Consider the following 57671-nt stretch of genomic DNA (forward strand, 5'->3'; position numbering starts at 1 on the left):
AGATGGCCATCGGCTACACCCTCGACGAGGTCCCCAACGACATCACCGCCGAGACGCCGGCCTCCTTCGAGCCCTCGCTCGACTACGTCGTCGTCAAGGTGCCGCGCTTCGCCTTCGAGAAGTTCCCGGCCGCCGACCCCACGCTCACGACGACGATGAAGTCCGTCGGCGAGGCGATGTCGATCGGGCGCTGCTTCACCGAGGCGCTGCAGAAGGCGCTGCGCTCGATGGAGCGCTCGGGCGCCGCCTTCCACTGGGACGGCGACCAGCCCAGCCTCGAGCGCGGGCGCGAGATGCTCGACGAGGCGCGCACGCCCACCGACGGCCGTCTCGTCCTCGTCCAGCAGGCGATGCGCGCCGGCTGCGGCGTCGAGGAGGTCCACGACGCGACGAAGATCGACCCGTGGTTCCTCGACCAGATCGCCCTCATCAACGAGGTCGCGCAGGAGGTCCACGACGCCGACCAGCTGACCGCCGAGGTGCTCGCCGAGGCCAAGCGCCACGGCTTCTCCGACGGCCAGGTCGCCCGCCTGCGCCGGATGCCCGAGCAGGTCGTGCGCGGCGTGCGCCACGCGCTCGGCGTGCGCCCGGTCTACAAGACGGTCGACACGTGCGCGGCGGAGTTCGCCGCCCGCACGCCGTACTACTACTCCGCCTACGACGAGGAGGACGAGGTCGAGCCCCGCGAGCGCGAGGCCGTCATCATCCTCGGCTCGGGGCCGAACCGGATCGGCCAGGGCGTCGAGTTCGACTACTCCTGCGTCCACGCGAGCTTCGCCCTGCGCGAGGCCGGCTACGACACGGTGATGGTCAACTGCAACCCCGAGACGGTCTCGACCGACTACGACACGAGCAGCCGGCTGTACTTCGAGCCGCTGACCCTCGAGGACGTCCTCGAGGTCATCCACGCAGAGACCCAGGCCGGGCCCGTCGCCGGCGTCATCGTCCAGCTCGGCGGGCAGACCCCGCTCGGCCTGGCGCAGGCGCTCAAGGACGAGGGCGTGCCGGTCGTCGGCACCTCGCCGGAGGCCATCGACCTCGCCGAGGACCGGGGCCACTTCGGCCGGGTGCTCGCCGAGGCCGGGCTCAACGCCCCCAAGCACGGCACCGCCTTCAGCGCCGACGAGGCCGTGACGATCGCCGACGAGATCGGCTACCCGGTCCTCGTGCGCCCGAGCTACGTCCTCGGCGGGCGCGGCATGGAGATCGTCTACGACGACGAGACCCTCTCGGAGTACGTCACCCGCGCGGCGATCGCCAGCCCGGAGCACCCGATCCTCGTCGACCGCTTCCTCGACGACGCCATCGAGATCGACGTCGACGCGCTCTACGACGGCGAGGAGATGTACCTCGGCGGGATCATGGAGCACATCGAGGAGGCCGGGATCCACTCCGGCGACTCCAGCTGCACCCTGCCGCCGGCGACACTCGGCGAGAGCGAGCTGCGCCGAGTGCGCGAGGCGACCCTCGCCCTGGCGAAGGGGATCGGGGTGCGCGGCCTGATGAACGTCCAGTTCGCGCTCGCCCAGGACGTCCTCTACGTCCTCGAGGCCAACCCGCGGGCCAGCCGCACCGTCCCCTTCGTCGCCAAGGCCACCGGTGTCCCGGTCGCCAAGGCCGCGGCCCGCGTCATGCTCGGCGCGAGCGTCGCGCAGCTGCGCGACGAGGGCATGCTGCCCCGGCACACCGACGGCGGCTCGATGCCGGCCCACGCGCCGATGTCGGTCAAGGAGGCGGTCCTGCCCTTCAAGCGCTTCCGCACCCGCGAGGGCGACGTCGTCGACAGCCTGCTCGGCCCGGAGATGCGCTCGACCGGCGAGGTCATGGGCATCGACACCGACTTCGGCGCCGCCTTCATGAAGAGCCAGCTCGGCTCGCTGAGCACCGGGCTGCCCACCTCGGGCCGGGTCTTCGTCTCCGTCGCCAACCGCGACAAGCGGGCGATGATCTTCCCCGTCAAGCGCCTGCGCGACCTCGGCTTCACCATCGTCGCGACGGCGGGCACCGCCGAGGTGCTGCGCCGCAACGGACTCGAGGCCGAGGTGGCCCGCAAGCACAGCGAGCGCACCGAGGGCGAGCCCGGCATCGTCGAGCAGATCCTCGCCGGCGAGATCGAGATGGTCTTCAACACCCCCTCGGGCCAGGACGCGCGGGCCGACGGCTACGCGATCCGTGCGGCGACCACCGCGATGGACAAGCCGATCGTCACGACCGTGCAGCAGCTCGGCGCCGCGGTCCAGGCCATCGAGGCGCGCATCCACGGCGAGCTGCGGGTCAAGCCGCTGCAGGAGCACGCGGCCGACCTCGACCTCTACGGGGCGAAGGGATGAGCACCGGCTCGATCGGCGCCGAGGCGGCCCGTCCGGGCGCCGGGGTGGTGCAGGTCGAGGCCGAGGTCATCGCCAACCAGCGGGTCGGGGCGTACCACCACCTGACGGTGGTGGCGCCCGGGCTGCCCGAGCTCGCCCGGCCGGGGCACTTCGTCGCGCTCGCGGTCGGGGGCACGCACTCGTCGATGCTGCTGCGTCGCAGCTTCTCCATCCACCGGGTGAGCCCGCGCGGCACGTACGGCCCGACCGTCGAGGTCGTCGTCGCCGCGCACGGGCCCGGCACCGAGGAGCTCGTCGGGCTGCCGGTCGGGGCGCACGTCAACGTCGTCGGCCCGCTCGGCCGGCCCTTCCCGGTGCCCAGCACCCCGGTCGCCTGCGTGCTCGTCGGCGGCGGGTACGGCTCGGCGCCGCTCTTCTGGCTCGCCGAGGTGCTCCGCGAGCGCGGCTGCCACGTCGAGATGGTCCTCGGCGCAGCGAGCGCGGACCGGCTCTTCGGGGTCGTCCAGGCCCGCCGGGTGGCCGACGGCGTGAGCGTCACGACCGACGACGGCTCCGCCGGGACGAAGGGGTGGGTGAGCGACGTCCTGCCCGAGATCATCACGCGCACGGGCGCCTCGGTCGTCTACGGCTGCGGCCCGATGGGCATGCTGCGCTCGCTGCACGAGATCGCGCAGGAGCACGGCGCCGTCGCCCAGGTGGCGGTCGAGGAGGCCATGGCGTGCGGCATCGGCATCTGCATGACGTGCGTCATGCCGGTGCGCGACGACGAGGGGGTCACCTCGATGGTCCGCTCGTGCGTCGAGGGCCCGGTCTTCCGCGGCGACCGGGTGCGCTGGGACGCCTTCGTCGACGGGCGCTGCCTCGTGCCGTCCGACGCCGTCGGCGCCCCGCAGGAGGTGGCGCGCTGATGGGTCACGACATCCACGAGGACGCCGAGCCGGAGCTCGCGCCGGTCGCGACGGCGCGTCCCGGTGCCTCCGTCGACATGTCCGTCGACCTCGCGGGGGTGCGGCTGCCGAACCCGATGATGACCGCCTCCGGCTGCGCGGCCAACGGCCGGGAGATGCACCGCTTCGTCGACGTCGCCGAGCTCGGCGCCTTCGTGACGAAGTCGGTCAAGCTCGGTGCCGTCAGCGGGCGCGGGACGCCCCGCATGGCCGAGACCGACTCGGGCATGCTCAACAGCATCGGGCTCCAGGGCCCGGGGGTGCAGGCCTTCGTCGAGCGCGACCTCGCCTGGCTGCACTCGGTCGGGGCGCGGGTCGTCGTCTCGGTCGCCGGGTCGACGGCGAGCGAGTTCGCCGCCGTCGCGCGCACGGTGTGCCGCTCGCCCTACGCCTCGGCGGTCGCGGCGATCGAGGTCAACATCTCCTGCCCGAACGTCGCCAACCGCGGGCTCGTCTTCGCGTGCGACCCGGCGAGCTCGCACAAGGTGCTCACCCTCGTGCGCGAGGAGGTGCCGCGCGGCATCCCCATGCTCGCCAAGCTCAGCCCCGACGTCACCGACATCACCGAGATCGCGGCGGCCGTGCTGCGGGCCGGTGCCCACGGGCTGACGATGATCAACACCTTGCTCGGCGTCGTCATCGACCCGGTCCGGCTGCGCCCCCACCTCGCGGGCACGACCGGCGGCCTGTCCGGGCCGGCGATCCGTCCCGTCGCGGTCCGCGCGATCTGGCAGGTCACCGCGGCGATGCGCGACGGGCGCATCCCCACGGTGCCGGTCGTCGGTGCCGGTGGCGTGCGCACCGGGGCGGACGCCCTCGAGCTCGTCGCCGCCGGCGCGAGCGCGATCCAGGTCGGCACCGCCGCCTTCAACGACCCGACCGCCCCGGTGCGCGTCGGGCACGAGCTCGCCGCCGACCTCGAGCGTCGTGGGATCACCCGGCTCGCCGACGTCGTCGGCATCGCCCACGACGGAGGACTGGGATGAGCGAGACAGCGACCACGGCCTTCGGGGCGCGGCTGCAGGCCGCGATGGCGCAGCACGGACCGCTCTGTGCGGGGATCGACCCGCACCGCTCGCTCGTCGAGTCGTGGGGGCTCACCTACGACTACGCGGGCGTCGAGCGCTTCGCGCTCACCTGCGTCGAGGCCTTCGGGGGAGCGGTCGCGGCGGTCAAGCCGCAGTCGGCCTTCTTCGAGGTCTTCGGCAGCCGGGGCGTCGCCCTGCTCGAGCGGGTGCTCGACGAGCTGCGCGCCGCGGGCACGCTGAGCGTCCTCGACGTGAAGCGCGGCGACATCGGCACGACGGTCGACGCCTACGGCGAGGCCTTCCTCGGCACGCACGCCCCCTCGCCGGCCGACGCGATCACCCTCAGCCCCTACCTCGGCTACGAGTCGCTGCGCCCCGCGATCGACCTCGCCGTGCAGACCGGCCGCGGCGTCTTCGTCCTCGCGCTCACCTCCAACCCCGAGGGCGCGAGCGTGCAGCACGCCCGCGACGCGGCCGGGCGCTCCGTCGCGGCCGGCGTCGCGCAGGGCGCGGCCGGGGACAACGCGGCCGCGCGCGCTCGCGGCGAGCTGGGCAGCGTCGGCCTTGTCGTCGGCGCCACCGTCGGCGACGCCGTGCGCGAGCTGGGGGTCGACCTGCCCGGGTCCGGCGCGCCGTTGCTGGCCCCCGGTCTCGGGGCCCAGGGCGCGACCGCCGCGGACGTGCGGCGGGTCTTCGCCGGCGCACTCGGGCAGGTGCTCGCGTCGAGCAGCCGCGACGTGCTCTCGGCCGGCCCGGACGTCGCCTCCCTTCGTGCGCGCGCCCGCTCGGTGGCTGCCTCGGTCGCTGAGGTCGTCGCCGATGACGAGGTGGCCGACGGCGTCCTGGACGCGGGCGGCGAGTAGCATCCGACCCATCCCTCGTCCGTCAGCCGTGAATCGGAGTCTCGCCGTGGCCGTCCCACCCCTCACCCCGGAGCAGCGTGCCGAGGCCCTCGCGAAGGCCGCCGCGGCCCGTCGCGAGCGCGCCGCGATCCGTCTGCGGCTCAAGACCTCCGGCGGGTCGATCCGCGAGGTCATCGAGGACCGGCGGGGCAACGAGGCCGTGGCGAAGATGCGCGTGCTCGCGCTCGTCGAGTCGATGCCCGGCATCGGCCGGGTCAAGGCCGAGCGGATCATGGACGAGCTCGGCATCGCCCGCTCGCGTCGCGTGCGCGGCCTCGGCCAGCACCAGGTCGCCGCCCTCGTCGCCCGGTTCGAAGGCTCGTGACCGCCCGCCTGACCGTCCTGGCCGGTCCGACGGCCGTCGGCAAGGGGACCGTCGCCGCCTACATCCGCGAGCACCACCCCGAGGTCTGGCTCTCCGTCTCGGCGACGACGCGCCCGGCGCGACCCGGTGAGGTCGACGGCGTCCACTACCACTTCGTGCCCGGCGAGACCTTCGCCCACATGGTCGCGACCGGCGAGATGCTCGAGTGGGCCGTCGTCCACGGCCGCGCCTCGTACGGCACGCCGCGCGGCCCGGTCGAGCAGGCGCTGGCCGACGGCCTGCTCCCGCTGCTCGAGATCGACCTCCAGGGCGCCCGCCAGGTGCGCGCGTCGATGCCCGAGGCCCAGTTCGTCTTCCTCGCGCCCCCGTCGTGGGACGACCTCGTCTCCCGGCTCGTCGGCCGGGGCACCGAGACGGAGGAGGAGCGGGCCGTGCGTCTCGAGACCGCGAAGGTCGAGCTGGCCGCCCAGAGCGAGTTCGACGCGGTCATCGTCAACGACGACGTTCGGCGTGCGGCCGAGGAACTCGTATCATTGATGAGATCCCCGTCGCGCGAGGCCTCTGCCGGCCTGCGCGCGGGACCGAAGGACCACCACCCCGAGCAGTGAGGACACCCGTGTCTGGCACCCAGGCCAACCCCATCGGCATCACCAACCCGCCGATCGACGACCTCCTGACGAAGGCTGACAGCAAGTACGCCCTCGTCCTCTACGGCGCGAAGCGCGCGCGTCAGATCAACGCCTACTACAGCCAGCTCCAGGAGGGGCTGCTCGAGTACATCGGCCCGCTCGTCGACGCCCAGGTGCACGAGAAGCCGCTGTCGATCGCCCTTCGCGAGATCAACGAGGGTCTGCTCACCAACGAGCCGACCCCCGAGCAGGACGAGTCCGGCGCCGCCGTGGCGGACGCCCCGGCGCTCGAGACCCCCGCCGACAGCGCTCCTACCAGCAGCGCTCCCGCCGACCAGGCCTGAGCGGGCTGACGTGCGCGTCGTCCTCGGCGTGACCGGGGGCATCGCCGCCTACAAGGCGGCGCTGCTCCTGCGTCTGCTCACCGAGTCCGGCCACGAGGTCACCGTCGTGCCCACCGAGGCGGCGCTGCGCTTCGTCGGCGCCCCCACGTGGGAGGCCCTCTCGGGACGCGCGGTCCAGACCGACGTCTGGAGCAGCATCACCGACGTCCCGCACGTGCGGATCGGCCAGGAGGCCGATCTCGTCGTCGTCGCCCCGGCGACCGCCGACCTGGTGGCGCGGGCCGCGCACGGCCTCGCGGGCGACCTGCTGACGAACGTCCTGCTCACGGCGCGCTGCCCCGTCGTCATGGCCCCGGCCATGCACACGGAGATGTGGCAGCACGCCGCGACCCAGGCCAACGTCGCGACCCTGCGCGAGCGCGGGGTCGTCGTCGTCGAGCCCGACTCGGGACGTCTCACCGGCGCCGACACCGGACCCGGGCGGCTGCCCGAGCCGGAGGCGATCCACGCCGCGGCGATGGCCGCGGTCGAGGCGCGACGTGGCGACGGGCCAGCCCAGGACCTGCGCGGCCGCCGTGTGCTCGTGAGCGCCGGTGGCACCCGCGAGGCGCTCGACCCGGTGCGCTACCTCGGCAACCGCTCCTCGGGCAAGCAGGGCGTGGCGCTCGCCCGCGCCGCCGCGCAGCGGGGGGCGCACGTCACCCTCGTCGCCGCCTCGGTCGAGGTGCCCCTGCCCACGGCCGCCGAGGGCGTCGACGTCGTGCGCGTCGAGAGCGCCCTCGAGCTCGAGGCCGCCGTGCACGAGCGCGCGCCCGAGCACGACGCCGTCGTTATGGCCGCGGCCGTCGCCGACTTCCGCCCTGCGAGCTATGCCGGCAGCAAGATCAAGAAGTCGCACGACGGGCCGCAGGACGACTCGGCGCCGCGCATCACCCTCGTGCGCAACCCCGACGTCCTCGCCGGTCTCGTCGCGTCGCGGGCGGCCTCGGCCGACCCCACGTCGCCGGTCGTCGTCGGCTTCGCCGCGGAGACCGGGGACGACGAGGGCTCGGTCCTCGAGCACGGCCGGGCCAAGCTCGCCCGCAAGGGGTGCGACGCGCTCGTCGTCAACGAGGTCGGGGTCGGCGTGACCTTCGGCCAGGACACGAGCACCGTCCACCTGCTGCGGCCCGGTCACCCCGAGCGCACGGTCGGACCCGCGGACAAGGGCGTCCTCGCCCACGCCGTGCTGGACCTCCTGCTCGAGCTGCTGCCCGCCACCTAGACTGACCGCGCCCCGCACGACGCCGCGCGTCGTCGGGGCCTGCACTGCCCGCAGTGCGTCTCACCCCTGTACCTCGACACCCTGCCCGACACACACGCCCAACACACACCAGGAGCACCGCGTGGCTGGTCGCCTCTTCACCTCCGAGTCCGTCACCGAGGGTCACCCCGACAAGATCTGCGACCAGATCTCGGACACGATCCTCGACGCGATGCTCGAGCAGGATCCGCACAGCCGGGTCGCCGTCGAGACGATGGTGACGACCGGTCTCGTGCACATCTCCGGCGAGGTGACGACCGAGGGCTACGTCGAGATCCCCAAGCTCGTGCGCTCGCTCGTCGCCGAGGGCGTCGGCTACGACTCCTCCGAGAAGGGCTTCGACGGCCGCTCGTGCGGGGTCTCGGTCTCCATCGGGCAGCAGAGCCCCGACATCGCGCAGGGCGTCGACACCGCCTTCGAGAACCGCACCGGCGGGATCGACCCCAAGGACAAGCAGGGCGCCGGCGACCAGGGGCTGATGTTCGGCTACGCGTGCGACGACACCCCCGAGCTCATGCCGCTGCCGATCTTCCTGGCCCACCGCCTCAGCCAGCGCCTCACCGAGGTGCGCAAGACCGGTGTCCTGGACTACCTACGCCCCGACGGCAAGACCCAGGTGACGATCGACTACGACGGCGACCGTGCCGTACGGCTGGACACCGTCGTGCTGTCGACCCAGCACAGCGCCGAGGTCGACCACGAGCGCCAGCTGCCGGCCGACATCCAGGAGCACGTCATCGGCCCGGTGATGGACGCCCTGCTCGACTCCGGTGTCGACCTCGACGTCTCGGCCTACCGCACCCTCATCAACCCCACCGGCAAGTTCGTCATCGGCGGTCCGATGGGCGACGCGGGCCTCACCGGCCGCAAGATCATCGTCGACACCTACGGCGGCATGGCCCGTCACGGCGGCGGCGCCTTCTCCGGCAAGGACCCGAGCAAGGTCGACCGCTCCGCCGCGTACGCGATGCGCTGGGTGGCCAAGAACGTCGTCGCCGCCGGTCTGGCGACCCGCTGCGAGGTCCAGGTCGCCTACGCGATCGGCGCCGCGCAGCCCGTCGGCCTCTACGTCGAGACCTTCGGCACCGAGACCGTGCCGGTGGAGAAGATCCAGGCGGCCGTGACCGCGGTCTTCGATCTGCGCCCGCTCGCCATCGTCGAGGAGCTCGACCTGCTCCGCCCGATCTACCGCCCGACGGCCGCCTACGGCCACTTCGGCCGCACGCAGGCCGACGGCTACGAGGACGCCTTCACCTGGGAGCGCACGACGAAGGTCGAGGCCCTCCAGGCAGCCGTCCGGGGCTGACCTCGCCGGGCGGCCGGCTGTCGGGGCCGGCCGCTAGGTTGACGCACGTGCTGGAGATCGAGATGCCGGCCGGGCCGGTGGAGCAGGACCCAGGAGCGCGCCCCGCGCTGCCGGTGGCCCGTGTGCTCGTCGACACCGGGCTGGCGCACCTCGACCGCCCCTTCGAGTACAGCGTGCCCGTCGAGCTCGACGAGCGCGCCGTGCCCGGCGCCCGGGTCAAGGTCCGCTTCGCCGGGCAGGACCTCGGCGGCTACCTCCTAGAGCGCGTGCCGGCGGCCGAGCACGAGGGCCGGCTAGCGCCCCTTCGCACCGTCGTCAGCGACGAGGCCGTCCTCGTCCCGCACGTGCTGCAGACCGCGCAGCGGCTCGCCCGCGAGCAGGCCGGCACGGTGATGGACGTGCTCCGCCTCGCCGTGCCACCACGGCACGCCCGCGCCGAGCGCTCCCTCACCGAGCGTGCCCCCGAGGCCGTGGGCCCGCCCGACGCCCCGGATGAGCCGCCGGCGTCGTGGACTCGCTACCGGGCAGGAGCGGCGCTGTGGAGCCGGCTGAGCACGGGGCAGTCGCCGCGGGCCGCGCTCCTCACGACCCCGTCGCACGACCCGCTCACCGACTGGCCCCGCACCCTGGCCGACGCCGCCCTGGCCACGGCCGCGTCGGGGCGGGGGAGCGTCCTCGTCGTCCCGGACCGCCGTGACCTCGACCGGGTCGACGCCGCGCTCCTGGCCGCCCTGGGTCCCGACCGCCACGTCGTGCTCCACGCCGACCAAGGGCCTCAGGCCCGCTACACCGCGTGGCTGAAGGTGCTGCGCGGTCACGTGCGGGTCGTCGTGGGGACCCGTGCTGCCGCCTTCGCCCCCGTGCACGACCTCGGTCTCGTCGCGTGGTGGGACGACGGCGACGACCTGCACGTCGAGCCGCGGGCTCCCTACCACCATGTGCGGCAGGTCCTCCTCGCGCGGGCAGAGCTCGCCGGGGCCGCGGCGCTCGTCGCGGGCCCGAGCGTGAGCACCGACGTCGTCGACCTCGTCGAGCGCGGCGAGCTCGTGGCCGTCGGCGGTCTCGGCGAGCGCACGTCGGCCGCTCGCGTGCGGGTGGCGGGCGAGGGACACGACGCCGAGCGCGACGGGCCCGCCGCCCGGGCGCACATCCCCTCCGCCGCGTGGCGTGCGGCCCGGGCCGCGCTCGACCACGGCCCCGTCCTCGTCCAGGTGCCCCGGCGCGGCTACGTGCCCGCCACCCGGTGCGCGACCTGCCGGGCCCCGGCGCGCTGCGCGACCTGCCACGGCCCGCTGTCCCTGCCCGGGTCCGGCGGTCAGCCCGTGTGCGGCTGGTGCCACCGTCGAGACGAGTCCTGGAGCTGCCCCGAGTGCGACGGGCGCACCCTGCGGGCGAGCGTCGTCGGCGCACGGCGCACGTCCGAGGAGATCGGCCGCGCCTTCCCCGGGGTGCCGGTCGTGCGGTCGGGCGCCCCGGACGTCGTCGCCTCGGTGCCCGCCCGACCCGCGATCGTCGTGGCGACCCCCGGCGCGGAGCCGGTCGCCGAGGGGGGCTACGCCGCGGCCCTGCTGCTCGACGCCTGGGCCCTGCTCGACCGCCCCTCGTTGCGCGCGTCCGAGGAGAGCGTGCGGCGCTGGCTCGGCGCCGCGGCGCTCGTGCGGTCGTGGGCCGACGGGGGAGAGGTCGTCCTGGCCGGCGCCCCGGAGCACGCCGTCATCCCTGCGGTCGAGGCCCTCGTGCGGTGGGATCCGGCGTGGTTCGCCGCCCGCGAGCTCGCCGAGCGGGCCGAGCTCGACCTGCCCCCGGCCGCGTGGGCGGCGCAGGTGCTCGGCAGCCGCGACCACCTGCGCGAGGTGCGCGAGGGGCTGCTCGCCCTCGGGGCCGAGGTGAGCGGGCCGGCGCCGACGACCGGCGCCGGGGCCGGGGTCGGGGCCGGAGCGGGGGCAGCGCATGCTGCCGGGCCGCACGGCGCCGCGTCGACGGCCCCCGCCCGCGAGGAGCACCTCGTCGTCCGGGTGCCGCGCTCGGCCGACCCGGGGCTCGTCGAGCAGGTCCGTGCCCATCTCGCCGGGCTGCGGGCCACCGAGTCGGGGCGCAAGGTCGCCGACCCGGTCCGCGTCCGCGTCGGGCCGCACGTGCTCGACTGACGAGGGCACCTAGACTGCCGCGGGTGCGCGTGATCTTTGCCGGGACCCCTGACGTGGCCGTGCCCTCCCTGCGTCTGCTCCTCGACAGCCCGCACGAGGTCGTCGCGGTCCTCACCCGTCCGGACGCCCGCTCCGGTCGGGGCCGCACCCTCACCCCCTCGCCGGTCCGCGTCGTCGCGCAGGAGGCGGGCGTGCCCGTGCTCGCCCCGCGGAGCCTGCGGGACGAGGGGGTCGCCGAGCAGCTGGCGGCGCTGGAGGCCGACGTCGTCGCCGTCGTCGCCTACGGCGCGCTCGTCCCCGCCGCGCTGCTCGCCGTGCCGACGCACGGCTGGGTCAACCTCCACCTCTCTCTCCTGCCCGCCTGGCGCGGTGCCGCCCCGGTGCAGCGGGCGATCATGGCCGGCGACGAGGTGAGCGGGGCGACGACCTTCGTCATCGAGGAGGGCCTCGACACGGGGCCGGTGCTCGGCACGATGACCGAGCAGGTCCGTCCCGACGACACCTCCGGCAGCCTGCTCGCACGTCTCGGCGGCGCGGGGGCACCGCTCCTGCTCGCCAGCCTCGAGGGTCTCGTCAGCGGCGAGATCACCCCGCAGCCGCAGGGGGCCGACGGCGTGAGCCACGCGCCGAAGCTCACCGTCGAGGAGGCCGAGGTGCGATGGACCGACCCCGGCTTCGCCGTCGACCGGCACGTGCGCGGGTGCACCCCGGACCCGGGCGCGTGGACGACCTTCCGAGGTGACCGGCTGCGGGTCGGCCCCCTGGACCGCTCGGCCGACCGGTTGCCCGATCCTCGACCCCAGCTCGTCCCCGGCGAGCTCGCCGTCGGCAAGTCCTGGGTGCTCGTCGGCACGGCCGACGGGCCGGTCCTGCTCGGCGAGGTGACCCCCGTCGGCAAGCGGCCGATGGCGGCGGCGGACTGGGCGCGCGGCGCCCGGGTCCAGGCAGGAGAGAGGCTCGCAGATGGCTGACCAGCACGAGCGACGGCGCGGCCCCCGGCAGCGCTCCCGCAACGCCCCCGCGCAGCGAGCCCGTCAGGGCGACCCGGCCCGGCTGGCTGCCTACACGGTCCTGCGCGCGGTCGCCGAGGGCGCCTACGCCAACCTCGAGCTGCCGCACGAGCTGCGCCGCCGCCGGCTGTCGGGCCGCGACGCGGGCTTCGCGACCGAGCTGACCTACGGCACCCTGCGGATGCAGGGGCTCTACGACCCGATCATCGCCGTCGCCGCCGACCGGCCGGTGAGCCGCCTCGACGGGGGAGTGCTCGACGTCCTGCGCCTGGGCACCCACCAGCTGCTGAGCATGCGCGTGCCCCAGCACGCCGCCGCCGACCAGAGCGTCGCCCTGGCCCGTCAGGTCAACGGCGCGGGCGCCGCCGGGCTCGTCAACGCCGTCATGCGTCGCGTGAGCGAGCGCACCGTGCAGGAGTGGCGCGAGGCGGTCGTGCCGACCGAGCCGACGAGCACCCGTCTGGCCGTGTCGACGTCTCACCCCGAGTGGGTCGTCAAGGCGCTGCGCCAGGCCCTCGTCGGTCACGGGGCGAGCGACGCCACGCACGTCGACGCCGATCTCGAGCGCCTGCTCGAGGCGCACAACGCCGCCGCCCCCGTCGCGCTCGTCGCGCGGCCGGGTCTGTCCGACGTCGAGGAGCTGCTCACCGCCGAGCACCTCGAGACCGCCCCGGGCGACCACTCGCCCTTCGCCGTCCTCCTCCTCGGGGGCGACCCGGCGGGCATCCCCGCCGTCCGCGACGGCCGGGCGGCCGTGCAGGACGAGGGCAGCCAGCTGCTCGCCCTCGCCCTCGCGGGGGCGCCGGTCACCACCCCGGCCGGGCGCCGTGAGCGCTGGCTCGACCTGTGCGCCGGACCCGGCGGCAAGGCGGGCCTGCTCGCCGCCCTCGCCCGCGAGCACGGCGCCGACCTCGTGGCCAACGAGATCTCCGAGCACCGCAGCGACCTCGTGCGCGCCACCCTGCGCCCCTCGCTCGAGGCCGCGCGCGAGGCCGGGCTCGAGCTGACCGTGCGCACCGCCGACGGGCGTGAGGCAGGGGCCGACGAGCCCGGTCGGTACGACCGGGTGCTCGTCGACGCGCCGTGCACGGGTCTTGGGGCCCTGCGCCGCCGGCCCGAGGCCCGCTGGCGCCGCACCCCGGCCGATCTCGCCGGTCTCGGCCCGCTCCAGCGCGACCTGCTCGCCAGCGGGCTCGACGCCCTGGCGCCCGGGGGCGTGCTCGCCTACGCGACGTGCAGCCCGCACCTGTCCGAGACCTCCTTCGTCGTGCGCGACGTGACCCGCCGGCGTGACGACGTCGAGGCGCTCGACGCCCCGGCCGTCCTGCGCGAGGTCGCGAGCAGCGAGCTCGCCGGTCTCGGCGACGGGCCGGCGGCGCAGATGTGGCCGCACCTGCACGGCACGGACGGCATGTACCTGCACCTGCTGCGCAAGCGGGCCTGATGCGCGTCCTCGTCACCGGCGTGCACGTCGACGACCCCGCCCGGGCGTACGCCTTCTACACCGAGGTCCTCGGCTTCCGCGACGTGCTCGTCGTGCCCGGCAGCGACCTGTACATCCTCGGCCCGAGCACCGGGTGGGAGCTCGGCGCGCAGATCAACCTCGAGCCGATCACCGACCCGCTGACCCGCGCCTACCAGCAGCACTGCCTGCGCGAGGCGCGCCCGGTGCTCATGCTCGGGGTCCCCGACGCCGAGCTCGAGTACCGCCGGCTCAAGGAGCGCGCAGACCTCGTCTTCCGCCTCGAGCTCACCCGCGACGCCATCGGTCTGCACTTCCAGATCGAGGACACCGTCGGCAACGTCCTGTCCATCCACGAAGCCTGAGGACACCAGACCCCGTGCAGATCTCCCCGAGCATCCTCTCCGCCGACTTCGCCCACCTCGCCGACGAGCTCGACGCCATCAGCACGGCGGACTGGGCCCACGTCGACGTCATGGACGCGCACTTCGTGCCCAACCTCACCCTCGGGCTGCCCGTCGTCGAGTCCCTCCTCGCGGTCAGCCCGATCCCCATCGACTGCCACCTCATGATCGAGGACCCCGACCGCTGGGCCCCGCCCTACGCCGAGGCCGGCGCGCAGTCGGTGACCTTCCACGTCGAGGCGGCGACGGACCCGGTGCGCCTCGCGCGCGACCTGCGGGCGGCCGGCGCCCGGGCGAGCATGGCGATCAAGCCGGGCACCGACTTCGCGCCCTACGAGGACCTGCTGCCCGAGCTCGACATGGTCCTCGTAATGACCGTCGAGCCCGGCTTCGGCGGGCAGTCCTTCATGGCCGACCAGATGCCCAAGGTGCGCCAGGTGCGCGAGGCCGTGCGTCGCCACGGCGGCGAGATCTGGGTGCAGGTCGACGGCGGCGTCTCCGCGCGGACCATCGAGCAGTGCGCCGAGGCGGGCGCCGACGTCTTCGTCGCCGGGTCGGCCGTGTACGGCGCCGAGTCCGCGGCCGACGCGGTGGCCGAGCTGCGCGAGCTCGCGCAGCGCCACGCCCACGTCTGACCGTCCTACCGTCGGCGCCCGCGTCGCGCGAAGAGCGACGTCGGGTGATCGGCGCCCACCTCGTGGATGCTCACGTCGAGACGGCCGACGTCCGACCCGCCCACCGGGTCGACCGCGACGCAGATCCCGGTCTCGACGTCGAGCGCGACGTCGTACGCATCGGGGTAGTCCCTCGGGGCGTCCGGGGGCGGTGACCCGTCGTGCTCGAGCCGCTCGGAGACCTCGCCCCAAAGGAGCGGGCAGCACGAGCAGCGCGGGTCGTAGGCGCCGGTCGGGACCGCCCGGGCCCACCACGTCCGCCGTCCGCGGCGCTCCTCCTCTCGCAGGTCGTCGAGCCAGGTGCCGGGCACCTGGAGGTCCGTCGGCCACCCGAGCTCGGGGAAGGGCTCGGGCTCGATCGACGGCACCGGCGTGCCCACCGGCAGCTGCTCCTCGACCCCGGTGACGAGATCGCGCGAGGGCTCGCCGTCGGCGAGCTCGACGGGGTCGAGCATCGCGACCCAGAGGTAGCTCTGGCACATCGGGTCCTCGTAGTCCACCGCCCACCGGCTCGGGCGCACCGCGACGAGGCCGTCCGGGTCGCGCACCGGCTCGACCTCCCGGGCACGCGGCAGGTGCACCCGCTCGCCCCGGCGCCGCGACCACGTCCCGCCGCTCGTGAACCGCGCGATGGCCGGGGGCTCGTGCCGCTCGGCGAAGACCTCGCCGTCGACCTCGACCCGCAGCAGCTCGCGGTCGCGCAGCCACGCGACGGCGTCACCCGTCGCGCCCTCCTGCGCCCCGTGCCACGTGAGGTGCACCGAGGCCCAGCGCCAGGGCGAGCTGCGCGCGAGCGCGCGGAATCGGTCGACGGTGATCTCCACGGCCACAGGATGCGGCATCGGCGAGATCACACGCCGCGGGTTTTGCCCCGGGTGCCCGGGCACGCGACGATGGCCCGAGCACGTGCCTCGTGACTCGGTGAAACTCCGAACCGGCGGTGAGAGCCCGCGACCCGGCCATGGTGGTCGGTGAACTCTGGTGAGACCCCCAGGGCCGACCGTCATAGTCCGGACGAGAGAGGCGCTGCGGGAGGACAGTCATGCCTGCAGAGGGTCAGAACCTCTTCCAGGAGATCATCGCCGCGCACCTGCAGATCGGGCCCTACGCCCTGTACTGGCTCGAGGCGGTCGGGATCCTCATCGGCGTCGTCAGCGCCTACCTCGGGATGAAGCGGTGGGTGTGGGCCTGGCCGGTCGGCATCAGCGCCAACATCATGCTCTTCGCCGTCTACCTCGGCGCGCTCTTCGGCGCCGACGAGCGGATCCCGCTCTTCGGGCAGGCCGGGCGTCAGATCTTCTTCATCGTCACGAGCATCTACGGCTGGTGGCGCTGGACCCAGATCAAGCGCGAGCGCACCGAGGCGGAGCCGGGCGCGGTCGGCAGCGAAGGGGGAGCCGCGATCGTCCCGCGGTGGGCGACCTCGCGCGAGCGTCTCGTCGTCGCCGGCGTGTGGCTCGGTGGCACGGTCGTCGCGCACCAGGCCTTCGTCACGCTGTGGGCCGCGGCGCCGAACCCGTACTGGCAGCCCGAGTGGTGGTACTTCTGGAGCGACTCGTGGATCTTCGTCGGGTCGATGCTCGCGACGTACATGATGGCGCGCGGGTGGAACGAGTTCTGGCTCGCCTGGATCGCCGTCGACCTCGTCGGGGTCCCGCTCGGCTTCGCCACCGGGTACGTGCCGACCGCCGTCATGTACATCGGCTACGGCGCCTTCGTCCTCTACGGCTTCACCCAGTGGGTGGCGGCTACCCGGCGCGCGGCCGCGACCCCGACCGGGTCCGGGGAGCGCGTCGGCGCCGCCTAGACTGGGCGCCTGTGAAGACCTTCGACTCCCTCTTCGCCGAGCTCACGGCGACCGCGCAGACCCGGCCCGAGGGCTCGGGCACCGTCGCAGCGCTGGACGCCGGCACCCATGCCATCGGCAAGAAGGTCGTCGAGGAGGCCGCCGAGGTGTGGATGGCCGCCGAGCACGAGGGCAAGGAGCGCCTCGCCGAGGAGATCAGCCAGCTGCTCTACCACCTCCAGGTGCTCATGCTCGCCAACGACCTCGAGCTCGACGACGTCTACACCCACCTCTGATCAGGCAGGACCTCCGTGCGCATCGCCGTCCCCAACAAGGGCTCGCTGTCCGAGCCGTCCGTCGCCATGCTCCGAGAGGCCGGCTACCGCGTGCGCCGGGACTCCAAGGAGCTCGTCGTCGCCGACCCCGACAACGGGGTCGAATTCTTCTACCTGCGCCCGCGTGACGTCGCCGTCTACGTCGGGCAGGGCCAGGTCGACGCCGGCATCACCGGTCGCGACCTGCTCCTCGACTCCGGCTCGGCCGCCGTCGAGATCATGCCGCTCGGCTTCGGCGGCTCGACCTTCCGCTTCGCCGGTCGGGCCGGCACGGCGAGCGGCGTCGGCGACCTCCAGGGCCGCCGCGTCGCGACGTCCTACGCCGGGCTCGTCGCCGCGCACCTCGCCGACCACGGCGTGCAGGCCGAGGTCGTGCGGCTCGACGGAGCGGTCGAGACGGCGATCACCCTCGGCGTCGCCGACGCGATCGCCGACGTCGTCGAGACCGGCACGACCCTGCGCAACCAGGGCCTGGAGGTCTTCGGCGAGCCGATCCTGCGCAGCGAGGCCGTCCTCGTGCGCCGGGCCGACGCTGCCGAGTCCGCGGTGGAGGTCCTGCACCGCCGGCTCATGGGCGTCGTCACGGCGCGCCACTACGTCATGCTCGACTACGACTGCCCGACGACGATCGTCGAGCAGGCGGTGACCCTCACCCCGGGCCTGGAGTCGCCGACGATCTCGCCGATGCACGACAAGGACTGGGTCGCCGTGCGGGCCATGGTCCCGCGCGGCCGGACCAACGCGATCATGGACGAGCTCTACGACATCGGGGCCCGCGCGATCCTCGTCACCGAGATCACCGCGTGCCGGCTGTGAACGGCCGAGGTCGTCCCGGCGAGGGGACTGACGCCCCCTTCGTCCCACGGCGCGGTCGCCTCGTGGCGACCGTCCTCGCGGTCCTCACGCTCGTCATCTTCCTGCTCGTCGCGATCTTCGTGCCCGAGCGCTTCCACCTCGTCGACCGGCTCGGCTTCTTCCTCATCGGGCTCGGCGTCGCCGGGCTGCTCAGCCGGTACATGACGATCCGGGCGGTGCCGCGGGCCGACGGCCTGCTCGTGCGCAACCTCGGGCCGCAGCAGGTCGTGCCGTGGGAGGACATCGAGGCCGTGCGCTTCTCCGACGGCATGCCGTGGGTGCGCCTCGACCTCGCCGACGGCGACGACATGGCGGTCATGGCGATCCAGCGGGCCGACGGCTCCGGCTCGCTCGCCCAGGCCCAGCGGCTCAGCGACCTCGTCGGCGCCCACCAGCGCTGATCACTCTGCGCGCACCAGCGCGACTACTCCGCGCGCACCAGCGCGACGGCGTCGGCGTACTCGAGCCCGGTGACCATGAGCAGGTCGACGACCATCGAGCGGACCTGCGCCCGGATGAGCTCGGCCGAGAGGGTCGCCCCGGGCTCGCCCCGACCCGCGGCGCGCCCCACCCGCACGAGCTGCTCGCGCACCTCGATGCCCAGCCGCCCCTGGTCGAGCTCGCGGGCGAGCTCCTCGACGACGACCGCGAGACGGTCGACGACCCGCAGGTAGGGCTCGGGCACGGCCTCGCCGACCCTGACGGCGACACCTGTGCGGCGGGCGAGCACGCGCATGTTGCGCACGCACCGGTCGAGCGGGTTGATCGCCGAGGAGATGAGGCGCACCTCGGCGCGATGGCGCGCGTGCAGCGGTGAGATCGCGGCGATCTCGTTGGCCGCACCGGCCCCGTCGCGCAGCGAGGCGATCATCGCCTCGGTGCCCCGCGCCCGGCGCAGGACGTCGTCGGCGGCCTCGACGTCGCGCTCGCGCACGGCCGACGTGCACTCGTGCAGGACCGCCCCGATCTCCTCGGCGAGGTCGACGATGTCGCGGCGCGGCCTCGTCACGGGGGCGGCCGGCGCGATCATCGCGAGGGTGAGGGCGACGACGCCTCCGAGCACCGCGTCGAGCCAGCGCGAGAAGGCCTGGTCGGGAGCGGCGACGAGGGTTGTGATGATGATCGACTGCACCCCGGCCTGGATGGTGAGCAGCAGCCCGGCGCCGAGGAAGGTCGCGATGGTCATCGCGAGGGTCGCGACGACGGCGAGCTGCCACACCCCGCTGCCGAAGAGGTAGACGAAGAGGTCGCCGACGAGCACCCCGACGGCGACGCCGACGACGAGCTCGCTGACCCGCCGCAGCCGCTGGCCGTAGCTGAGCCCGAGCGTGACGACGACGGTGACGGGGGCGAAGAAGGGCTGCGGGTGATCGAGCAGGTCACGGGCCAGCCACCACGCGAGGGCCGCGCCGAAGGCCGCGGTGAGGATGCGCACGCCGCGCTCCTGCACGCGGCGCACGCGGCTGCGCAGGCCCGCCCGGGGTCGCAGCGAGCGCATCTCGGCACGGATGCTCATCCGAGTCTGCTCGTGTCGAGGACGAGGTCGGCGCGCTCGGCCACGCCGCACAGGACCTCGGCCTCCTGAGCGGCCCATCGCTCCCAGTGCGGGGCGAAGGTCTGCCCGTCGCGCGAGAGGGCTCGCTCGCGGCGCAGCCCCTCGGGGGCCTCGAGCCAGACGAGGAGGTCGACGAGCCCGCCCGCGGGCGGCGCGCCGGTGCCGCAGCCCTCGACGAGGACGTGCGGGGTCCACGGCAGGTGGGCGGTCGGGCCGGGAGCACCGGCGACCCAGTCCCACGTCGGCCAGGAGGCGTCGCGCCCGTCGCGAAGGGGGAGGAGCACGTCCGTCGCGAGGACGTCGGGGGCGGTGGCCAGACCGTCCCAGCCCGGGTAGATCTCGTCGAGCCGCACGACCGGCCAGCGAAGCGTCGCGGCGAGCTCGTCGGCCAGGCGGGTCTTGCCCGACCCGCTGCGGCCGTCGAGGCCGACGACGACGGTGCGGGTCGAGGGCGGGAGCGCCCGGACCCGTCGCAGGACCTCGTGCGCGGGCGCGACGTCCGGGGGCTGGGCTCTCACGACGGGCGAGCCTAGCCGGGGCACTACCCTGACCGACGTGTCCGTCGCCGTCCGTGTCATCCCCTGCCTCGACGTCGACGCCGGGCGCGTCGTCAAGGGCGTCAACTTCGCCGAGCTGAGAGACGCGGGCGACCCCGTCGAGCTGGCCCGCCGCTACGGCGCCGAGGGCGCCGACGAGCTGACCTTCCTCGACGTCACCGCGAGCAGCGGCGACCGGGCGACGACCTACGACGTCGTGAGCCGCACCGCCGAGGAGGTCTTCATCCCGCTGACGGTCGGCGGCGGGGTGCGCACGGTCGACGACGTCGACCGGCTGCTGCGGGTCGGGGCCGACAAGGTCGGGGTCAACACCGCGGCGATCGCCCGCCCGGAGCTCATCAGCGAGGTCGCCGACCGCTTCGGCGCCCAGGTGCTCGTCCTGTCCGCCGACGTGCGCCGTCGCCGGGGCGAGGACGGGGCGCTCGTCGGGGGCTTCGAGGTGACGACCCACGGCGGACGTCGGGGGACCGGCATCGACGCGATCTGGTGGTGCGCGCGGGCCGCCGAGCTCGGCGCCGGCGAGATCCTGCTCAACTCGATGGACGCCGACGGCACGAAGGCCGGCTTCGACATCGAGCTGCTCGCCGCGGTCCGGGCCGAGGTCGGCGTGCCGGTCATCGCGAGCGGGGGAGCGGGCAGCGCCGAGCACTTCGTGCCCGCGGTGGCCGCCGGGGCCGACGCCACGCTGGCCGCGAGCATCTTCCACTTCGGCGAGGTCGGCATCGGCGAGGTCAAGGACGCCCTCGAGGGCGCCGGCTACCCGGTGCGCCGGGGCCGCGCACTCTGAGCGGCCCCGCCGACCTCACATCCCGAGGTCGGCCTCGGTGAGGGTGGCGACCGCAGCCTTCTCGCCGACGAACTCGACCTGGGCGACGCCCTTGCGCCCCGAGAGGAAGAGCAGGATCTCGCCCGGGTGACCGTGCACCTCGACGACGGGGTGGCCGGTGCCGACCCGCTTGCGGTGCTTGGCCGTGACGAGCTCGACGTCGACCCCCTTCGCCCCGCGCAGGAGCAGGGGGGCCATCTTCGCGAGCTGCTTGCCGAGGGCGGTCGTCAGCTCCTGGGGCAGGTGGCGGGGGTTGGCGTCGGCGGTGCCGCGACGCACGTCCTCGTGGTGGATGAACATCTCGACGAGGTTGGCCGCCTCGTCGACCCGGGCGACGCGGGTGGGGTGCCAGGCCGGCGGCCCGGTGCGCACGCGCTCGACGAGGGTGGCGAAGGGGGTGCGCGCGGCCAGCGACCGGGTGGCGGCGTCCGTGCGCCCGGCGAGGGCCGGGACGACGATGCCTGCGGCGAGGTCGAGACGGGCGCTCTCGCGGATGACGAGGTGCGCGGCGAGGTCGGCGACGCTCCACGTCCCGCACAGCGTCGGGGCGTCGGGACCGGCTGCGAGCATCGTGTCGCAGAGCGCTCCGCGCTCGTCGTGGGCGAGTCGGCTCATGGGTCTACCTCACTGGGGTGGTCCGGTGTGTGTCCTGCGCTGTCGTCCTGACGTGGGAGGGTATCCCGGCGGAGCAGGCGGAAGGGGTCTGGGATGGGTGAGGTCGCGGTGGAGCAGCAGCTCCGGCGGCGCGGGCAGCTCGCGACGATCCTGCGCGCGCTGCGCATCATCGGGTGGGGCGTACGGGTGACCCCCGGCACCTTCGCCCTCGCGGTCGTCGGCAGCGTGATCTTCGGCGTGGCCACCGCGGGCATGGCCTGGGCCGTCGGCTGGGTCACCGAGCACCACGTGACGCCCGCCGTCACCGCCGGCGAGGTCGACGGGGGCCGCCTGGCGATCATCTTCGGCGCGATCGCGGCCGTCGTCGCCGCGACGACGGTCGGCGTGCTCGGCCGGCGCATCTTCGGCGCGATGGTCATGTACGGCATCGCGGCCGACTACCGACGCCGCGTCACGCGCCAGTACCTGCGTCTGCCGCTGACGTGGCACCATCGCCACCCCTCCGGCCAGCTCCTGTCGAACGCGAACGCCGACGTCGAGGCGACGTGGTTCGTCTTCATGCCGCTGCCCATGGCGCTCGGCGTGCTCGTCATGCTCGCCTTCGGGCTGGTCCAGATGGCTCTCGTCGACCCGGTGATGATGCTCGTCGGGCTGACCTGCTTCCCGCTGCTCATGATCGCCAACGGCGTCTACCAGCGCCGGATGACGCCGCTGGCGACGACCGCCCAGCAGCTGCGCGCCGAGGTGAGCGAGGTCGCCCACGAGTCGCTCGAGGCGGCGCTCGTCGTGAAGTCGATGGGGGCCGAGGAGCGCGAGACACGCCGTTTCGCCGAGGTCACCGGCCGGCTGCGCCAGGCCAACATCGCCGTCGGTCGCACCCGCGGCACCTTCGACCCCGTCATCGAGGCCATCCCGCAGCTCGCCACGCTCGTCGTCCTCGCCGCCGGCACCGCACGGGTGGGCAGCGGGGCGATGACCCCCGCCGAGGTCGTCCAGGTCGCCTACCTCATCGCCGTCCTCGCCTTCCCCGTGCGTGCCTTCGGCTGGGTGCTCGGCGAGCTGCCGCGCACCGTCGTCGCCTACGAGCGGGTCGAGCGCGTCCTGCTCGAGAGCGGGCACACGACCCACGGGCCGCGGCGCCTCGACGGCCGCGGGCCGGTCGAGCTCTCCCTCGCGGGCGTCTCCTTCCGCTACGAGAGCGCCGAGCGCACCGATCTCGCCGAGCGCGACGAGGACGAGGTCGCCGCGTCCGTCGGCGTCCCGGACCGGCCGCTCGCCGTCGACGGCGTCGACCTGCGCATCGCGCCCGGGCGCACCGTGGCGCTCGTCGGCCCGACCGGGTCGGGCAAGTCGACCCTCGCCGCGCTCACCACCCGTCTGCTCGAGACCACCGCCGGCACCGTGCGCTACGACGGCGTCGACCTCACCGAGCTCGCCGCGGGCGAGGTCAGCCGGGCGGCGGCGCTCGTGCCGCAGGGCACCTTCCTCTTCGACGACACCGTCCGGGGCAACATCACCCTCGGCGAGGAGATCGACGACGACGCGGTCGAGCGCGCCCTGCGCCTGGCGCAGGCGTGGGACTTCGTCGACCGGCTGCCGCACGGCCTCGACACCGAGGTCGGCGAGCGCGGTGCGTCGCTGTCCGGCGGGCAGCGCCAGCGGCTCGCGCTCGCCCGGGCCGTCGTGCGAGAGCCCCGGCTGCTCGTCCTCGACGACGCCACCTCGGCGGTCGACCCCTCCGTCGAGCTGGCGATCCTCCACGGCCTGCAGGAGCGCAGCGGGGGCTCCACGGTGCTGCTCGTCGCCTACCGGCTCTCGACGATCGCGCTCGCCGACGAGGTCGTCCACCTCGAGGGCGGCCGGGTCGTCGACCGGGGGACCCACGCCGAGCTGCTCGGTCGGGACGCCTCCTACGCCCACCTCGTCACCGCGTACGCGCGCCAGGCCGACGAACGCGCCGAGCGCGCCGAGCGCGCGGAGGCGAGCGCATGAGCACCGACACCCGTCCCGCGCAGGACGAGGCCCTGCACGGTCTTGTCAGCTCGCAGGGGTCGACGTGGTCGACCCTGCGCCGCGGTCTCGCGCTCTCGCCCGAGCTGACCCGCGGCATCTGGGTGACGCTCGCGCTCGCCGGGCTCATGACGCTCGGCCGGGTGGTCATCCCGGTCGCGGTCCAGCAGGTCACCGACCACGGCTTCGGCGCTCCCGGCGGCGTCGACACCGGCTACGTCTGGCGCCTCGTCGCGGTGTGCGCCGTCGTCGTGCTCCTCACCGCGTGGTGCGGCTACCTCGTCAACGTCCGCCTCTTCACGGCCTCCGAGTCGGGGCTGGCGACGCTGCGCACGACGGCCTTCCGGCACATCCACGACCTGTCGATGCTCACCCAGAGCTCCCAGCGCCGCGGGTCGATGACCTCACGGGTGACCTCCGACGTCGACACGATCAGCCAGTTCGCCCAGTTCGGCGGCATCATCCTCGTCGTCAGCACCGGGCAGATCCTCGTCTCGCTGCTCCTCATGGCCTTCTACAGCCCGGTGCTGCTCCTCGTCGTGCTCGTGAGCTTCGTCCCGCTCTTCGTCGCCGTGACGCGGCTGCAGCGGGTCCTCGGCCGGGCCTACCTCGCCGTGCGCGAGCGCGTCGGAGACATGCTCGCCGCCATCTCCGAGTCGATCGGGGGCGCCGAGACGATCCGGGCCCACCACGTCCAGGACCGCACGGCAGCCCGGATCGACGGGGCGGTCGAGGCCCACCGCTCCGCCGCCGTGCGGGCCCACGTCCGCTCCTCGCTCGCCTTCGGCGTCGGGCAGTTCTTCACCGGCCTGACCCTGGGCACCGTGCTCGCGGTCGGCACGTGGCTCGCCGTGCACGGTCACCTCACCCTCGGCGAGCTGCTCGCCTTCCTCTTCCTCGTCAACCTCTTCACCCAGCCGGTGCAGCAGGCCACCGAGATCCTCAACGAGCTGCAGAACGCCGTCGCCGGGTGGCGCCGGGTCCTCGACGTCGTCGAGACCCCGGCCGACATCGCCGACCCGGGCGAGGACGGCGAGGTGCTCCCGCGCGGTCCCGTGGCCGTCGAGCTGAGCGACGTCGGCTTCGCCTACCCGGGCGGACCGCCGGTCCTCACCGACGTCAGCTGGCGGGTCGAGCCGCGCAGCCGCGTGGCCGTCGTCGGCGAGACCGGGTCGGGCAAGTCGACGCTGGCCAAGCTGCTCACCCGCCTCGTCGACCCCTCGTCGGGCGAGGTGCGCCTCGACGGCGTCGAGCTGTCGCGGGTGCGCTTCTCCAGCCTGCGCGAGCGCGTCGTCCTCGTGCCGCAGGAGGGCTTCCTCTTCGACGCCGACCTCGCGACCAACATCCGGCTCGGCGCGCCCGACGCGACCGACGCGCGGATCCAGGCCGCCGTCGACGACCTCGGGCTCGGCCCGTGGCTGTCCGGCCTGCCGGCCGGGCTCGCCTCGCAGGTCGGCCCGCGCGGCGAGTCGCTCTCGGCCGGCGAGCGCCAGCTCGTCGCCATCGTCCGCGCCTACCTCGCCGACCCCGACCTCCTCGTCCTCGACGAGGCGACGAGCGCGGTCGACCCGGCGACGGAGGTGCGCATCCAGGATGCCCTCGACCGGCTGCTCGAGGGCCGCACCTCGGTGACGATCGCCCACCGCCTCTCGACCGCGGAGGCGGCCGACGAGGTCGTCGTCGTCGACGCGGGCCGCATCGTCGAGCGCGGCCCGCACCGCGACCTCGTCGGTGCCGGTGGCACCTACTCCGCGCTGCACGCGTCGTGGGCGGCCCAGCAGCAGCACTGAGGGTCGGTCAGGGCCCAAGGGTCAGGGTGGCCCGGGTGACGGGCGAGTTGTCGGGCGCGGGTGTCGCTGAGGCACGATGTGCGGGTGCCCGAGACCACCCCTTCGCCCCTGCCCGCCGAGATCGCCGACCGGCTCTCGCGCGACCCCGCTGGCCTCGTCGCCGCGGTGATCCAGCAGCACGACACCCGTGAGGTGCTCATGCTCGGGTGGATGGACGACGAGGCCCTGCACCGCACGCTGACGACCGGGCGGGTGACCTTCTGGTCGCGCAGCCGCGGCGAGTACTGGCGCAAGGGCGACACCTCGGGCCATGCCCAGCACGTGCGCTCCGTCGCGCTCGACTGCGACGGAGACGCGCTCCTCGTCCAGGTCGAGCAGGTCGGCGCGGCCTGTCACACCGGGGACCGCACGTGCTTCGACGCGGGCCGGCTCGACGCCGTCGTCAGTGACGGGGGAGCGGCATGACCGCGCTGCCCGAGCTCGGCTACGGACGTACGTGGCCCGATGCCGACACCTTCGGCGTCCTCGCCCGCGACCGGCGCGTCATCCCCGTCGTGCGCCGGCTCATGGCCGACGCCGAGACCCCGCTGTCGGTCTACCGCAAGCTGGCGAAGGGGGAGCCCGGCACCTTCCTGCTCGAGTCCGCCGAGCAGGGCGTGTGGTCGCGCTGGTCGATCATCGGGGCCCGCAGCCGCGCCACCCTCACCGAGCGCGACGGCGAGGCGCTGTGGATCGGCGAGCCGCCGGCCGGGGTGCCGACGACCGGCTCGCCGGTCGAGGTCCTGCGCGCCACCCTCGAGGCCCTGCGCACCGAGCCGGTCGAGGGCCTGCCGCCGCTGACGTCCGGGATGGTCGGCGCGATCTCCTACGACGCGGTCCGGCGCTGGGAGCGGGTCCCGGCGACCCTGCCCGACGTGCTCGGCGTCCCCGAGGTCGGCATGGTGCTCGCCACCGACGTCGCCGTCCTCGACCACTCCGACGGCTCGCTGATCCTCATCGCCAACGCGATCAACTACGACGACACCGACGAGCGGGTCGACCAGGCCTACGACGACGCGGTGGCCCGTCTCGACGAGATGGTGCTCGCCCTCGCCGAGCCGGCGCCCAGCACGGTCGCCACCGTCGACCCCGACGTCGTCGCCGACGCCATGGCCTCGGTGACGAGCGACGTGACCCCCGAGCGCTACCAGGAGATCGTCGAGGAGGCGAAGGAGGACATCCGTGCCGGCGAGGTCTTCCAGGTCGTCCTCTCGCAGCGCTTCTCCATGGACTGCCCGGCCGACCCGACGGAGGTCTACCGCGCGTTGCGGGCGGCCAACCCGAGCCCGTACATGTACTTCTTCCGCCTGCCGCGGGCCGACGGCAGCACCTACGACGTCGTCGGCGGCTCGCCCGAGGCGCTCGTCACCGTCACCGGCCGCGAGGCGCTGACCCACCCGATCGCCGGCACCCGGCCCCGGGGCAAGACCCTCGAGGAGGACATCGCCCTCGCCGAGGAGCTGCTCGCCGACCCCAAGGAGCGTTCCGAGCACGTCATGCTCGTCGACCTCGGGCGCAACGACCTCCAGCGGGTGTGCGAGGCGGGCACCGTCGACTGCCTCGAGCTCATGGACGTCCGGCGCTACAGCCACGTCACCCACCTCGAGTCCACGGTCGTCGGCCGGATGCGCCCCGAGGTCAGCGCCTACGACGTCCTCGTCTCGACCTTCCCCGCCGGCACCCTGTCGGGGGCGCCCAAGCCCCGTGCCCTCGCCCTCATCGAGCACTACGAGCGCAGCCGCCGCGGCGTCTACGGCGGGGTCGTCGGCTACCTCGACTTCCACGGCGACATGGACATGGCCATCGCCATCCGCACCGCGCTCGTCGTCGACGGGCGGGCGCACGTCCAGGCCGGCGCCGGCATCGTCGCCGACTCCGTGCCCCACCTCGAGCACGCCGAGTGCGTGGCCAAGGCCGGGGCCGCCCTGCGGGCGGTCGCGACGGCCGGGGCGATGCGCACGGTGGGCCCGACGCAGCGGGGCCACGGGGGCACGGCATGAGGTCCGTGCTCACCCGCAAGCTCGTCGTCCTGCTCCTCGCCCTGCTCGGGGCGCTCGTCACCCTCGCCGCCACCCGCGGGGTGTGGGTGAGCGGCACCGTCACCGACGTCGCCGGGGCCACCCCCGCCGAGGCGACCGGGGGAGAGGCCGCCCCGGGCCTGGCCGGTGTCGCCCTCGTCGGCGCGGCCGCCGCCGTCGCGGCCCTCACGAGCGGTCGGATCGGTCGCGTCGTCTCCGCGCTGGCCCTCCTCGGCGTCCTCCTCGTCGTCGTCGTGCTCGTCGTACGGGTCCTGCTCGACCCCGCGGCGGTGCTCGGCTCGGTGGCCGGGGGCCGCTCCGGCACCACGGCGACCCTGCCGGCCGAGGCATCCGTGACGGCCTGGCCGTGGGTCGCCGCGGCGAGCGTCGTCCCCTTCGCGCTGGCCGCCCTCGGCGTCCTCCTCGCCGGCGGCCGGTGGAGCGCGCTCGGCGCCGACTCCTCCGGCGGGCGCTCCGGGACCGTGGCCGGCGGCTCCGGCACGGGTGCCCCGCGCTCGGACTGGGATCGCCTCAGCGAGGGCGAGGACCCCACGACGTGAGGCAGCGTGCCGGGGGCCCAGCCGCGGAGACTAACCTGGCCCCATGCCCAGCGTCCTGACCCAGATCATCGACGGCGTGCGCGAGGACCTCGCCGCCCGGGAGCTCGATCTCCCGCTGCGCGACGTGCAGCGACGGGCCGAGGAGGCCCCCGCCCCGCGCGACGCGTGGTCGCGGCTGCGCGCCCCCGAGCTGAGCGTCATCTCCGAGGTCAAGCGCTCGAGCCCGAGCAAGGGCCCCCTCGCCGAGATCCCCGACCCCGCAGCCCTGGCGAGCCAGTACGCGCAGGGCGGGGCGGCCGCGATCTCCGTGCTCACCGAGCAGCGCCGCTTCGGCGGCTCGCTCGCCGACCTCGACGCCGTGCGCGCCGCGGTCGACGTGCCCGTGCTGCGCAAGGACTTCGTCGTCACGCCCTACCAGGTGTGGGAGGCACGGGCCCACGGCGCCGACATCGTCCTGCTCATCGTCGCCGCCCTCGACGACCTCCAGCTCGCCGAGCTGCTCGCCCTCACCGGCCGGCTCGGCATGACCGCGCTCGTCGAGGTGCACGACGAGGCGGAGACCGTCCGCGCCGTCGACTCCGGCGCCTCGGTCATCGGCGTCAACAACCGCAATCTCAAGACCCTGGAGGTCGACATCTCCACCTTCGCCAGGCTCGCCCCGCTCGTCCCCGACGGGTGCGTCAAGGTCGCCGAGTCCGGCGTCCGCGACGTCGCCGACGCCGCTACCTTCGCCGCTGCCGGCGCCGACGCGATCCTCGTCGGCGAGGCCCTCGTCACCGGCGGCGACCCGGCCGCCGCGGTCGCCGCGATGCGAGGCGTGCGATGAGCGCCCCCGTCCAGGCCGGCCGCTTCGGCCGCTTCGGCGGCCGGTACGTGCCCGAGGCCCTCATCCCCGCGCTCGAGGAGCTCGACGAGGCCCGCCAGAAGGCCGTCCTCGACCCCGACTTCACCGACGAGCTCGACCGGCTGCACCGCACGTACACCGGTCGTCCGAGCATCATCACCGAGGTGCCGCGCTTCGCCGCTCACGCCGGCGGCGTGCGGATGATCCTCAAGCGCGAGGACCTCAACCACACCGGCTCGCACAAGATCAACAACGTCCTCGCGCAGTGCCTGCTCGCCCAGCGGATGGGCAAGCGCCGGGTCATCGCCGAGACCGGCGCCGGCCAGCACGGCGTCGCGACCGCGACCGCCGCCGCGCTCATGGGACTCGAGTGCACCGTCTACATGGGCCGGGTCGACACCGAGCGCCAGGCGCTCAACGTCGCCCGCATGCGCATCCTCGGCGCCGAGGTCGTCGCCGTCGAGCACGGCAGCGCGACGCTCAAGGACGCCATCAACGAGGCCCTGCGCGACTGGGTGACCAACGTCGGGCACACCCACTACGTGCTCGGCACGGTGACCGGGCCGCACCCCTTCCCGGAGATGGTCCGCGACTTCCACAAGATCATCGGCGAGGAGGCGCGTGACCAGGTCCTCGGGCTCACCGGTCGTCTGCCCGACGCCGTCGTCGCCTGCGTCGGCGGCGGGTCCAACGCGATGGGGATCTTCCACCGCTTCGTCGAGGACACCGACGTCCGCCTCGTCGGGATCGAGGCCGCGGGCGCGGGGGTCACGACGGGCCGGCACGCCGCCCGCTTCGCCACCGCCGACCCCGGGGTGCTGCACGGCGCGATGAGCTATCTCATGCAGGACCGCGAGGGCCAGACCCTCGAGACCCACTCGATCTCTGCCGGCCTGGACTACCCGAGCGTCGGCCCCGAGCACGCCCACCTGCGCGACACCGGTCGGGCCGAGTACCGGTACGCCACGGACGACGACGCCATGGAGGCCTTCCGCCTGCTGTGCCGCACCGAGGGCATCATCCCGGCCATCGAGTCGGCCCACGCCCTCGCGGGCGCCCTCGTGCTCGGGCGCGAGCTCGGGCCCGACGGGCTCGTCCTCGTCAACCTCTCCGGTCGCGGCGACAAGGACATGCACACCGCCGCCCAGTACTTCGGGCTCGTCGACGGCGAGCTGCCGCCGCCGAGCGAGGAGGCGACCGCCGACGGCGGCGCCGAGAGCGTCACGCCCGTGCAGGACGAAGGGGTGCAGGAGTGAGCGTGCAGACCACGGACCTCGGTGTCGGCGAGGTCCTCGCCCGGTGCCGTGCCGAGGGGCGCGCCGCGCTCGTCGGCTACCTGCCCGTCGGCTACCCCGACGTCCCGACCTCGATCCGCGCGATGGAGGTCATGTGCGCCGCCGGGGTCGACGTCGTCGAGGTCGGCATGCCCTACAGCGACCCCCTCATGGACGGGCCGGTCATCCAGCGCGCGGCCACCGAGGCCCTGGAGCGCGGCGTCCACGTCGACGACGTCTTCGCCGCGACGGCCGCGGTGCGGGCCACCGGCACGCCGCCGCTCGTCATGTCGTACTGGAACCTCGTCCTGCGGCGCGGGGTGGCGCAGTACGCCGCCGACCTCGCCGCCGCCGGGGGAGCGGGTCTCATCACCCCCGACCTCGTGCCCGACGAGGCCCAGGACTGGGTCGAGGCCTCCGACGAGCACGGTCTCGACCGGGTCTTCCTCGTCGCCCCGAGCTCGACCCCGGAGCGGCTCGAGCGGGTCACCGCGGCCTGCCGTGGCTTCGTCTACGCCGCGTCGACGATGGGGGTCACCGGAGCGCGCACGAGCGTCGGCGACACCGCCGGCGAGCTCGTCGCGCGGGTGCGCGAGCACACCGACACCCCGGTCTGCGTCGGTCTCGGCGTGTCGACCCGCGAGCAGGCGGCGCAGATCGCCCGCTTCGCCGACGGGGTCATCGTCGGGTCCGCACTCGTCGCCACCCTCCAGGACGTCCCGGCGCAGGAGGGCCTGGAGCGCCTCGACGCGCTGACCCGCGAGCTCGCCGCCGGCGTGCGCGAGGGCCGGTGATGACCGGGACGACGACCGCGGACGCGGCGACGACGTCGCGCCGCCCGCTCGTCCTCGACGTCCTCGGGCTGCTCGCCCGGCTCGTCCTCGGCGGGGCGCTCCTGCTCGCCGGCGGGCTGAAGATCGGCAACCCCTCCGGCTCGGCCCGTGCCGTCCAGGCCTACGACGTCCTGCCCTTCGAGGTGGCCCGGGTCGTCGGCTACGGGCTGCCCTACGTCGAGGTGATCCTCGGCCTGCTCCTCGTCCTCGGGCTCTTCACCCGGGCGAGCGCGGTGCTCGGGGGTCTGCTCATGGTGGTTTTCGTCGTCGGCATCGCCCAGGCCTGGGCCCGCGGCCTGACCATCGACTGCGGCTGCTTCGGCGGCGGCGGCCAGGTCGCCGCCGACCAGACCGAGTACGGCACCGAGATCCTGCGTGACCTCGGCCTGGCCCTGTGCGGCGCCTACCTCGTCGTGCGACCGCGCACCCTCGCCGGTCTCGACCGCGCCCTCCTCGGGCGCTGAACCCTCCTTCGTCCCCACCCGACCAGACGCACAGCAAGGCAGGCACGTGATGAGCCAGGACAGGCAGGCCAAGATCCAGGCGGCGGCGAAGGGGCAGCGCACCGGCGCCAACCCCCTCCTCGTCGGGGGCGTCGTGCTGATCGTCGCGGTGGTCGTCGTCGTCGCCGGCGTCGTGTGGTCGAGCCAGAAGGACGCCGTCCAGACCGGCGGCCCGCCGCCCGGGACCCAGATGGGACAGCCCTTCGACCCCTACCCGGACGCCCCGACTGTCGAGGGCGCGCCGACGCTCGACGTCTACGAGGACTTCCGGTGCCCGGCGTGCAAGCTCTTCGAGCAGGCCTTCGGGCAGACCGTCGGCGACCTCGCCCAGGAGGGCAAGATCGAGCTGCGGGTCCACCTCAAGACGGTCATCGACTCCAACTTCGGCCAGGAGGGCTCCTCGATCGCCGCGAGCAGCGCGTTGTGCGCGGCGGACCAGGGCGGCTGGACCGGCATGCACCAGTGGCTCTTCGCCAACCAGCCGACGGAGCCCGGCGAGTTCACGAAGGACCAGCTCGAGCAGGGCGCGAAGGCCGGGGGCCTGTCCGGTGACCAGCTCGACGCGTGGCAGGAGTGCAGCGACGCGGGCGTCTACCGGGCGTACGTGCGCAGCGTCGACGACCAGTCGGTCAAGGACCAGATCACCTCGACCCCGACGATCGTCGTCGACGGCACCCAGCTGAGCTGGGGCGCCCTCGTGCCGGACGGCCGGCCCGACGTCGCCGCATTCACCCGGATCGTCACCAGCGGTGAGGTCCCGAAGGACATGGTGGTCTCCTGATGAGCCTCGCACCCCCGACCGTCGCCGTCCCGGCCGCGCTGCCCAGCCCAGAGGTCGGCGCGTGGAGCATCGGCCCGCTGACGATCCACGCCTACGCGCTGTGCATCCTCGCCGGCATCATGGCCGCCGTCTGGATCGCCCAGAAGCGGATCGAGACCCGCGGCGGGCGTGAGGGCGTCGTCCTCGACATCGCCCTGTGGGCGGTGCCCGCCGGCATCATCGGCGCGCGGGTCTACCACGTCATCACCACCCCAGAGCCCTACTTCGGGCCCGGAGGCTCGCTCGTCGCCGCGCTGCAGATCTGGAACGGCGGGCTCGGCATCTGGGGCGCCGTCGCCGGGGGAGCGGTCGGCGCGTGGATCGCGGCCCGCCGCTACGACGTGCCGATCGGGGCCCTCGCCGACTCGGTCGCGCCCGCGCTGCCCGTCGCCCAGGCGATCGGGCGCTGGGGCAACTGGTTCAACAACGAGCTCTACGGGCGCGAGACCGACGTGCCGTGGGCGCTGGAGATCCACCGCTGGGACAGCTCCACGGGACGGGCCGTCCTCGACGCCTCCGGCCAGGCCGAGGTCATCGGGACCTTCCACCCGATCTTCCTCTACGAGTCGATCTTCTGCCTGCTCCTCGCCCTCGCCCTGCTCCTGCTCGACCGGCGCCGCTCGCTGCACCCGGGGCAGCTCTTCGGCGCCTACGTCATGGGCTACCCGCTCGGCCGGGTCGTGCTGGAGACGATGCGCACCGACGAGGCGCAGATCGTCCTCGGGCAGCGCCTCAACGTGTGGACCAGCCTCGTCGTCGTCGTCATCGGCGCGGTGATCTGGGTGCTCGCCGGACGGCGGGCGAAGGGCGCGACCGGCGCCCCGGACGCCCCGGAGGACCGGGTCGAGACGCCCTCGACGACCACCGGCTGAGCCGCGTCTCGCCATTCGAGATCGGGCGGTCACCAGGTAAGACGCTGTCCTGCTACTCTCGCCGCGTGGCCGCTGCCGTCCACGCCGCCCGCACGCCTCGGGCCCGCCTGCACGTCCCATCGCTGCGGCGACGCCAGGGCGTCCCCCTCGAGAGATAAGGACGGTGATCGTCGGTGACGACCTCGCCCTTCCACCGCTTCTCAGCGCACCCGGCCGACACGGGGCTCTACCGCCGTGAGGCCGAGCACGACGCCTGCGGCGTCGCCATGGTCGCCACCATGCGGGGGCACGCAGGCCGCGACATCGTCGACCACGCGCTGCTCGCGCTCATCAACCTCGACCACCGCGGCGCGACGGGGGCCGACCCGCTCGTCGGCGACGGCGCCGGCATCCTCACCCAGGTCCCCGACCGCTTCCTGCGCGAGGTCGTCGACTTCGAGCTGCCCGCTGCCGGCGCGTACGCCGTGGGCACCGCCTTCGTCCCGCGCGAGGACGACCAGCGCACCGAGGTGATCGCCGCGATCGAGACGATCGTGCGCGAGGAGGGACTCGTCGTCCTCGGGTGGCGCGACGTGCCCGTCGAGCGCGACATCGTCGGCGACATGGCCCGCGAGGTCATGCCGCTCTTCCGCCAGCTCTTCGTGGCCGCCCCGGAGGGCGAGATCACCGGCATGACCCTGGAGCGCCTCGCCTACTGCGTGCGCAAGCGCGCCGAGCGCGAGGCCGACGTCTACTTCGCCTCGCTCAGCTCGCGCACCATGGTCTACAAGGGCATGCTGACGACCACCCAGCTCGAGCCCTTCTACCCCGACCTGCGCGACGAGCGCTTCGAGACCGAGCTCGCGCTCGTGCACTCGCGCTTCTCGACGAACACCTTCCCGAGCTGGCCGCTCAGCCACCCGATGCGCTTCATCGCCCACAACGGCGAGATCAACACGGTCAAGGGCAACCGCAACTGGATGCACGCCCGGGAGTCGCAGCTGACCTCCCCGCTCATCCCCGGCGACATCTCTCGCCTCTTCCCCATCTGCACCCCTGGCGCCTCGGACTCGGCCTCCTTCGACGAGGTCCTCGAGCTGCTCCACCTCAGCGGGCGCTCCCTGCCGCACGCCGTGCTCATGATGATCCCGGAGGCCTGGGAGAACCACGAGAGCATGGACCCGGCCCGCAAGGCCTTCTACGAGTTCCACTCGATGTTCATGGAGCCGTGGGACGGCCCGGCCTGCGTGACCTTCACCGACGGCCGCCTCGCCGGCGCCGTCCTCGACCGCAACGGGCTGCGCCCCGGCCGCTACTGGGTGACCGACGACGGTCTCGTCGTCCTCGCCTCGGAGTCCGGCGTCCTCGACATCGAGCCCGAGCGGGTCGTGCGCAAGGGCCGGCTCATGCCCGGCAAGATGTTCCTCGTCGACACCCAGGAGGGGCGGATCGTCGAGGACGAGGAGATCAAGTCCCGGCTCGCCGAGGCCAACCCCTACGAGGACTGGCTGCACGCCGGCCGCATCATGCTCGCCGACCTGCCGCCGCGCGAGCACGTCATGCACACGCCGGCCTCCGTGCGCCGCCGCCAGCAGACCTTCGGCTACACCGAGGAGGAGCTGTCGATCCTCCTCACGCCGATGGCCAAGCAGGGTGGCGAGGCGCTCGGCTCGATGGGCACCGACACCCCCATCGCCGTGCTCTCGAGCAAGCCGCGCCTCATCTTCGACTACTTCAACCAGATGTTCGCGCAGGTGACCAACCCGCCGCTCGACGCCATCCGCGAGGAGCTCGTCACCGCCCTCGGCACGGCGATCGGCCCGGAGGGCAACGCCCTGACGGCCGAGCCCGCCCACGCGCGCCAGGTGATCCTGCCCTTCCCCGTCATCGACAACGACGAGCTCGCGAAGATCGTCCACATCAACGCCGACGGTGACCTGCCCGGCTACGCGACCCTCGTCGTGCGCGGCCTGTACGACGTCAGCGGCGGCGAGGCCGCCCTGCGCGCCCGGCTCACGGAGATCTGCGCGGAGGTCTCCGCCGCGATCGAGCAGGGTGCCCGCTTCATCGTCCTGTCCGACCGGGACTCGGGGCGCGACCTCGCCCCGATCCCCTCGCTGCTGCTCACCTCGGCGGTGCACCACCACCTCATCCGCGAGAAGACTCGCACCCAGGTGGGTCTGCTCGTCGAGGCCGGCGACGTCCGCGAGGTCCACCACGTCGCCCTGCTCATCGGCTACGGCGCCGCCGTCGTCAACCCCTACCTCGCCATGGAGTCCGTCGAGGACATGGTCCGTCGCGGCGTCATCGAGGGGGTGAGCGAGGAGCAGGCCGTGAAGAACCTCATCAAGGCCCTCGGCAAGGGCGTGCTCAAGGTGATGTCGAAGATGGGCATCTCGACCGTCGCGAGCTACCGCGGCGCGCAGGTCTTCGAGGCGCTCGGCCTCTCGCAGGAGCTCGTCGACGAGTTCTTCACCGGCACGGTCAGCCAGCTCGGCGGCGTCGGTCTCGACGTCGTCGCCGCGGAGACCGCCGCCCGTCACTCGACGGCCTACCCGCCGGACGGGATGGCCCTGCCGCACCGTCACCTCGCCACCGGCGGCGAGTACAAGTGGCGCCGCGAGGGCGAGCCGCACCTCTTCGACCCCGACACCGTCTTCCGCCTCCAGCATTCGACGCGGGCCCGGCGCTACGACATCTTCAAGCAGTACACGCAGCGCGTCGACGACCAGTCCGAGCGCCTCATGACCCTGCGCGGGCTCTTCGAGCTCGGCGGCGGCGAGCGGCGCGAGCCGATCAGCGTCGACGAGGTCGAGCCGGTGAGCGAGATCGTCAAGCGCTTCAACACCGGCGCGATGAGCTACGGCTCGATCAGCCAGGAGGCGCACGAGACCCTCGCCGTCGCGATGAACCGTCTCGGCGGCCGGTCCAACACCGGCGAGGGCGGCGAGGACCTCGAGCGTCTCGTCGACCCGGAGCGTCGCAGCGCGATCAAGCAGGTGGCCTCGGGCCGCTTCGGCGTGACGAGCGCGTACCTGACGAACGCCGACGACATCCAGATCAAGATGGCGCAGGGTGCCAAGCCGGGCGAAGGGGGGCAGCTGCCGGGCCACAAGGTCTACCCGTGGGTGGCCAAGACCCGTCACTCGACCCCCGGCGTGGGTCTCATCAGCCCGCCGCCGCACCACGACATCTACTCGATCGAGGACCTCGCCCAGCTCATCCACGACCTCAAGAACGCCAACCCGGCGGCCCGCATCCACGTCAAGCTCGTCTCCGAGGTCGGCGTCGGCACGGTCGCGGCGGGCGTGAGCAAGGCCCACGCCGACGTCGTGCTCATCTCGGGCAACGACGGCGGCACCGGCGCCTCCCCGCTCACCTCGCTCAAGCACGCGGGCGGCCCCTGGGAGCTCGGGCTCGCCGAGACCCAGCAGACCCTCGTGCTCAACGGGCTGCGCGACCGGATCGTCGTGCAGGTCGACGGGCAGATCAAGACCGGCCGCGACGTCGTCATCGCGGCGCTGCTCGGCGCGGAGGAGTTCGGCTTCGCGACCGCGCCGCTCGTCGTCAGCGGCTGCATCATGATGCGCGTCTGCCACCTCGACACCTGCCCCGTGGGCATCGCGACGCAGAACCCCGAGCTGCGGGCGCGCTACTCCGGTCAGCCCGAGTTCGTCGAGACCTTCTTCGAGTACATCGCCCAGGAGGTGCGCGAGCACCTCGCCGCGCTCGGCCTGCGCTCCGTCGAGGAGGCCATCGGCCAGATCGGCATGCTCGACACGCGTCGGGCCGTCGAGCACTGGAAGGCCGCCGGGCTCGACCTCGCCCCGGTCCTGGCGAAGGTCGAGGCCTTCGACGGCTCCGGCATCCGCCACACGAAGGCGCAGGACCACGGCCTCGAGCGCGCGCTGGACCACCGGCTCGTCGAGATCGCCCGGCCGACCCTGACGGACGGCGCCCCGTCCCGTGGCGAGGTCGAGATCCGCAACGTCAACCGCACGGTCGGCACGATGCTCGGCCACGAGCTGACCAAGCGCTACCCCGAGGGCCTGCCCGAGGGCACCGTCGACATCACCGCGCGCGGCAGCGCCGGCCAGTCCTTCGGCGCCTTCCTGCCGAAGGGGGTCGCGCTGCGCCTCGTCGGCGACGCCAACGACTACGTGGCGAAGGGGTTGTCCGGCGGCCGCGTCGTCGTCACCCCGCCGGAGGGCTCGGCCCTCATCGCGGAGGACAACGTCATCGCCGGCAACGTCATCGGCTACGGCGCGACCTCGGGCGAGATCTACCTGCGCGGTGTCGTCGGCGAGCGCTTCTGCGTGCGCAACTCCGGGGCGACCGCGGTCGTCGAAGGGGTCGGCGACCACGGCTGCGAGTACATGACCGGTGGCACGGTCCTCGTCCTCGGCGCCACGGGCCGCAACTTCGCCGCCGGGATGTCCGGCGGGCAGGCCTACGTCCTCGACCTCGACGACGCGCTCGTCAACACCGAGCTCGTCGACGTCACCCCGCTGCGCACCGGTGACGAGCCGGTCGTGCGCCGGCTGCTGCAGGCCCACGTCGAGCACACCGGCTCGGTCGTGGCCCAGCGGCTCCTCGACGAGGGGGAGGCGGGTCTGGCCCGCTTCTCGCTCGTCCTCCCTCGCGACTACCAGCGCGTCCTCGACGTGCGGGCCGAGGCCGAGGCCGAGGGCCTCGACGCCGACGGCGCGCAGGTCTGGGACCGGATCATGGAGGCTTCCCGTGGCTGACCCCCAGGGCTTTCTCACCACCCGCGAGCGGGAGCTGCCCAAGCGGCGGCCCGTCGAGGTCCGGATCAAGGACTGGAAGGAGGTGTACGAGGAGCAGGAGCTCGCGCAGCTCGAGCGCCAGGCCGGCCGCTGCATGGACTGCGGCATCCCCTTCTGCCACTCCGGGTGCCCGCTGGGCAACCTCATCCCCGAGTGGAACACCCTCGCGTGGAAGGGCGAGTGGCACGACGCGATCGAGCGGCTGCACGCGACGAACAACTTCCCGGAGTTCACCGGGCGGCTGTGCCCCGCGCCGTGCGAGACCGCGTGCGTCCTCGGCATCAACCAGCCCGCGGTGACGATCAAGCAGGTCGAGGTGACGACGATCGAGGAGGCCTTCGGCCGCGGCGACGTCGCCCCGCAGATCCCCGACCGGCTCACCGGCAAGACCGTCGCCGTCGTCGGCTCGGGCCCGGCCGGCCTCGCCGCCGCCCAGCAGCTGACCCGCGCCGGTCACACCGTCGCGGTGTACGAGCGGGCCGACAAGCCCGGCGGGCTGCTGCGCTACGGCATCCCCGAGTTCAAGATGGAGAAGCGGGTCGTCGACCGCCGTCTGGCGCAGATGCGCTCGGAGGGCACCCGCTTCCGCTCCGGCGTCGACGTCGGCGTCGAGATCACCGGCCAGCAGCTGCGCGACCGCTACGACGCCGTCGTCCTGGCCGTCGGCGCGACCGTCCCGCGCGACCTGCCCGTCCCCGGTCGCGAGCTCGAGGGCGTCATGCAGGCGATGGACTTCCTGCCCGACGCCAACCGGGTCGCCGTCGGCGAGGAGGCGCCCGGTCAGGTCACCGCCGAGGGCAAGGACGTCATCATCATCGGCGGCGGCGACACCGGCGCGGACTGCCTCGGCACGTCCATCCGCCAGGGCGCCCGCTCGGTGACGAGCCTGGAGATCATGCCGCAGCCCGAGCAGGAGCGGGCCGCCGGGCAGCCCTGGCCGACCTACCCCTCGCTCTTCCGGGTCGCCTCGGCCCACGAGGAGGGCGGCGAGCGTCTCTACGCGGTGTCGACCACCGAGATCGTCGGCGACGAGCAGGGCCGCGTCAGTGGGCTGCGTCTCACCGAGGTCGAGCGCGGGGCCGACGGCTTCACCCCGGTGCCCGGCAGCGAGCGCGAGCTGCCCGCGCAGCTCGTGCTCCTCGCCATGGGCTTCCTCGGGCCGCAGGCCCAGGGGCTCGTCGAGCAGCTCGGCGTCGACCTCGACGAGCGCTCCAACGTCGTGCGCGACGCCCAGTACATGAGCACCGTGCCCGGCGTCTTCGTCGCCGGCGACGCCGGCCGGGGCCAGTCGCTCATCGTGTGGGCGATCGCCGAGGGCCGCGCCGCCGCGCACGGGGTCGACCGCTACCTCATGGGCAGCTCGAAGCTCCCGCGCCCGGTCAACCCGACCGACCGCCCGCTCATGGCCTGAGCAGGCCGGGGCGACCCCCCCCTTGGCACGACCGCTGACCCGCACCACGCCCTGTGGTGCGGGTCACGTGCGTCCTGCCCCCGGTCGTAGGATGAGGATCATGCGTCGCGCGAAGATCGTCTGCACCCTCGGCCCCTCGACCTCCACCCCGCAGAAGATCCAGGAGCTCGTCGCCGCGGGCATGGACCTCGCCCGGCTCAACCTCTCGCACGGCGACCACGCCGTCCACGAGGCGAACTACCGCGCCGTGCGCGCCGCGGGCGACGCGGCCGGCCGCGCCGTCGGCACCCTCGCCGACCTCCAGGGGCCCAAGATCCGCACCGGGCGCTTCGCCGACGGGCCGATCACCCTCACGCCCGGCGAGCACTTCACCATCACCACCCGCGACGTGCCGGGCGACGAGCAGGTCGTCGGCACGACGTACGCGGGCCTGCCCGGCGACGTCAGCGCGGGAGACCGCATCCTCGTCGACGACGGCAAGATCTCGCTGACCGTCGAGGAGGTCACCGAGACCGACGTGCGCTGCGTCGTCGTCTACGGCGGACCGCTGTCGAACAACAAGGGGATCAACCTGCCCGGCGTCGCGGTCTCCGTGCCCGCGCTGTCGGAGAAGGACGAGGACGACCTGCGCTGGGCCGTGCGGCTCGGGGTCGACTTCGTCGCGCTGAGCTTCGTGCGCAGCGCCCGTGACATCGACCGCGTGCACGAGATCATGGACGAGGAGGGCGCCCGCCTGCCCGTCATCGCCAAGATCGAGAAGCCCCAGGCCGTCGACGACCTCGACGCGATCGTCGACGCCTTCGACGGGATCATGGTCGCCCGCGGCGACCTCGGCGTCGAGATGCCGCTCGAGGAGGTCCCGCTCGTGCAGAAGCGCGCGGTCGACATGGCCCGCCGCAAGGCCAAGCCCGTCATCGTCGCCACCCAGGTGCTCGAGTCGATGATGGAGAGCAGCCGGCCGACGCGGGCCGAGGCCTCCGACGCCGCCAACGCCGTCCTCGACGGCGCCGACGCGCTCATGCTCTCCGGCGAGACCGCCGCGGGGGCGTTCCCCATCGAGGCCGTCACCGTCATGGCCCGGATCATCGAGAGCACCGAGGACAACGGCCTCGAGCGCATCGACCACCTCTCCGGCATGGGCACCGCACAGGGCGCGGTCATCACCCGCGCGGCGGCGGAGATCGGCACCGAGCTCGACGTCAAGTACCTCATCGCCTTCACCCAGACCGGTGGCTGTGCGCGCCGGCTGGCCCAGCTGCGGCCCGCCCTGCCGACGCTCGCCTTCAGCCCCACCCAGAGCGTGCGCTCCCAGCTCGCCCTCGTGTGGGGGATCGAGACCTTCCTGACGCCGCCCGTGACGAGCACCGACCAGTACGCGATGATGGTCGACGAGATCCTGCTCGACGCGGGCCGGGTCGAGGAGGGCGACAAGGTCGTCATCGTCGCCGGCTCCCCGCCCGGCATCCCGGGATCGACGAACGCCGTGCGCGTCCACCGCATCGGCGACGCCCGCAACGGCGTCGCGAGCGCCTACCGCATGATGTGACCCGGCGGGCGCCCCGGTAGGCTGCCAACCGCCCCCCGCCGGGGTGGTGGAATGGCAGACACGAGGCACTCAAAATGCTTTGCCCGTAAGGGCGTGCGGGTTCAAGTCCCGCTCCCGGCACCCGCTCCACCCCGTCCCCGAGTCCGTCGAGACACGACGAGTGAGGTCACCATGAGCTCCACCGAGACCAGCGCCACCGGCTCCTCCGCCCTGCGGATCCTCATCGCCGAGGACGAGGCGTTGATCCGTACCGACCTCGCCGAGATGCTCACCGAGCAGGGCTACGAGGTCGTCGGCCAGGCGAGCGACGGCCAGCAGGCCGTCTCGCTCGCGGAGCAGCTGAAGCCCGATCTCGCGATCTTCGACATCAAGATGCCCGTCATGGACGGTCTCGCCGCGGCCGAGGCCGTCGGCGGACAGCGCATCTGCCCGGTCATCATGCTCACCGCCTTTAGCCAGAAGGAGCTCGTCGAGCGCGCCCGTGACGCCGGTGTCATGGCCTACGTCGTCAAGCCCTTCAGCGCCTCCGACGTCCTGCCGGCCATCGAGGTCGCCAGCTCGCGCTGGTCCGAGCTCAAGGCGCTCGAGTCCGAGGTCGCCGACCTCGGCGAGCGTCTCGAGACCCGCAAGGCCGTCGAGAAGGCCAAGGGCGTGCTCATGAAGAAGCTGAAGATCTCCGAGGCCGAGGCCTTCCGCTGGATCCAGAAGACCGCGATGGACCGCCGCATGGGCATGCGCGAGGTCTCCGACGCCGTCGTCGCCGGGATGGACAAGGCCTGAGCGAAGGGGGACCCTCGGGTCCCCCTTCGTGCGTCCGCCCGCAGCCTCAGCGCAGCACGACGACGAGCTGGGTGAGCAGGGGCGCGACGAGGAGCGCGGGCAGCATGTCGCCCACGGGGATCTCGCGGATGCGCAGCAGGCGCAGGGCGATGCCGACGAGGACGAGCCCGCCGGTCGCGGTGAGCGCGAGGATGTGCGGCTCGGGCAGCACCGAGCCGAGGAGCACCCCGGCGAGCGTGAGGGCGCCCTGCACGACGAGGACGCTCACCGCCGAGAAGAGCACCCCGACGCCGAAGGTCGAGGCGAAGGCGAGGGCGGCGAAGCCGTCGAGCACCGACTTGAGCGCGAGCTTGTCGATGCCACGGCCGAGCCCGTCGTCGAGGCTGCCGAGGATGGTGAGCGGCCCGACGCAGAAGAGCAGGCTCGCGGTGAGCCACCCCTCGACGAAGCGCTCCCTCGACTCGTGGCTCGTGCCCCCGCGCCCCACGGCCCGCTGCACGGTGCCGGCGAGGCGCTCGAGACGCTCCTCGATGCGCAGCAGCGAGCCGATGATGCTGCCGACGAGCAGCGAGCCGAGGACGACGAGCACGGGGGCGCCCGAGCCGAGGGCGCCGCGCAGCACCGGTGAGGTCACCTCGACCGTGGACAGGCCCGCCATGAGGAGGGTGACGAGCCCGAGGCTGTCGGTGACGACGTCCCGGGTGCGCTCGGGCAGGCGGCCGCCGACGAGCATGCCGAGCCCCCCGCCGACGAGCACGGTGAGCACGTTGAGCGCGGTGCCGAGACCGACGAAGGTCATCTCGGGGCTCAGGCGCCGGGAGGGGCGTCTCGCAGCATGCAGGTGATGCGGGCGGTGCACACGCGACGGTGCTCGTCGTCGGTGATGACGACCTCCCAGGCGGCGACGGAGCGACCGAGCGAGAGCGGGGTCGCAACACCGACGACGTGGCCGGAGCGGGCGGCGCGGTGGTGCGTCGCGTTGATGTCGAGCCCGACGGCGATGCGTCCCTCGCCGGCGTGCAGCGCCGAGCCGATCGACCCGAGGGTCTCGGCGAGGACGACGGAGGCGCCGCCGTGGAGCAGGCCGTAGGGCTGGGTGTTGCCGAGGACCGGCATGCGCCCGACGACGCGCTCCGCCGAGGCCTGGAGCAGCTCGATGTCCATCCGCTCGACGAGCGTGCCGCGGCCGGTGGCGGCGAGCTGCTCGCGCTCCTCGTCGGTGAGCGGGGGGAGGTCGGCGAGGGGGTTCTCGGGCACGGTCGGGCTCCTTGGGCGGCGGTGCGGCAACGGGTCGGACCGGCTCAGACTACGACCGGGGCCGTCGCGACCCGGACACCCTGGGGTGTCACCTCCACCGCCTAGGGTGGTGGCCGTGAGCCGACTTCTCCTCCTCGACGGGCACTCCCTGGCCTACCGCGCGTTCTTCGCCCTGCCGGTGGAGAACTTCTCCACGAGCACCGGGCAGCACACCAACGCGGTGTACGGCTTCACGGCGATGCTCATCAACGTCCTGCGCGACGAGCAGCCGACCCACGTCGCCGTCGCCTTCGACATCTCGCGCCAGACCTTCCGCAGCGAGCAGTACGCCGAGTACAAGGCGACGCGCTCGGCGACCCCGGGCGAGTTCCAGGGCCAGGTCGCGCTCGTGCGCGAGATCCTCGACGCCCTGCGGATCCGGCACGTGGGCATCGAGGGCTTCGAGGCCGACGACGTCATCGCCACGCTGACGACGATGGCACGAGCGCAGGACATGGACGTCGTCATCTGCACCGGCGACCGCGACGCCTTCCAGCTCGTGAGTCCGCAGGTCTCGCTGCTCTACCCCGTGCGAGGCGTCTCGGAGGTGTGGCGGATGGACCCTGCGGCCGTCGAGACGAAGTACCTCGTGCCGCCCGAGCGCTACAGCGACCTCGCCGCCCTCGTCGGCGAGACGAGCGACAACCTGCCCGGTGTCCCGGGCGTCGGCCCGAAGACCGCGGCGAAGTGGCTCGGACTGTACGGCGACCTCGAGGGCGTCGTCGCCCACGCCGACGAGATCAAGGGCAAGGCGGGGGAGTCCCTGCGGGCTCACCTGCCCGACGTCCTGCGCAACCGGCGGCTCAACCACCTCCTGCGCGACCTCGAGCTGCCGGTCGAGATCGCCGACCTCGAGCGGGCGTCCTGGGACCGCGAGGAGGTCCACCGGGTCTTCGACAGCCTCGAGTTCCGCGTGCTGCGCGACCGGCTCTTCGAGACCTTCGAGACAACCACCGACGAGGTGAGCGGCGGTCTCGAGGTCCAGGGGTCCGTCCTCGCCGGGGGCGAGCTGGCCCCGTGGCTGCAGGAGCACGCGAGCACCGACGCGCTCGTCGGTCTCGACGTCGTCGGGTCCTGGGGGCGGGGGAGCGGTGAGGTGAGCGCGCTCGGGCTGTCCACCGGCGAGGGCGAGGCGGCCTGGGTCGACGTCGTCGACCTCGACCCGCGCGACGACGCCGCCCTCGCGGCCTGGCTGGCCGACCCGGCCCGGCCGAAGGCGATGCACGACGCGAAGGGGCCGATCCACGCCTTGCGAGCCCGCGGGTGGGTCGTCGACGGGCTGAGCGTCGACACCGCCCTCGCGGCCTACCTCGTGCGGCCCGACCAGCGCTCCTACGACCTCGGCGACCTCGTCGTGCGCCATCTCGGCCGTGAGCTGCGCGTCGAGGACAGCGGCGACGCCGACCAGGGCCAGCTCGACTTCTCCGCGGACGACGACGAGGCCGCCCAGGCCTCGATGGTCCGGGCCCGGGCGGTCGTCGACCTCGCCGCGGTGCTCGTCGACCAGGTCGAGCAGACCGGTGGCACCGAGCTGCTGCACGGCGTCGAGCTCCCCCTCGTGCACGTGCTCGCGGCGATGGAGCAGGCCGGCATCGCCGCCGACCGCGAGGCGCTGACGACCCTCGAGGCCGACTTCGCCGACAAGGTCTCGCAGGCCCAGCAGGACGCGTGGGAGGCGATCGGCGACGAGCAGATCAACCTCGGCTCGCCCAAGCAGCTCCAGGTCGTCCTCTTCGACACCCTCGGTCTGCCCAAGACGCGCCGGACGAAGACCGGGTACACGACCGACGCCGAGGCGCTGGCCGACCTCTACGTCAAGACCGAGCACCCCTTCCTCGAGGCGCTGCTGCGTCATCGTGACGCCGCCCGGCTGCGGATCACCGTCGAGGGGCTCATCAAGTCCGTCGCCGACGACGGGCGGATCCACACGACCTACCAGCAGACGATCGCCGCGACCGGCCGGCTGTCCTCGACCGACCCCAACCTGCAGAACATCCCGATCCGCACCGAGGAGGGCCGGCGCATCCGCGAGGTCTTCGTCGTCGGGCCCGAGGCGGAGTGCCTGCTCTCGGCCGACTACAGCCAGATCGAGATGCGGATCATGGCCCACCTCTCCGGCGACGAGGGGCTCATCGAGGCCTTCCAGTCCGGCGAGGACCTCCACCGCTTCGTCGGGTCGCGGGTCTTCGGGGTCGAGCCCCAGGACGTCACCTCCGAGATGCGCAGCAAGGTCAAGGCGATGAGCTACGGCCTGGCCTACGGGTTGTCCGCCTTCGGCCTCTCTAGGCAGCTGACGATCAGCGCCGGCGAGGCCAAGGGCCTCATGGACGAGTACTTCGAGCGCTTCGGCGGGGTGCGTGACTACCTCCAGGAGGTCGTCGTCCAGGCCCGCGCCACCGGCTACACCGAGACGATGCTCGGCCGCCGTCGCTACCTGCCCGATCTCACGAGCTCGAACAGGCAGCGTCGCGAGATGGCGGAGCGGATGGCGCTCAACGCGCCGATCCAGGGGTCGGCGGCCGATGTCGTCAAGGTCGCGATGCTCGGCGTCGACACCGCGCTGCGCGAGCAGCAGCTGAGCTCACGGGTGCTCCTGCAGGTCCACGACGAGCTCGTCGTCGAGGTCGCCCACGGCGAGCGCGACCAGGTCGAGGCCCTGCTGCGCGAGCAGATGGGCAGCGCGGTGCCGATGGACGTCCCGCTCGAGGTGAGCATCGGCTCCGGGCGCTCCTGGCACGACGCCGCGCACTAGCCGCTCGCAGCCCTCAGCGCGTGCCCGTCGGCCCGTCGACGAGGGCGTCGGCGAGGTTGGCCCGCTCGTCGGTCCGCGCCCCGGCGCCGAGCGCGCACCGGGTGAGCCGGGCACCGGCTGCGACGACCGCGCCCGGGCCGAGCGCGCTGCGCTCGACCTCGGCACCGTCCTCGATCACCGCGTCGGCCATGACGACGCTGCCCGTCACGACCGCCTCGGGGCCGATCCTCGCCCCGGCGTGCACGGTGCTCCCCGCCCCGACCTGCGCGCGAGGGTCGACGTGCGCCTCGGGGTGCACCCATGCGGTCGCACCGGTCGGTCGCTCGGTGCGGGGGCTGCCGCGCAGCACGGCGTCGGCCGACGCGGCGACGAGGGCAGCGGGGGACCCGACGTCGACGAAGTACGCGTCCTCGACGTGCGCGCGCACCGTGCGCCGCGCCACGAGCCCGGGCAGCACGTCGCGCTCCAGCGAGAGCGGCGCGTCACCGCTCGCGCCGAGGTCTCGCCCCAGCCGCCGCCGCACGACGTAGGTGCCGGCGTTGACGAGCCGTGACGGGGGAGCGTCGGACTTCTCGACGAAGGCGGTGACCACCCCTTCGCCCTCGACGACGACGCTGCCGAACGCCCGGGCGTCGGCCACCTCGCGGACGTGGAGCACCACCTCGACCTCCCGCGGGGAGCACGCGAGCACGGCGAGCTGGGCGGCGAGGTCGTGACCGGTGAGCAGGTCGCCGTTGAGCACGACGACCGGGTCATCGGGCTCGCCGGGGAGGAGCGCACCGAGCGCCGCCCCGAGCGCACCGCCGGTGCCGAGCGGCTCCTCCTCGACCGAGCAGCGCAGCCGCAGCCCGAGGTCCTCGGCGACCGGGTCGAGGACGGCGAAGTCCGCAGCACGGTAGGAGGTCGCGACGACGACCTCGCGCACGCCGATCTCGGCGAGCATGCGCAGCTGGTGCACGACGACCGGCTCGCCACCGACCGGCAGGAGGGGCTTCGGGGTGCTCGCGGTAAGCGGACGCATCCGGGTGCCGAGCCCGCCGGCGAGAACGACACCGGCCGCGGGGGAGGCGCTCACGACCCGGCGAGGGTCGTCAGCGGGCGGTCCTCGCCGACGGCCTGCAGCTGCGGCGCCAGCCAGGTCCAGAAGGTCTCGCCGGAGTCCTGCGTGAAGTGGATGCCGTCGCCGTAGAGCTCGTCGTCGCCGAGCATCGGGCGGTACCCGCCGTCGCACAGCAGGGCGTACTGGTCGACGACGGGCAGGTCGCGGGTGCTCGCCCAGTCGCGGACGACGTCGTTGAGCCGCTGCACGTAGCGGTCGTCGTTGGTGCGCGTGACCTCCTCGTTGCCGCCGAGGTCGGGCATGCGGTGGCACGCGACGTCGACGAGGACGACGCGGGCGCCGCCGACGGAGAGGTCGTCGACCATCGCTGCGAGCTGCTCGCGCAGGTATCGCTCGTACTCCGGGCTGCCGAAGGTCAGCGTCCGCCCGTCGACGGACCGGTCTGTGAGGAAGGTGTGCGGCACGAAGAGCGCGACGACGTCCGCCTTGGCCTCGAGCACCGCCGCCGACCAGTCGTCGCGCCACTGGCGGCACTCGGCGGGGGTGCGCACGAGGGCGCCGCCGTTGACCTTGTCGGCCGGCAGGGCGTCGCACCCGACGTGCGTGTGCCCGGTGACGGCGAGGTCGGGGTAGGCGGAGGAGTCGTAGGCCTCGAGCAGGCTCGCCGGCACCGAGTTGCCGACGAGGAGCACGTCGAGGCGCTCCGGCCCGGGTCGGTAGGGGCCGGCCTGGATCGTCACGACGTCGGCGGGGTCGGTGCTCGCCGGGCGCAGGGCCGAGCCGAGGGCAGGCAGGGTCGCGGCTCCGACGACGAGCGCGGGGACCGAGGCGACGGCGACGGCGCGCCCCAGCGCGGGCACCCGCGGGACGAGGGCCCGGACGCCGTGGTGGCGCACCGGCTGCTCGACCCACCGGTAGGAGGCGGCGGCGAGCGCGAGGCTGAGGACGACCTGGAGGGCGAAGGTCGCGAGCTCGGGCAGCCCGGTGCGCGCGGGGGTGAGGAAGATCATCACCGGCCAGTGCCACAGGTAGAGCCCGTAGGAGACGAGGCCGACCCGGCGCAGCGGCTCGAGGGCGAGCAGGCGCTGGGTCGGCGACGGGGTGCTGCTCGCCGCGGCGAGGACGACGACGGCCACGGCGAGGCACATCGGCAGCAGGAGCCCGCCGAGCAGCGCGTCCTGGGCGGCGGTGGCCCACCAGAAGCAGGACAGGACGAGGAGCAGGGCCGGCAGCGCCGCCACGCGGGCCGCCTGGTCGACGCGGCGGGCGACGGCGGCCGGCAGGGCCCCGGGTCCTCGGGCCACGAGCGCGGCGACCATCGCGCCGGCCAGCAGCTCGTGGGCCCGGGTGTCGGTGCCGTAGTAGACGCGGCTCACGTCGGCGCCCGGGGTGTGCAGACCGGCCATCAGAGCGGCTGAGACGAGGGCGAGACCGCCGAGGACGAGGGCGATCCGCACCCGGCGCCGGGTCCAGACGAGCAGGAGCGAGAGCACGAGGGGGAAGAGGAGGTAGAACTGCTCCTCCACAGCGAGGGACCACGTGTGGCGAAGGGGCGAGGGCACCGCGATCTGGGCGAAGTAGGCCTCGTCGCCGAGCAGGAAGCGCCAGTTGGCGACGTAGCCGAGCGTCGCGAGGACGTCGGTGCCGACGGAGGCCCGCTGGCCGACGGGGGAGAGGAGGGCGGTGAGCGCGACGACGGCGAGCAGGACGAGGAAGAGGGCCGGCAGCAGGCGGCGCATGCGCGCCAGCCAGAAGCCGGCGAGGTGGATCGAGCCCCACCGGCGGTGCTCGGCGAGCAGCAGCGAGGTGATGAGGAAGCCGGAGATGACGAAGAAGACGTCGACGCCGAACCACCCGCCCGGGAGCGCGCGCTCCACCCCGTGGTAGACGACGACCGCGAGGACGGCGAGCGCCCGCAGGCCGTCCACGGCGGGACGGTAGGTCAGGGACCGGTGCGGATGAGGGGTGCGCGCTGGAGAGGCCGAGGTCATGCTCCCTGCTTCGGGTCAGTGGCGGCCAGTATGACCCACCTCGCGTCCGGCGCGAAGCGGTCGTGACCGATGGGTAGTCTTCGCGGCATGTCTGACTCCACCGGCGAATCGCGCACCCTGACCTCGCTGTCGAACGGCGCGCGATGGTCGATCGTCCTGGGCCTGCCCTTCCTCATGCTGGCGGCCTACTTCTACCTCACCCCGATCTCCCTGGCCCAGGGCGGGCGCGAGGGCGGGTACTTCTTCTGCGGCTCGGCGGCGAGCCCGAACGTCGAGGCGGCCAAGACGTGCGACGGCCCGGAGACCTCCAACCGCTACAAGGCGGCCGCGGCTCTCGGCGCCGGGCTGGGCGTGCCGGTGCTCGGCCTCGTCCTCTTCGGCACGACCCGCCGCACGCAGTCGGCGCGCGACATCGACCTCCGGCACGACGACGACCTCGACGAGGACCGTGACGGCCTGCGCCGCGACGAGCGTGAGGCCCGCCACGAGCGGCGGGGCCGGCGCTCCCCGTTCGACGACGAGCGTCGGCGCGACGAGCCGGCGCGCGGGCGCACCGCGCGGCGACGCGACGAGGACGACGACGTCGACTCGCTCGACCTCGACGACGAGCCCCGTCGGGCGCGTCGTCGCTCCGACGACGACTGGGACCGCTGATGGACCTCGCCCGCTTCCTCGACGGGGTCGAGGAGGCCTTCGCCGGCGACCCGCAGGACAGCGAGCCGATCGACCCCCGCTACGGGCAGCTCGTGCAGGACGTCGCGGGGTACACCTCGGCGGCCGAGCTGGCCGTGCTCAACGTCGCCGCCCGGCTGCTGCCGCCCGACGAGTGCTACCTCGAGGTCGGCTCCTACAAGGGGCGCTCGATGTGCGGGGCGGTGCAGGGCGTCGACGACCGCGTCTTCTACGTCCTCGAGAACTACCTCGAGTTCGGCATGCAGGGGGAGCAGGCCCGCCAGGAGCTGCACGACAACCTCGCGCGCCATGCCGCGCACGCCGACGTCCGGCTGCTCGAGGGCAACTGCTTCGAGCTGCTGCGCCGCCCGGGGCTGCTCGACCGCCCGGTCGGGGTCTACTTCTACGACGGCGAGCACACGGCGACCTCGCACTACCTCGCCCTGGGCATGATCGAGCCGTGGCTGGCCGACGAGGCGCTCGTGCTCGTCGACGACGCGACCTACCCGATGGTGAGCGACGCCCACGACGCGTACATCGCGCGGCACCCGCAGTGGCGGGTCGAGCGCCGCTGGGATGCGCGGTCCAACGACGACCCGCTGTGGGCCAACGGCCTGCACGCCCTGAGCTTCCGCCGCGACGCGGCGAGTGCCCGGGGCAGCGCGGAGACCTTCGACGTGCGCTGGCGTCGTCTCGCGTACGCCGGTGCCCTCGGCCCGGGGCAGAAGGCCGCGTGGAAGGCGATCCACACCTACCCCGGTCTCGTGCCCCTCGCCAAGAAGCTCTACCCGAGCAAGAAGGCCAGCACGATCGACTGAGCGGCTACTCGCTCGTCGCGTGGAGGGCCTCGGCCGTCTCGGGGCTGTCCGGGCCCGGGGTCTGCTCGTCGCGGGGCACGAGGAGCGCCCCGACGACGGCGACGACGCCCGCACCCAGTCCGGCGACGAGGAGGACCTGCCCCGGGCTGTCGTGCCAGACGAACCAGATCGCGGCGACCTCGACGACGACGACGGCGAGCGTGAGCCAGCCCAGGGCGCTGCGCCCGGCGCCGATCTCGGCGAAGAGCCACAGCTGGACGAGCGCCCACATCGTGCCGACGACGGCGAACCACACGAGCAGCGGCTCGGCGTCGGCGTACTGCGCACCGCCCGTCACCCGCACGAGCAGGCCCGGCACGACGGCGCACACGAGGGCGACGAGCAGACCGAGGACGACGACGACCGCACCCGCGCCCCGGACGGTGCGCTGCCGGCCGGCGCCGCTGCCGGCGGCGACGGGCACGACGCTCAGCGCGACGAACTGGGTGCCCCAGAAGACGACCCTGCCGAAGAGGGCAGCGAGGGCGTAGGCCCCCGACTCCTCGCGGGTCAGCAGGTGGCGGGCGAGGAGCAGGTCGAGGCTCGTGAGGGCCATGAGCGCGGCGAGCGCGGCGTTGGAGCGTACGAGCTCGGCGAGCACCTCGCGAGCACCCGCCCCGGACGGGGTGGCCAGACCGCGCAGGAGGAGCGTCCCCGCCGCCCAGGTGAGGACCGCCGCGGTGCAGGTGGCGGCGAAGACCTCGTGGACGGCGAGATCCGCGAGCACCGCGACGGCGCCCGCGACGACCCGGGTGCCGGCGGTGACGAGGTAGAGCACGGACAGCCGGCCGAGGCGGCCCTGCCCGAGCAGGACGCCCTGCTGAGCCCCGGTGATCGTCATCGGGACGAGCGTGAGCCCCAGCCACACCGCGGAGGCCGCGCTCTCGAGGTGGAAGGCGTCGCGCAGGGCGGGCGCGAGGAGCACGACGGCGGTCGCGAGGACGAGACCGACGACGGCGGACAGCGCGGCACCGGAGGTCGCCCGCCCGTCGCGGCGGGCGGCCTCGCCCTGACGCCGGGCGACGACGAGCTGCATCGCCCCGGCGGGCATCGCGCAGAGGATCCCCACGGTGTTGAGCGCCGAGAAGCCGCCGAAGTCGGCCGGCCCGAGCGTCGAGGAGAGCAGCGCGACGAAGAGATAGCTCATGACGTTCGCCGCACCCATGGCGACGCCGAGCAGGGCGCTCGCCGCACGGGTCGACCGGGCGGGCAGGATCCGTGTCACGACCCCTCCTCCCGGGCTGCGTGGGCTGCTGACGGGCGAGGCTACTCGCCAGTACCCCTCCCGGGGACGTCGGTTATGCTCGCACGGTTCGTCCGAGCCCCGACAGCCCGTGGAGTCCATCAGTGCGCCGAGCTGTGACCGGCTACCGCCTGACCGTGGCGCTCCTCCTGGCCCTCCTCTCGACGGTCGTGCTCGCGAACAGCTGGGGGGTCTTCCAGACCGACATCAAGCCCGAGGTGTACCTCGCGCCCGGCGAGATGCTGCGTCACTACCTCTCGTCGTGGACGAGCTCGCCCTACCTCGGCTCCCCGAACTTCAACGTCGGGCTCGTCCCGGTGCTCCTCGTGACGACGGCTCTCGGGGCGCTCGGCCTCGACCCCGAGCTCTCCTTCAAGCTCTTCCACCTCGGGCTCTGGGTGCTCGCCGCCTGGGGCGCGTCACGTCTGCTGCGCACCCTCGTGCCGAGCGCCTCGCGCTGGGCCGGTCTCGTCACCGGCGTCGCGTACGTCGCCAACCCCTACACCGTGACGGCCGGGTCGACCCTGGCGATCGCGTTGCCGCTGGCCCTCCTGCCCGTCCTGCTCGTCGCCTACGTGCGCGCCCTGCGCGCCCCCCGCTCGTGGGGCTGGCCGGCGGCCTTCGCCCTCGTCTTCGCCGCGATGAGCGGGATGAACGTCGCGATCGTGCCGGTGCTCCAGCTCCTCCTGCTGCTGCCGCTGGCGATCACCGTCCGGCACGAGCAGGGGCTGCGCTGGCGCCAGGTGCTCGCCGTCACCGCTCGCTGCGGGCTGCTCGTCGTGCTGCTCTCGCTCTACTGGCTGGTGCCGGCCGCCGCCGCCCTGACCACCGGTGGGCAGATCGTCGAGAGCTCGGAGACCCTCGAGGGCATCGCGAAGGTGTCCTCGCTCACCGAGGTCCTGCGCGGGCTGGGCCTGTGGGCGATCTACGGCCGGGACGCGAGCGGTCCGTGGGTGCCCCAGTACGCCGCCTACGTCGCCCAGCCGGTCTTCGTCCTGCTCACCGCCCTGTGGCCGGCGGCCGCCCTGGCCTCGCTGCGGTGGGTGCCGCGGCGCATGGAGCGGCTCATCGCCGTGACGACCGGTCTCGTCGCGGTCGTCATGGTCGGTCTCTTCCCCGCGTCGGGCAGCTCCCCCTTCGCCTGGCTGCTCGCCCGCTCCTTCGACCTCGTGCCGGCGCTCCTCGCCTTCCGCACGACGAACAAGATCGGCGCGGGCCTGGCCCTCTTCTTCGCCCTCGCGCTCGGGCTGGCCGCCGTCCAGGTCGTGCCCCGCGTGCTGCGCACGCCCGGTCTCGCACCGGTCGCCGTCTCGGGCACGCTCGTCGCGCTCTTCGCGTGGACCGCACCGGCCTTCACCGGCAACCTCTACATCTCGCCCCTCGACGTCCCGGGCTACTGGCACGACGCCGCCCGGCAGGTCGACGCCGGCGACGACCGCGGGCGGGTGCTCGTGCTGCCGGGGCAGACCCGCAGCGCCTACCGGTGGAGCCTGGAGCGCCCCGACGACCTGCCGAACTCCCTCTTCACCCGTGACGCCGTCATCCCCGAGACGACGCCGAACACCTCCGCGCCCGGCGCGAACTTCCTCGCCGCCCTCGACGACACCCTCCAGTCCGGGACCGAGCCGCGCCACGAGACCTCGGTCTACGCGCGCTACCTCGGGGCCGACCAGGTCCTCCTGCGCCACGACGTGCGCTGGGAGCCGTGGGGCGGGGCCCGGCCGGGGCAGACGGCGGACGCGCTGTCCGGGGACCCCGGGCTGAGCGGCGTGGCGAACTTCGGCCGCCCCGGCGAGAACACCCTCGCGCCCGGGTCGACCCCGGCCAGCCAGGCCGAGGCGCTGCTGCCCCCGCTGCAGCTGTACGGCGTCCAGGACGCCCGTCCGGTCGTGCGCGCGACGGCCCTCGACGGGCAGTACCTCGTCGCCGGTGACGGGTGGGCCGTCGCGTCGATGGCCGCCGCCGGTCTGCTCGACGAGAACCCGGGCTTCCGCTACGCGCAGGACGTGAGCGTCGACGAGCTGCGCTCGACCCTGCAGCAGGAGCGCTCGCGCCTCGTGCTCACCGACACCAACCAGCGGCGTGACGCGATCCCCAACCGGCTCACCGCCGGGCAGGGTGCCCCGCTCCCCGCCGACGTGCCCCTGGGCATCAGCCGCACCCTCGGCGACGACCCGGCCGACCAGAGCGTCCTCGTGACGAGCGGGGTGCAGGTGAGCGCGACCTCGCAGGGCGGGGCCTTCTTCGACCTGCCGTACGGCGTCCCGCAGAACGCCGTGGACGGCGACCCGAGCACCTCCTGGCTCTTCGGCGACTTCCGCCGGGCAGAGGGGACCTCTCTCACCGCGAGCCTGCCGCAGGCCCGCGAGATCGGCCGGGTCCGGATCACCCCGACGGCCCTCGGCGACGTGCGGATCAGCGAGCTCGAGGTCTCCGCGGGCGGCACGACCCGTCGGGTGCCGGTCGAGGGCACCCGCCCGGTGAGCGTCGACCTCGGGGGAGCGGAGGCCGACGAGGTGCGCGTCGAGGTCACGGGGATCACCGGCGACGGCTTCAGCCTCGTCGGGATCTCCGAGATCGACCTCGGCGACGACCTCGTCGCCGAGCGCACCGTCCGCACGCCGCAGACCTTCGACCGGCTGTACGGCGAGCTGAGCAGCGCGGAGCGAGCGGAGTTCGCGCAGATGCCGCTCGACGTGCTGCTGCGCCGGGTGACGGGCTCCGCGTCGGCCAGCGACGACACCGAGCGCTTCCTCGTCCGGGACCTCTCCGTGCCCGACGACCGCGAGTACCGCGCGAGCGCGCACGTGCGGGTCGACGGGGACGTGGAGCCGGTCTACGACGAGCTCCTCGACGACACCCGCGGGTGGACGATGACGTCGAGCGCCTACGACTTCTACAACCCCCTCGTGCGGGCGTCCCGGGCCGCCGACGGCGACGCCGGCACCGCCTGGGTCCCCTCGCAGGACATGCAGGACGCGTGGTGGCAGGTCTCCGGGCCCTCCCGCGCAGTCGACCGCGTGGTCATCAGGCAGGAGGCCGACGCCGAGGGCGAGGGCGAGACGCAGTACGCGTCGCAGGTCGAGGTGAGCGTCGACGGCGAGAGCGTCGGGCGCTACGACGTCGGGCGCGGACGGACCCGTCTCGACCTGCCCGAGGGCACGCGGGGCCGGACCGTGCGGGTGACGATCACCCGGGTCGACGGCCGCCTCGCGGGTCGCCCCGCCCGTTTCACGACGATCGACACGGGCCGCGACGTCCGGGTCGAGCCCGGTGACGGCTCCGCCTCGTGCGTGAGCGTCGCGACCCTCGACGGCGAGCCGGTGCGGATGCGCCCGAGCGACCCGGCAGCCCCGCTCGCCGGCCCCGGCTCGGACGGCACGACGTGGCGCGCGTGCGAGCGGGTCGAGCTCTCCGCCGGCGAGCACCAGCTGCGTCCCGTCGAGGGCTGGCAGCTCGACGACCTCACCCTGCGCGACGTCCAGGGCCGCACGGTGGCCCGACCCACGCCCCCTCCGGTGACCCAGGTCCACGACGACCTCGACCTCGGCACGACCGTCGAGGTCGGCCCCGCCTTCGGCCCCTACGTCCTGAGCACCGGGCAGGGCTTCGACCCGCGGTGGCGGGCGAGCATCGACGGCGAGGACCTCGGCGACCCCGTCGTCGTCGACGGCTACGCGGTCGGCTGGGTCGTCGAGGACAACGCCGCCCACACGGTGCACATCGACTTCGCGCCGCAGCGCTGGGCCAACGTCGCGCTCGGCGTGAGCCTGCTCACCCTGCTCGTCTGCCTCGTCCTCCTCTACCGCGCCGTCGTGCCGCGCGCCGTGCGACCGGGCCGCGAGAGGTCCCCCTTCGCCCGGTGGCGCCGACGCGACGACGAGGCCCCCGCGCTCGCGGGGGTGACGCGCGAGCACCACGACGTCTTCGAGGACCCGGACGCGGGGGAGCGGGTCGACGCGACGCCCGACGACGCAGCCGCGGACGACGCGCCCTCGGCCCGCGCCGTCGGGGACGCGCCGCCCGGTGCGACGGCCTCGCACCGGCGCCTGCCGGCCGCGCTGCGGACCCGGGTCGCGGCGGAGGTCGCGGTCGTCCTCGTCGGTGGCTTCTTCCTCGGCGTCGGCGGTCTGCTCGGCGGGCTCGCCGCCGTCGCCCTCGCCCGGCACCCCCGGGCCCGGTCGGGCATGCTGATCCTCGGCGGCGTCGCCCTCGTGCTCGCCGGGGTCGTGCTCTACGTCGTCCTCGGCCGCGACGTGTGGCCGACCGTGAGCGCCGACGTCGTCGCCCGCTCGCTCGTGCCCCACCACGTCGTGGCCGCCGGCCTCGTGTGGGCCGTCACCGGCGCCCTGTGGCGCTCCGTCGAGAAGGAGGACAGCGATGAGCCCGTCGAGCTCTGAGCGACCGCTCGTCACCGTGGTCGTGCCGACCCGGGACAACGAGCGCACGATCCGCGCCTGCCTGAGCTCCGTCGTCGCGCAGACCTACGAGCACGTCGAGCTCGTCGTCGTCGACAACCACAGCAGCGACGCGACCCCGCGCATCGCGCGGGAGCTCGCCGGCACCGTCGTCGTCGCCGGGCCCGAGCGCAGCGCGCAGCGCAACACCGGGATCGCGGCGGCCCGCGGCGAGTGGGTGCTGTGGCTCGACAGCGACATGGTCCTGCCGGCGCGCACGATCGACGTCGCCGTCGACACCGCCCTGGCGACCGGTGCGTCGGCCGTCGCGCTGCCCGAGCGCACCGTCGGCGAGGGCTTCTGGACGGCCTGCCGCGCGCTGGAGCGCGAGTGCTACCTCGACGACCCGTGGCTGCACAACCCGCGTCTCGTGCGTCGCGAGCTGCTCCTCGGCGACGCGGGCTTCGACCTGTCGATGTCCGGCCCGGAGGACGCCGACCTGCGGATGCGGCTGCGCGACGCAGGTCGCCACATCGAGCTCGCCCCGGTGATCGTCGACCACGACGAGGGGCGGCTGACGATCGCCGACGTCCTGCGCAAGCGCTACTACTACGGCCGCAGCATCCCCGCCTTCGCCGCGCAGCACGAGGGCGCGGTCTCGGCGCAGGGCCGCGCCGTCCTGCGCTCGTACGCCCGCAACCACCGGCGGCTGCTGCGCGACCCCGGGCACGCCGCCGGGATGGTCGCGATGCGATCGCTCGAGGTCGTCGGGTACGCCCTCGGCGCCCGCCGCGGGCGGGCCGACCGGGCGCGGGGGACGAAGGGGTGACCCGTCGCCTCCTGTGGGTCTCTCTGCCCGACCAGCGGGCCCGGCGCGAGCTGTACTGGATGTCGCGCATGCCCGGCACGCACGTCACCGCGCTCGCCCAGCAGGAGCCGGTCGGCGACATCACCTGGGTGCCGAGCACCTACGTGCGCCCGGTGCGCCGCTTCGTCGAGGCCGGCGCGCTCGCCTGGGTCCGCGGGCTCGACGAGCAGCGCGCCGAGGACCACGACTGGGTGACCTCGCTCGAGCTGTGCTCGCTCGTCACCGGCCAGGCCTCGGCGTGGCGTCGGCGGGCCCGGGCTCGCGGGGCCCACCCCCTCCAGGCCGTCATCACGTGGGAGAACCTGCCCGACCAGCCGTTGTACCGGGTGCCGCCCTACCGGCAGGCCCTCGAGAGCTGTCGTGACGCCGACCTGCTCCTGTGCATGGTCGACGCGGCGCGAGACCACCTCCTCGCGCGCGGCTTCGACGACGAGCTCATCCGTGTCGTCAAGCCCGGCGTCGACACTGAGCTCTTCGTGCCCGCCGAGCAGCCCGTGAGCGAGCCCGTCGTCGTCTTCGCCTCGCCGCTCGCGGCGAACAAGGGCATCGACCGGGTGCTCGAGGCGATGCGGGTCGTGCGGGCGCGGGTGCCCGACGCCCGGCTCCTCGTCGCCGGCCGCGGCCCGCTCGAGCACCTCGTCCACGAGGCGGCCGCGCGACCCGGCTCGGGGGTCGAGCACGTGGGCACCCTGGACGCGCCCGGCGTCGCGGCTCTGCTGCGCTCGGCCGCGGTCTTCGTCACCGCACCGCGCCCGACGTGGAAGTGGACCGAGCAGCTCGGGCTGGCCTACCTCGAGGCCCAGGCGAGCGGGCTGCCCGTCGTCACGACGGCGTGCGGCACGAACGACGAGGCGGTCCACGCCCCGAACTCTCTCGTCGAGGACTCCGTCGAGGCGATCGCCGACGCGCTCGTCGGATGGCTCGAGGACCCCGCCCGGCGAGCCGAGGTCGGGGCGCTCAACCGCTCTCGGATGCTCGCCGAGCACGACCTGCCGACCCAGTGCGCGGCGATGGGCGAGGCGTTCGCCGAGGTCGAGGCGCTGCACCGCTCGTGAGCACGCTGCGCGGCGCCCGTCTCGGGGCCCTCGTCGGCCTCGTCCTCGGGGTGCTCGCGCTCGGGCCGGCCCTG

At 73.8% G+C, this 57671-nt stretch carries 50 protein-coding genes, 1 tRNA gene and 1 riboswitch (2 of these 52 only partly in view); of the genes, 42 read left to right on the forward strand and 9 right to left on the reverse strand.

What is annotated here, in order from left to right:
• From carB to rpe, 14 genes are all read left to right on the forward strand, one after another.
• Window positions 1-2330, forward strand: the 3' portion of a protein-coding gene (gene carB, locus EEW87_RS02970) for a carbamoyl-phosphate synthase large subunit (RefSeq protein WP_123091631.1). 976 nt of this gene lie to the left of the window's left edge; 2330 of the gene's 3306 nt are visible here — the last part of the coding sequence; its start codon lies off the left edge, out of view; it ends in the stop codon at window positions 2328-2330.
• Window positions 2327-3238 (forward strand): dihydroorotate dehydrogenase electron transfer subunit, encoded by a 912-nt coding sequence (locus tag EEW87_RS02975; protein ID WP_123091632.1) that lies wholly within the window; start codon window positions 2327-2329, stop codon window positions 3236-3238. Before carB ends, EEW87_RS02975 begins: the two co-directional genes overlap by 4 nt.
• The gene (locus EEW87_RS02980; protein ID WP_123091633.1) at window positions 3238-4263 is read left to right on the forward strand and encodes a dihydroorotate dehydrogenase; all 1026 of its coding nucleotides are present in this window, start codon (window positions 3238-3240) and stop codon (window positions 4261-4263) included. Before EEW87_RS02975 ends, EEW87_RS02980 begins: the two co-directional genes overlap by 1 nt.
• Window positions 4260-5168, forward strand: a complete 909-nt coding sequence (gene pyrF, locus EEW87_RS02985; protein WP_123091634.1) for an orotidine-5'-phosphate decarboxylase — start codon at window positions 4260-4262, stop codon at window positions 5166-5168. The genes EEW87_RS02980 and pyrF overlap by 4 nt, the downstream gene beginning before the upstream one ends.
• 46 nt (window positions 5169-5214) lie before the next feature.
• Window positions 5215-5532, forward strand: a complete 318-nt coding sequence (mihF, locus tag EEW87_RS02990; RefSeq protein WP_123091635.1) for an integration host factor, actinobacterial type — start codon at window positions 5215-5217, stop codon at window positions 5530-5532.
• Window positions 5529-6140 carry a guanylate kinase gene (gmk, locus tag EEW87_RS02995; protein ID WP_123091636.1) on the forward strand — a complete coding sequence of 204 codons (612 nt, stop codon included), beginning with the start codon at window positions 5529-5531 and terminating at the stop codon, window positions 6138-6140. The genes mihF and gmk overlap by 4 nt, the downstream gene beginning before the upstream one ends.
• 8 nt (window positions 6141-6148) lie before the next feature.
• A complete protein-coding gene (gene rpoZ, locus EEW87_RS03000) occupies window positions 6149-6505 on the forward strand; it encodes a DNA-directed RNA polymerase subunit omega (RefSeq protein WP_068276183.1) in 357 nt (118 codons plus the stop codon).
• A 10-nt stretch (window positions 6506-6515) separates the two neighbouring features.
• Window positions 6516-7769 (forward strand): bifunctional phosphopantothenoylcysteine decarboxylase/phosphopantothenate--cysteine ligase CoaBC, encoded by a 1254-nt coding sequence (gene coaBC / locus EEW87_RS03005; RefSeq protein ID WP_123091637.1) that lies wholly within the window; start codon window positions 6516-6518, stop codon window positions 7767-7769.
• A gap of 121 nt (window positions 7770-7890) precedes the next feature.
• Window positions 7891-9114, forward strand: coding sequence for a methionine adenosyltransferase (gene metK / locus EEW87_RS03010; RefSeq protein WP_123091638.1), 1224 nt, complete (start codon window positions 7891-7893; stop codon window positions 9112-9114).
• Between the two features lie 47 nt (window positions 9115-9161).
• Window positions 9162-11261, forward strand: coding sequence for a primosomal protein N' family DNA-binding protein (locus EEW87_RS03015; RefSeq protein ID WP_240341638.1), 2100 nt, complete (start codon window positions 9162-9164; stop codon window positions 11259-11261).
• Window positions 11262-11284: 23 nt separating this feature from the next.
• A complete protein-coding gene (gene fmt / locus EEW87_RS03020) occupies window positions 11285-12232 on the forward strand; it encodes a methionyl-tRNA formyltransferase (protein WP_123091639.1) in 948 nt (315 codons plus the stop codon).
• Complete coding sequence (locus tag EEW87_RS03025; protein WP_123091640.1) at window positions 12225-13715, forward strand: RsmB/NOP family class I SAM-dependent RNA methyltransferase; 1491 nt, start codon at window positions 12225-12227, stop codon at window positions 13713-13715. Before fmt ends, EEW87_RS03025 begins: the two co-directional genes overlap by 8 nt.
• Window positions 13715-14098: a VOC family protein gene (locus tag EEW87_RS03030; RefSeq protein WP_123091641.1), complete on the forward strand. Its 384-nt coding sequence runs from the start codon at window positions 13715-13717 to the stop codon at window positions 14096-14098. The genes EEW87_RS03025 and EEW87_RS03030 overlap by 1 nt, the downstream gene beginning before the upstream one ends.
• A gap of 14 nt (window positions 14099-14112) precedes the next feature.
• Window positions 14113-14772 (forward strand): ribulose-phosphate 3-epimerase, encoded by a 660-nt coding sequence (gene rpe / locus EEW87_RS03035; protein ID WP_123091642.1) that lies wholly within the window; start codon window positions 14113-14115, stop codon window positions 14770-14772.
• A gap of 5 nt (window positions 14773-14777) precedes the next feature.
• On the opposite strand, the gene EEW87_RS03040 is transcribed toward rpe, so the two are convergent.
• The gene (locus EEW87_RS03040; protein ID WP_148041562.1) at window positions 14778-15635 is read right to left on the reverse strand and encodes a hypothetical protein; all 858 of its coding nucleotides are present in this window, start codon (window positions 15633-15635) and stop codon (window positions 14778-14780) included.
• A 79-nt stretch (window positions 15636-15714) separates the two neighbouring features.
• A riboswitch (FMN riboswitch) is annotated at window positions 15715-15841 on the forward strand.
• A 12-nt stretch (window positions 15842-15853) separates the two neighbouring features.
• On the opposite strand from EEW87_RS03040, the gene EEW87_RS03045 reads away from it, so the two are divergent.
• The 4 genes from EEW87_RS03045 to EEW87_RS03060 all read left to right on the forward strand — a co-directional run bounded on the left by EEW87_RS03045 (window position 15854) and on the right by EEW87_RS03060 (window position 18188).
• Complete coding sequence (locus EEW87_RS03045; protein ID WP_123091644.1) at window positions 15854-16618, forward strand: nicotinamide mononucleotide transporter family protein; 765 nt, start codon at window positions 15854-15856, stop codon at window positions 16616-16618.
• 11 nt (window positions 16619-16629) lie between these two features.
• Window positions 16630-16893 (forward strand): phosphoribosyl-ATP diphosphatase, encoded by a 264-nt coding sequence (locus tag EEW87_RS03050; protein WP_068276158.1) that lies wholly within the window; start codon window positions 16630-16632, stop codon window positions 16891-16893.
• 15 nt (window positions 16894-16908) lie between these two features.
• A complete protein-coding gene (gene hisG / locus EEW87_RS03055; protein ID WP_123091645.1) occupies window positions 16909-17748 on the forward strand; it encodes an ATP phosphoribosyltransferase in 840 nt (279 codons plus the stop codon).
• Between the two features lie 62 nt (window positions 17749-17810).
• Window positions 17811-18188 carry a PH domain-containing protein gene (locus EEW87_RS03060; protein ID WP_229298858.1) on the forward strand — a complete coding sequence of 126 codons (378 nt, stop codon included), beginning with the start codon at window positions 17811-17813 and terminating at the stop codon, window positions 18186-18188.
• A gap of 23 nt (window positions 18189-18211) precedes the next feature.
• Here EEW87_RS03060 and EEW87_RS03065 read toward each other — a convergent pair whose 3' ends face one another.
• The gene (locus EEW87_RS03065) at window positions 18212-19303 is read right to left on the reverse strand and encodes an FUSC family protein (RefSeq protein WP_163562365.1); all 1092 of its coding nucleotides are present in this window, start codon (window positions 19301-19303) and stop codon (window positions 18212-18214) included.
• Window positions 19300-19860: a nucleoside/nucleotide kinase family protein gene (locus EEW87_RS03070; RefSeq protein WP_224766714.1), complete on the reverse strand. Its 561-nt coding sequence runs from the start codon at window positions 19858-19860 to the stop codon at window positions 19300-19302. Before EEW87_RS03070 ends, EEW87_RS03065 begins: the two co-directional genes overlap by 4 nt.
• 37 nt (window positions 19861-19897) lie before the next feature.
• On the opposite strand from EEW87_RS03070, the gene hisF reads away from it, so the two are divergent.
• Window positions 19898-20686: an imidazole glycerol phosphate synthase subunit HisF gene (hisF, locus tag EEW87_RS03075; RefSeq protein ID WP_068276148.1), complete on the forward strand. Its 789-nt coding sequence runs from the start codon at window positions 19898-19900 to the stop codon at window positions 20684-20686.
• Between the two features lie 15 nt (window positions 20687-20701).
• Here hisF and EEW87_RS03080 read toward each other — a convergent pair whose 3' ends face one another.
• Window positions 20702-21340: a TIGR03085 family metal-binding protein gene (locus tag EEW87_RS03080; RefSeq protein ID WP_123091648.1), complete on the reverse strand. Its 639-nt coding sequence runs from the start codon at window positions 21338-21340 to the stop codon at window positions 20702-20704.
• Between the two features lie 93 nt (window positions 21341-21433).
• Between EEW87_RS03080 and EEW87_RS03085 the strand changes: the two genes are divergently transcribed.
• The 16 genes from EEW87_RS03085 to EEW87_RS03160 all read left to right on the forward strand — a co-directional run bounded on the left by EEW87_RS03085 (window position 21434) and on the right by EEW87_RS03160 (window position 41406).
• On the forward strand, window positions 21434-23332 hold the full coding sequence (locus EEW87_RS03085) for an ABC transporter ATP-binding protein (RefSeq protein ID WP_123091649.1): 1899 nt from the start codon (window positions 21434-21436) through the stop codon (window positions 23330-23332).
• Entirely contained in the window at window positions 23329-25140 is a 1812-nt protein-coding gene (locus tag EEW87_RS03090) for an ABC transporter ATP-binding protein (protein ID WP_123091650.1), read from the forward strand. Before EEW87_RS03085 ends, EEW87_RS03090 begins: the two co-directional genes overlap by 4 nt.
• Window positions 25141-25224: 84 nt before the next feature.
• Window positions 25225-25605 (forward strand): phosphoribosyl-AMP cyclohydrolase, encoded by a 381-nt coding sequence (gene hisI / locus EEW87_RS03095; protein WP_123091651.1) that lies wholly within the window; start codon window positions 25225-25227, stop codon window positions 25603-25605.
• Window positions 25602-27179, forward strand: coding sequence for an anthranilate synthase component I (locus tag EEW87_RS03100; protein ID WP_123091652.1), 1578 nt, complete (start codon window positions 25602-25604; stop codon window positions 27177-27179). The genes hisI and EEW87_RS03100 overlap by 4 nt, the downstream gene beginning before the upstream one ends.
• Window positions 27176-27757 carry a Trp biosynthesis-associated membrane protein gene (locus EEW87_RS03105; protein WP_123091653.1) on the forward strand — a complete coding sequence of 194 codons (582 nt, stop codon included), beginning with the start codon at window positions 27176-27178 and terminating at the stop codon, window positions 27755-27757. The genes EEW87_RS03100 and EEW87_RS03105 overlap by 4 nt, the downstream gene beginning before the upstream one ends.
• 43 nt (window positions 27758-27800) lie before the next feature.
• Window positions 27801-28583 carry an indole-3-glycerol phosphate synthase TrpC gene (trpC, locus tag EEW87_RS03110; protein WP_068276129.1) on the forward strand — a complete coding sequence of 261 codons (783 nt, stop codon included), beginning with the start codon at window positions 27801-27803 and terminating at the stop codon, window positions 28581-28583.
• Entirely contained in the window at window positions 28580-29857 is a 1278-nt protein-coding gene (gene trpB / locus EEW87_RS03115; RefSeq protein WP_123091654.1) for a tryptophan synthase subunit beta, read from the forward strand. The genes trpC and trpB overlap by 4 nt, the downstream gene beginning before the upstream one ends.
• A complete protein-coding gene (gene trpA / locus EEW87_RS03120; protein WP_123091655.1) occupies window positions 29854-30669 on the forward strand; it encodes a tryptophan synthase subunit alpha in 816 nt (271 codons plus the stop codon). Before trpB ends, trpA begins: the two co-directional genes overlap by 4 nt.
• Window positions 30669-31172, forward strand: a complete 504-nt coding sequence (locus EEW87_RS03125) for a MauE/DoxX family redox-associated membrane protein (protein WP_123091656.1) — start codon at window positions 30669-30671, stop codon at window positions 31170-31172. The genes trpA and EEW87_RS03125 overlap by 1 nt, the downstream gene beginning before the upstream one ends.
• Before the next feature lie 49 nt (window positions 31173-31221).
• A complete protein-coding gene (locus EEW87_RS03130; RefSeq protein ID WP_123091657.1) occupies window positions 31222-31992 on the forward strand; it encodes a DsbA family protein in 771 nt (256 codons plus the stop codon).
• A complete protein-coding gene (gene lgt, locus EEW87_RS03135) occupies window positions 31992-32903 on the forward strand; it encodes a prolipoprotein diacylglyceryl transferase (protein ID WP_123091658.1) in 912 nt (303 codons plus the stop codon). The genes EEW87_RS03130 and lgt overlap by 1 nt, the downstream gene beginning before the upstream one ends.
• A gap of 173 nt (window positions 32904-33076) precedes the next feature.
• Window positions 33077-37630, forward strand: a complete 4554-nt coding sequence (gene gltB, locus EEW87_RS03140; protein WP_123091659.1) for a glutamate synthase large subunit — start codon at window positions 33077-33079, stop codon at window positions 37628-37630.
• Window positions 37623-39080 carry a glutamate synthase subunit beta gene (locus EEW87_RS03145; RefSeq protein ID WP_123091660.1) on the forward strand — a complete coding sequence of 486 codons (1458 nt, stop codon included), beginning with the start codon at window positions 37623-37625 and terminating at the stop codon, window positions 39078-39080. Before gltB ends, EEW87_RS03145 begins: the two co-directional genes overlap by 8 nt.
• A gap of 100 nt (window positions 39081-39180) precedes the next feature.
• On the forward strand, window positions 39181-40626 hold the full coding sequence (gene pyk / locus EEW87_RS03150; protein WP_123091661.1) for a pyruvate kinase: 1446 nt from the start codon (window positions 39181-39183) through the stop codon (window positions 40624-40626).
• A gap of 37 nt (window positions 40627-40663) precedes the next feature.
• Window positions 40664-40746 (forward strand) — tRNA-Leu (locus EEW87_RS03155).
• Window positions 40747-40797: 51 nt separating this feature from the next.
• Window positions 40798-41406 (forward strand): ANTAR domain-containing response regulator, encoded by a 609-nt coding sequence (locus tag EEW87_RS03160; protein WP_123091662.1) that lies wholly within the window; start codon window positions 40798-40800, stop codon window positions 41404-41406.
• Between the two features lie 46 nt (window positions 41407-41452).
• On the opposite strand, the gene EEW87_RS03165 is transcribed toward EEW87_RS03160, so the two are convergent.
• Both EEW87_RS03165 and EEW87_RS03170 read right to left on the reverse strand, forming a co-directional pair.
• On the reverse strand, window positions 41453-42205 hold the full coding sequence (locus EEW87_RS03165; RefSeq protein ID WP_123091663.1) for a DUF554 domain-containing protein: 753 nt from the start codon (window positions 42203-42205) through the stop codon (window positions 41453-41455).
• A gap of 8 nt (window positions 42206-42213) precedes the next feature.
• A complete protein-coding gene (locus EEW87_RS03170; protein ID WP_123091664.1) occupies window positions 42214-42570 on the reverse strand; it encodes a hotdog fold thioesterase in 357 nt (118 codons plus the stop codon).
• Between the two features lie 208 nt (window positions 42571-42778).
• Between EEW87_RS03170 and polA the strand changes: the two genes are divergently transcribed.
• The gene (gene polA / locus EEW87_RS03175) at window positions 42779-45454 is read left to right on the forward strand and encodes a DNA polymerase I (protein WP_192826129.1); all 2676 of its coding nucleotides are present in this window, start codon (window positions 42779-42781) and stop codon (window positions 45452-45454) included.
• Between the two features lie 13 nt (window positions 45455-45467).
• Here polA and EEW87_RS03180 read toward each other — a convergent pair whose 3' ends face one another.
• A complete protein-coding gene (locus EEW87_RS03180) occupies window positions 45468-46529 on the reverse strand; it encodes a nucleotidyltransferase family protein (protein ID WP_123091665.1) in 1062 nt (353 codons plus the stop codon).
• Window positions 46526-48442, reverse strand: coding sequence for an acyltransferase family protein (locus EEW87_RS03185; RefSeq protein ID WP_163562366.1), 1917 nt, complete (start codon window positions 48440-48442; stop codon window positions 46526-46528). Before EEW87_RS03185 ends, EEW87_RS03180 begins: the two co-directional genes overlap by 4 nt.
• 150 nt (window positions 48443-48592) lie before the next feature.
• On the opposite strand from EEW87_RS03185, the gene EEW87_RS03190 reads away from it, so the two are divergent.
• Together EEW87_RS03190 and EEW87_RS03195 are read left to right on the forward strand one after the other, a co-directional pair.
• A complete protein-coding gene (locus tag EEW87_RS03190) occupies window positions 48593-49159 on the forward strand; it encodes a hypothetical protein (protein WP_123091667.1) in 567 nt (188 codons plus the stop codon).
• On the forward strand, window positions 49159-49995 hold the full coding sequence (locus EEW87_RS03195; RefSeq protein ID WP_123091668.1) for a class I SAM-dependent methyltransferase: 837 nt from the start codon (window positions 49159-49161) through the stop codon (window positions 49993-49995). Before EEW87_RS03190 ends, EEW87_RS03195 begins: the two co-directional genes overlap by 1 nt.
• A gap of 4 nt (window positions 49996-49999) precedes the next feature.
• Here EEW87_RS03195 and EEW87_RS03200 read toward each other — a convergent pair whose 3' ends face one another.
• On the reverse strand, window positions 50000-51259 hold the full coding sequence (locus tag EEW87_RS03200) for a lipopolysaccharide biosynthesis protein (protein WP_123091669.1): 1260 nt from the start codon (window positions 51257-51259) through the stop codon (window positions 50000-50002).
• A gap of 122 nt (window positions 51260-51381) precedes the next feature.
• Here EEW87_RS03200 and EEW87_RS03205 point away from each other — a divergent pair, with 122 nt between their 5' ends.
• The 4 genes in view from EEW87_RS03205 to EEW87_RS03220 are tightly spaced (each overlapping or abutting the next) and all read left to right on the forward strand, a layout consistent with a single transcriptional unit that may run on beyond the window.
• Window positions 51382-55677, forward strand: coding sequence for an alpha-(1->3)-arabinofuranosyltransferase domain-containing protein (locus EEW87_RS03205; protein WP_123091670.1), 4296 nt, complete (start codon window positions 51382-51384; stop codon window positions 55675-55677).
• The gene (locus EEW87_RS03210) at window positions 55658-56503 is read left to right on the forward strand and encodes a glycosyltransferase family 2 protein (RefSeq protein ID WP_123091671.1); all 846 of its coding nucleotides are present in this window, start codon (window positions 55658-55660) and stop codon (window positions 56501-56503) included. The genes EEW87_RS03205 and EEW87_RS03210 overlap by 20 nt, the downstream gene beginning before the upstream one ends.
• Entirely contained in the window at window positions 56500-57597 is a 1098-nt protein-coding gene (locus EEW87_RS03215; protein ID WP_229298874.1) for a glycosyltransferase, read from the forward strand. The genes EEW87_RS03210 and EEW87_RS03215 overlap by 4 nt, the downstream gene beginning before the upstream one ends.
• On the forward strand, window positions 57594-57671 hold the start of the coding sequence (locus EEW87_RS03220) for an MmpA family trehalose lipid delivery protein (protein WP_123091672.1). The gene runs 1650 nt beyond the window's last position; only the first 78 of its 1728 coding nucleotides appear in the window; the start codon lies at window positions 57594-57596; its stop codon lies off the right edge, out of view. Before EEW87_RS03215 ends, EEW87_RS03220 begins: the two co-directional genes overlap by 4 nt.

The sequence above is a fragment of the Janibacter melonis genome (genome assembly GCF_003721155.3).
GTDB classification, from domain to species: domain Bacteria; phylum Actinomycetota; class Actinomycetes; order Actinomycetales; family Dermatophilaceae; genus Marihabitans; species Marihabitans melonis.

What these genes read in the sequence shown, in the direction of transcription:
- EEW87_RS03080 (WP_123091648.1), bottom strand. Translation starts at nt 21,340, where the DNA reads ATGAGCCGACTCGCCCACGACGAGCGCGGAGCGCTCTGCGACACGATG.
- EEW87_RS03190 (WP_123091667.1), top strand. Translation starts at nt 48,593, where the DNA reads ATGTCTGACTCCACCGGCGAATCGCGCACCCTGACCTCGCTGTCGAAC.
- EEW87_RS03210 (WP_123091671.1), top strand. Translation starts at nt 55,658, where the DNA reads ATGAGCCCGTCGAGCTCTGAGCGACCGCTCGTCACCGTGGTCGTGCCG.
- EEW87_RS03085 (WP_123091649.1), top strand. Translation starts at nt 21,434, where the DNA reads ATGGGTGAGGTCGCGGTGGAGCAGCAGCTCCGGCGGCGCGGGCAGCTC.
- EEW87_RS03165 (WP_123091663.1), bottom strand. Translation starts at nt 42,205, where the DNA reads ATGACCTTCGTCGGTCTCGGCACCGCGCTCAACGTGCTCACCGTGCTC.
- EEW87_RS02980 (WP_123091633.1), top strand. Translation starts at nt 3,238, where the DNA reads ATGGGTCACGACATCCACGAGGACGCCGAGCCGGAGCTCGCGCCGGTC.
- EEW87_RS03025 (WP_123091640.1), top strand. Translation starts at nt 12,225, where the DNA reads ATGGCTGACCAGCACGAGCGACGGCGCGGCCCCCGGCAGCGCTCCCGC.
- lgt (WP_123091658.1), top strand. Translation starts at nt 31,992, where the DNA reads ATGAGCCTCGCACCCCCGACCGTCGCCGTCCCGGCCGCGCTGCCCAGC.
- EEW87_RS03170 (WP_123091664.1), bottom strand. Translation starts at nt 42,570, where the DNA reads ATGGACATCGAGCTGCTCCAGGCCTCGGCGGAGCGCGTCGTCGGGCGC.
- EEW87_RS03030 (WP_123091641.1), top strand. Translation starts at nt 13,715, where the DNA reads ATGCGCGTCCTCGTCACCGGCGTGCACGTCGACGACCCCGCCCGGGCG.
- pyk (WP_123091661.1), top strand. Translation starts at nt 39,181, where the DNA reads ATGCGTCGCGCGAAGATCGTCTGCACCCTCGGCCCCTCGACCTCCACC.
- EEW87_RS03100 (WP_123091652.1), top strand. Translation starts at nt 25,602, where the DNA reads ATGACCGCGCTGCCCGAGCTCGGCTACGGACGTACGTGGCCCGATGCC.
- EEW87_RS03125 (WP_123091656.1), top strand. Translation starts at nt 30,669, where the DNA reads ATGACCGGGACGACGACCGCGGACGCGGCGACGACGTCGCGCCGCCCG.
- trpB (WP_123091654.1), top strand. Translation starts at nt 28,580, where the DNA reads ATGAGCGCCCCCGTCCAGGCCGGCCGCTTCGGCCGCTTCGGCGGCCGG.
- EEW87_RS03130 (WP_123091657.1), top strand. Translation starts at nt 31,222, where the DNA reads ATGAGCCAGGACAGGCAGGCCAAGATCCAGGCGGCGGCGAAGGGGCAG.
- EEW87_RS03090 (WP_123091650.1), top strand. Translation starts at nt 23,329, where the DNA reads ATGAGCACCGACACCCGTCCCGCGCAGGACGAGGCCCTGCACGGTCTT.
- pyrF (WP_123091634.1), top strand. Translation starts at nt 4,260, where the DNA reads ATGAGCGAGACAGCGACCACGGCCTTCGGGGCGCGGCTGCAGGCCGCG.
- EEW87_RS03065 (WP_163562365.1), bottom strand. Translation starts at nt 19,303, where the DNA reads ATGAGCATCCGTGCCGAGATGCGCTCGCTGCGACCCCGGGCGGGCCTG.
- EEW87_RS03195 (WP_123091668.1), top strand. Translation starts at nt 49,159, where the DNA reads ATGGACCTCGCCCGCTTCCTCGACGGGGTCGAGGAGGCCTTCGCCGGC.
- EEW87_RS02975 (WP_123091632.1), top strand. Translation starts at nt 2,327, where the DNA reads ATGAGCACCGGCTCGATCGGCGCCGAGGCGGCCCGTCCGGGCGCCGGG.
- trpC (WP_068276129.1), top strand. Translation starts at nt 27,801, where the DNA reads ATGCCCAGCGTCCTGACCCAGATCATCGACGGCGTGCGCGAGGACCTC.
- EEW87_RS03105 (WP_123091653.1), top strand. Translation starts at nt 27,176, where the DNA reads ATGAGGTCCGTGCTCACCCGCAAGCTCGTCGTCCTGCTCCTCGCCCTG.
- EEW87_RS03045 (WP_123091644.1), top strand. Translation starts at nt 15,854, where the DNA reads ATGCCTGCAGAGGGTCAGAACCTCTTCCAGGAGATCATCGCCGCGCAC.
- EEW87_RS03160 (WP_123091662.1), top strand. Translation starts at nt 40,798, where the DNA reads ATGAGCTCCACCGAGACCAGCGCCACCGGCTCCTCCGCCCTGCGGATC.